Consider the following 56,896-nt stretch of genomic DNA (forward strand, 5'->3'; position numbering starts at 1 on the left):
GTGATCTGATCCTTCAACTCAGCAAAAGTTCGATTTATTCAACAAAGCCGAAAATCCATTAAAAACTCCTCTCGATTCTCACCTTTATCGCCACTATGATGTATAAAGCCGGATTCTTTGAATCGAGCCAACATTGTAGCTTCTATTGAATTAAATAATTGATTTAAATCCATATATTACCTCCCCTAATGCATGTCTTTGATGATACACCTTACTTACACTTTTGTAAGTTGCAAGCATCACAGCGTTGATTGATGGTAATGGCGATAAAGTGGCGGTGGAAATGGCTAAGAATGGGTAATCATTGGCAAATGATGGCAACCTATGTCAATGATAAATAAAGCAAACTATTGATTTTCGATTGTTCAAGTAGGAACTCATAATCGCCTGGTCGCTGGTCCAGCCCAGTCCAGCAAAAGCCAATAAATTTTAGCTACCTTCTCAGGTGGGTTTTTATTTCCAGTAAGCTGTTAATATCCTTTCCCTGATGCACCATCAGGAGCCCAGGCAGCTGACTTCTTAATACCCTTATACGCTTAATGATCTGCTATGCCTTAGAAAATTCGGCGAACCGCTATACCCGTTTGTCAGAGAGAACTATGACAAAAAAATTCTCGAATGGGCAGAGGCGCAGGTCATGGCAGTCGACGAGTCGGAGGCGCTATTAATCCTTGCCTCGTTAAACCTGGATAAAATCCTGGACGACCGAGCATTGAAAAGATATCTCGATTCTTATCTGCATGAAGCAGGCCTGAACTATCCTGATGAACGGGCCAGTGCGTTAACCTGCCTGAAAATTCAACTCTGGAATCTGGTTCATTGCGAAGATGCAAGGAAAGCAGAGACTCTTTTATATGGTTTTGCAGCAGCTTTTCTGGACTCTCCTCCCGGGTTCTTTGCCAGAGTCTGTCGTTATCTGAGTTAGTTGTACTATCATCTTTATGATGATCTAGGTGGGGAATATCAAACATTAGCCTCTGAAATGAGTGCTGACGAGACGTTGTCTTATATAAAAAAAACATATCATTACAGTTTATCGAAAACTAAAAAATGATGACTGGCTGTATGTAATCCTCTCCTGCCTCCTATATTTCTGAATCCAGCTCGCACATTTCAACTTTATCGTATCATTCAATACTGTATTTTTATTCAGTTGGATATAATTTACTCAGCGTAAACGTCATTCCTGTTAAGGAAGCGATGAAAAGCAGGATAGATTAATACGACAATAGCTCGCGATATGAAGGTGGTGGAACACCTCCTTACCGCTAACCACAAACAACTTAGAAGGAGTTGAATATGGCTGCGATGGATTTTAAGCCAGAGTTTACTGTTTTCAAAAAAGAATCAGACGCTTTTACAACTATAACTGAAAACCGCGATCTGATACGCAAAAACGATACTCGCCGACTTCACGGCAACTGAACTGATGTCGCGCCCGCTCATCCTCGGGCAGAAACACCAGAAGACTGTACAGCCTGCTGTGAGTTCTATTCTTGCGTGGATTGCTACTACCTTCCCCTAAGTGGCAAGTGGCTATCTAATGCAGGTTTTATTAATGGTATACCTGTTAAAATTCGGGTCATGAAGGATTGCATTGTCATCACGCCACAACATACACGTGAATTATGGGGTTGTCTTGAAGGCATGAGCGTGGTCAATATTAACAAACAGAAAGTAGCAACATGGTTAAAGACATTCCCGGGTGCATTGAATGACTTAGGATATGTCCCCAATTTCAAGCGAGACAAATAGCGTTTTCAATAACATCCCGGCCTAATGGCCGGGTTAACATATCTGCTTTTTACGTTGAAACATTAGCGAGCCAGGTTTTCGTTAAACATTAACAGAGAGCTCCACACATTCGCCTTGCTAATAAAAACAACATTCCTTATACCATTAATTAATTACCGTATCCTAAAAAAAGAAAAAAGTTACAAATTGAAAAAAGATAATAATGTAACGTATAAATAATTTACCAGCCATTTGGAAACTAACTCATGCCAATTCCAGCTCATTTATTTCTGAAAGACGACGGCGGCGCCCCCATCAAAGGGTCATCTGACGTACAAAATCGCGAAGGCAGTATTGAAGTGATCACCTTTTCGCATGGCCTGCATATCCCTGTAGACGGTAATACAGGAAAACAAACAGGAACACGTGTACACGGTGCTTTTACTATCGGGAAAGAGTTTGATAGCGCCTCGACCTATCTGTACAAAGCCGTATCTACCGGGCAGCTTCTGAAATCAGCGGAGATGAAATGGTACCGTATAAACGATGCAGGTCTGGAAGAGGAATATTTCAATATGTTTTTGGAAAACGTCAAAGTCGTTTCGGTTACACCGGTAATGGCGAACTGTAAAGATCCGCACACCCAGCATCTTAACCATATGGAAATCGTTGAACTACGCTACGAGAAAATCACCTGGAAATTTGTCGATGGCAATCTCATTCACTCTGATTCATGGAATGAAAGAACTACAGCCTAGCGGAGGAATTTATGGCCAGACTTACTTTTGATGGTTGTGCCCATACGCTTTCATTGCTAGGTAGTGATGGCTCTATTGTTGACACGTGGACCGCTTATAATAACGTCGATCGCAGAGCCACATTCAAACACATTAGTAACGGCACATATCAGATACAGGATAAATCAAAGCCACATTTACACCCAGGCGATAGTGAAGATGGTTCGTATGGGACTTATGGAATCATTCGATTTAGTTATCCCGGACACCCCGGTGTAGGTGTACATTCAGGTCAGGCGCATAGCCCTTATAAACCAGGGCCAGAACATCCGACAATGGGATGCATCCGAACTACTGATGAGGCGATGAAGAAAATAAAAGAGCACATGGCTAAATCCTCCCTCTCAACCATCACCGTATCAAATAACAGCGCCTGCTCGGCCATGAGTGCGACGCAGAAATTTGAAAATATCTATATCCCACCGGGAATGAACTTGATATGAAAACGATGCAGTTGTTTTTGATTATGTTAGTGATATCGCGCGTGGCTTATGCAAATGACTGTACTTCTGTTGAAGAAATGGACAGGGCAGATAACGCAGCCTCTGCCATTCAGGACTGGCAAGGCGTCCATTCTTTTTACAAAAATTACAGACAGTGTGATGAGGGATATATCGCAGAAGGGATATCAGCGACTATTGTCGGGCTGTTAGCCAACAACTGGAAGACCTCCCATCAACTCATGCAGCTATCTGTAAGCGATCGCGCTTTTGAGTCATGGATGATTAATCACATCGATACGACCACGAACGATCGTGCTCTCGAGAAAGTCGTGAGAAATGCCACGGATAGTTGCCAGGAAGGCGCTAAAGCGTTCTGCAAACAGATTGAGAATGCCGCACAAGGCGCGTTGAAGGAACTGCAAAGCCAATAGCCAGGCGTGGTTTCGCAGGTAGAGCAGGAAACGGAGCTATCCTCACCCTCCACTTTACAGGCTCCTGCTCACTTCCCCACCTCACAAACTGCAAAACTAAAGAAATCCCCCATCGCGCCGATCATCATCCGTGTGTATTATTTCCTGTAGCTTTTACAACAACTAACCTTAACTCAAATACTTAAGCGCCAAAGCGAAAGGCATCATGAGCACACCGATCAAACGGCTAGAAATCATTAAAAATGCCATTGAACTGGAAGATGACGACATCATCCAGAGCCAGCTGACACGGCTGAAAAATGAAGCGTTTGACGATGAGCTACAGGCAATCGTCGTGGCGCTTGAAAAGAAGAACTACACCGCTGCGATGGCGGCAATTACCGCCTGGCTGCAGGGCCAGCGCGCCGTGACCCAGTGGCGCGATCCGCAGGTGGCCGCCAGCAAGCTGGAGCTGAAGGCGCTGGAAGAACGTCTGCGCGATCTGATTGACCGCCGCAACGCCCGGGTGCAGCAGCTTGATGAGTTCAACGATCTCTATTTCTCTCGCCTCGGGCCGCTGATGCAGCAGATCCTCGCCCTGCGTAAAACCCTGGCCGAGCTGAACCTGCGCCGTCAGCAGGCGGAAGCGCGTCGCCGTGAGGAAGATTACCGTCGCTGCCAGCGCTATATGGCGCAGGCGGTAGAGGTGCTGGCGACGCTCACCCAGCGCTGGCGCGATCTCCCGGCCGACTCCGTGCAGGCCGCTGAGGCGCGCAAGCATCTTGAACAGCAAAGCAATCTGATTGCCAACCTGCTGGCCGAAGCGCTGGAGCTGGAGAGCGGCTTAACGCGCGAAGAGGAGCCTGCGCGTCAGGCGCGAGACGACGCTAACGAAGAGTACGAGAAATATCGCGAGCAGCATCACGATGCCGAAGTGCGGCTGCGCAAGGGTAAGGATCTTTCGGAAGAGGATCGGAACGAGCTGAAGCGTCTCTGGCGGCAGGCGAGCAAGCTCTGCCATCCGGATCTGGTGGCGGACGATCTGAAAGAGGAAGCTAACGCGATGATGGTGCAGCTCAACCAGGCGAAGCAGCGTGGCGACGTTAAAACCATTCGCTCACTGGTGGCCCGCCTGCAGCAGGGCTTTGAGCCATTGATGGCAAGCGATAGGCTGAACGATCTGGAACGTATCCGCAAAAAAATGGCGCAGGTTCGCGAGCAGATAGACATTTTAGTGAACGAGCTGGCGGAGCTTGAGAAAGAGGAGTCCTGGCTTCTGGTCTCGTCGCTGAACAATATGGAAGCTTACTTCGCTCAGCAGGAGAAAGCCCTGCACGAGGTCCGCGCCTCGCTCGAACATCAGGTGAGCGAAGCGCAGCTGGATTCCGCCGCCTGATTATTTGGCGTGCCAGTATGCGCTGGCACGCACCAGCTGCTGGTCAATCGCGTCGGTTTCAAACTGACGGCTCAGCGTCTTCACTACCTTCCCTTCCCCGGTCAGCCAGATGAAATAGTCTTCACCAGGAACGGTCAGCGCCGCCAGATGGTCCGCTACCGCCTGCTCGCTGTGGCCTACAACCCAGGTGATGTTGAATTCGCTCAGGTGCGCCAGATAGTCCTTATAAGAGTCGTCCCCGACCGTCACTACCGCATGAATTTCCGGGCGAACCGGCAGTTTAGCAATGCTCTCTAAGCGTCGGCGCAGCGCGGGCATGCCGGACTCGTCGCACACGTACAGCTGCCAGGCGTAATCCTCCGGCACCACCAGCGAACCGCGCGGACCGCCGATGGTCAGCCTGTCGCCCACTTTTGCCTCAACCGCCCAGCGGCTGGCAATGCCGCCGTCATGAACGAAGAAATCGAGCACCAGCTCATGGTTTGCCTCGTCGTACAGCGGCGTGTAGTCGCGCGTCTGAGGACGTACGCCGTCACCCCAGTCGATACCTTCATCGGTGACCACCGGCGGCACAAACACCGCGCCCGGGGCAGGGAAAAAGACTTTGGTATGGTCGTCGAAACCGCGGGAGCTAAAGCCCTCCAGCTGCTCGCCGCCTAAAACAATCCGCTGGAAACCCGCGCTGGGGCGCTCAACGCGGAGCACCGTCAGCTCGCGAAAGCGCAGGTCATTACGAACACGCTGTGGGTAACGGGTAGATGCCATTTTTAGCCCCTTCTCTGGTGAATACGATATATCTAAATCAATTTTCAAATGATAATGATTACTACTAAGAAAAAATGCAAGATCTTTTAGATTGCATCTGAATATATCTTAGATATAGTTTAGATATATCAAATTAAGAGAGCTACTATGCGACACGAACACGACAGCGGCGGGCGCCGACCGCGCTTTTTCGGCCATGGCGATCTGCGGCTGGTGATTCTGGATATTCTGACCCGCAGCGCGAGCCACGGCTACGAGCTGATCAAAGAGATCGAGAATCTGACCCAGGGGAATTACACCCCGAGCCCAGGCGTGATCTACCCGACCCTGGATTATCTTCAGGATCAAACCTTTATCACTATTACGGAAGAAGAGAACGGTCGTAAGACGATTACGATTACCGCTGAAGGACAACGCTGGCTGGACGAAAACCGGAAGCAGCTGGAACAGATCCAGGTGCGTATCAAAGCCCGTTCCGTCGGTTTTCAGCTGCGCAAAAACCCGCAGATGAAGCGGGCGCTGGATAACTTCAAAGCGGTGTTAGACCTGAAGGTGAATCAGGGAGAGCTCAGCGACGCGCAGCTCAAGCAGATTATCGGCGTTATTGACCGCGCGGCGCTCGAGATCTCCCAGCTGGATTAAGCCGGAGCGTGCTCGCTCACGCGGAAGACGCGCACCAGCTCCTTCAGGTGCATCGCCTGTTCGTTAAGCGATGCTGCCGCCGCGACGGACTCCTCCACCAGCGCGGAGTTCTGCTGGGTGGTGGCATCAATCAGGCCAATCGCGCTGTTAATCTGCGAGATACCTTCCGTCTGCTCGTGGCTGGCCTGGCGGATTTCGCGCAGGATCACGTCCATCTCTTCCACGTTGCCGACCATCCCATTAATCAACGCACTCGCTTTTTCAACCAGGTTCATCCCGTCCTGGGTCTGGCTGGTAGAGCTCTCAATCAGCTCGCGGATCTCGCTGGCAGATGACGCACTCTTCTGGGCAAGCTGGCGAACTTCACCCGCCACCACCGCAAAGCCGCGGCCGTGCTCGCCGGCGCGCGCCGCTTCCACCGCCGCGTTCAGCGCCAGAATGTTGGTCTGGAACGCAATGGCGTCGATCAGGTCGATAATGTCGGACATCCGGTTCGACGTCTCGTTAATCAGGCGCATTTTGCTGGTCACCTGCTTCATCATCTCGCCGTTGTTTTTGACCACCGTGGCGGCATCCGCCGAGAGGTTGGTTGCTTCCCCGGTATGCGAGGCGGTATTTTTCACCGTCGCGGTGATCTGCTCCATCGAGGCGGCGGTCTGTTCTACAGAACTTGCCTGCTCTTCCGTGCGCGCGGCCAGATCCTGGTTCCCGGCGACAATCTGCGCGGCTGCGCTGGAGATATTCTCCGAGCCGGTTTGCACCTGCTGCACGATGTCCAGCAGTCGCGTTTTCATCTCCATCAGCGCATGCAGCAGCAGACCCGTTTCGTCTTTGCCGTGTGGCGTGATGCTGCCCGTGAGATCGCCCTCAGAAATGGCTTTTGCAAAATGTACCGCCTCGCCGAGCGGACGAGTGATAGCGCGCACGATAAACCAGCCAATCAGGCTGCCTGCCGCAATGCTAAAGAGCGTGAGCAGGATCAGCAGCAGTCGGTTAGACCTGAAATCCCCTTCCACCTGCGCGCCGGCACTCTGCATCTCGCTGTTTTGAATGGTAATCAGCTCCTTCACCTTCGCTTTATAAGCCTGCTGCACGGCGAGGGTGGTGGTCATCATCTCCTGAATAGCGCCCGCACGATTGTTGTTCTGCACCGCCTGCAAAATGCGGTAGCGCGAGTCCAGATACTGCTGGCGCACGCTGCGGATCTCCGCCAGCACCTGCTGAGACTTTTGATCCTGCAGCGCGTTGTTCAGCTCGCCCAGGATCACCGTGATGTGCTCGCTGATCTCTTTCAGGCGCTGCTGAGATTGCCCCGTGTAAGTGCCCTGCTCGTCCAGCAGCATCAGCTGTTGAGTGCTAATAAATTCCTGGAAGTTATCGATTAACTGGTTCGCTTTTACCGTGGTCGGATAATCGCTGGTAATAATCGATTGCATCCCGTTATTAGCCCGGTTCAGGCTTATCAGAGACAGGCTCGCGCTGAGCGCCATCAGGACAATAAAGAACCCAAACGCCAGAAATAATTTCGTGCCGATCTTTACGTCATGTAAGAACATATTTTCTCCATCGATGTGATTATTTCTCAGACGATCGCTGTTATCGGTAACGATTTCGCTAACTTTATGAGTTTGATCGTTTTTTTATTTCATAACCGTCGCAATGGATAGGTAGAGGCTATTAATATTGCTCCATCGATCGTTACCAGACCACCGGAGGGGTATTTTTCAAAATAGCGTTCTGGATAACTGACTTAGGCAGGGATAAATAACTGAGGCACTTTCTTTAGTTATTTAATATTAAATTAACAATAAAATACATTAATAGTCACAACCAGAAAATAAAAAGCCGTTTATTCCTTACGAAATAAACGGCTTTTTTAGAACATTACTGACTCAATGAAGCACAGTTACCGCATCCTTAAGGCGTCCGGCGCGGTGCTTCACCATCGCAGAAATGTGGGCGCTCTCTTCGACCAGGTCGGCGTTTTTCTGCGTGATGCTGTCGAGTTCGGCCACCGCGCGGGTCAACTCTGACAGTCCGGTTGCCTGCTCGGAGGTCGCGTGGCTGATCTGGGCGATAAGCTGCGTCACGTTTTTCACCTGCTCGACAATATCATCCATCGTGCGACCTGCGGCGTGAACCTGCTCAGAGCCGGACTGCACCTTGCTGGCGCTGGCATCAATGAGTTTACGAATATCATTGGCGGCACTGGCGCTTCGGCTGGCGAGATGGCGCACTTCGCCCGCGACCACGGCAAAACCTTTTCCCTGCTCTCCTGCCCTTGCCGCTTCAACCGCCGCGTTCAGCGCCAGAATATTGGTCTGGAAAGCGATATCGTTAATCAGGGAGGTAATCGAGCCAATTCGCTGCGTGCTGTCGGCAATGTCATCCATGGTTTTGACAACGGTCTGCATCGCGTTGCCCCCTTTCGTCGCCGCGCTGCTCGCGGCCACGGAGAGTTTATCCACCTCGGCGGCGGTTTCAGAGTTACTCTGAACGGAAGCGGCCATCTGGTTCATTGTCGCGACGGTCTGCTGCACGTTCGCCACGGTCTGACGCGTCCGATCGTTCAGATCTTCATTTCCCTGTGCCAGCCTGTCGCTGCCGTCACGGACGCTCACCACCTGGCTCGACACGTCATTGATTAACCAGCGGCACATCAGGCCCAGCTGCCCGACCGCGCGCAGCGTCAGCCCCAGCTCGTCGCTGCGGTTCAGATGCTGCACGCTGTTGCGCTCTCCGGTTGCGACCTTCAGGGCCTGTCGCGCCACATTCTCTACCGGGCGGACAATCTGCAGCTCAAACAGCAGTGTCCCCAGCAGCATGACCAGAGCGGCTGCAGCGAGCGGCATCCACCCGGCGGAGGTCGCGATCAGCGTGGCGGCGAGAACGGCAAAAAGCGCCGCCATCACGCTGCGCACGCGCCAGCGCAGCGGCATAGCCGGCAGTTTGCCCAGCCAGCCTTTTCCAACCACCAGCCCTTTATGAATACGTTTCTTACAGCTTCCGTCGTTCAGCGCCCGGTAGAGCGGCTCCACGGCGGCAATCTCTTCCGCTGTGGCTTTGGCGCGAATGGACATATAGCCTGTCACCTGCCCCTGGCGCACCATCGGCACCGCATTCGCACGCACCCAGTAGTGGTCACCGTTTTTGCGCCGGTTTTTGACAATTCCGCTCCACGGCTCGCCCTGCTGCAGCGTGTACCACATATCGGCAAACGCGGCTTTTGGCATATCGGGGTGGCGCACCATATTGTGCGGCTGGCCCGTCAGCTCATCGAGCTGGTAGCCGCTCACCTGCACAAAGGTGTCGTTGGCGTGTGTGATGTAGCTGTGGACGTCTGTGGTAGACATTAAGGTGGTGTCATCGTCCAGAGGATATTCATTCTGGGTGACATAGGTTGGAGAGGACATCGTGGGCATCCCTTGCAGGTTATTTGAATGTTAATTTTGTGGGTCAATGTTTTTTCGGCGGTAAACAATTTATCTTTAGTTGTTAAACTTGATGAAGATCGCAGATTTCACTTAAACCATACTTTTTGTACGATTTTATAATTCATTGATTTCAAATACTTTCGCAAAGAAATTACCTGTAAAGCATGACCAGTTAATGCCCACTTAAGTTGCAGCGAATGCACTTCTTTAGTGCAGATGCGGTTTTCCGCCCTCATTTATCCTTTCTGTCCTGTACCGCTAAATCCCGTTTCGGTTGCTCCGGCATGATTAAATATTGTGCAACATTATTTTAACCTGGCGTTTATCCCGATTTTCGTTAAGTCATCTGAAGTGGCGTAATCCCTGCAATACTTAAACCAGTATCATGTGATACGCGATCCCCGGGAGCACATTTTGAACAGGTTACCTTCCAGCGCCTCGGCTCTTGCCTGTACCGCGCACGCACTGAATCTCATTGAGAAGCGAACGCTCGATCATGAGGAGATGAAACAACTTAACCGAGAGGTCATCGATTACTTTAAAGAGCACGTCAATCCAGGTTTTCTGGAGTATCGCAAATCTGTTACCGCCGGCGGGGATTACGGAGCCGTAGAGTGGCAAGCGGGGAGTCTTAACACGCTTGTCGACACCCAGGGACAGGAGTTTATCGATTGCTTGGGTGGTTTTGGTATCTTCAACGTGGGGCACCGTAATCCAGTTGTGGTTTCCGCCGTACAGAATCAACTTGCGAAACAACCTCTCCATAGCCAGGAACTGCTCGACCCGCTTCGCGCCATGCTCGCGAAAACGCTGGCGGCCTTAACGCCCGGCAAACTGAAGTACAGCTTCTTTAGCAACAGCGGCACGGAATCGGTCGAAGCGGCGATTAAACTCGCCAAAGCGTACCAGTCACCGCGCGGGAAATTCACCTTTATCGCCACCAGCGGCGCGTTCCACGGTAAATCTCTGGGCGCACTGTCTGCTACCGCCAAATCCACCTTCCGCAAACCGTTTATGCCGCTGCTGCCGGGCTTCCGCCACGTGCCGTTTGGCGACATCAACGCCATGCGCACCGTGCTGAGCGAATGCCGTAAAACCGGCGATGACGTGGCCGCGGTGATCCTGGAGCCGATTCAGGGTGAAGGCGGCGTAATCCTCCCTCCGCAGGGCTATCTGCCCGCCGTGCGTCAGCTGTGCGATGAGTTTGGCGCGCTGCTGATCCTCGACGAAGTCCAGACCGGGATGGGGCGCACTGGCAAAATGTTTGCCTGCGAGCACGAAAACGTTCAGCCGGACATCCTGTGCCTGGCGAAGGCGCTCGGCGGCGGCGTGATGCCGATTGGTGCGACGGTTGCGACTGAAGAGGTCTTCTCGGTGCTGTTCGACAACCCGTTCCTGCATACCACCACCTTTGGCGGTAATCCGCTGGCCTGTGCGGCCGCGCTGGCGACCATCAACGTACTGCTGGAGCAAAACCTGCCCGCCCAGGCGGAGCAGAAAGGCGACATGCTGCTGGACGGCTTCCGTCAGCTAGGCCGGGAGTATCCGGACCTGGTGCAGGACGCGCGTGGCAAAGGGATGCTGATGGCGATTGAGTTTGTCGATAACGAAACCGGCTATAGCTTCGCGAGCGAGATGTTCCGCCAGCGGGTGCTGGTCGCCGGAACGCTCAACAACTCGAAAACCATCCGCATTGAACCGCCGCTGACGCTGACGATTGAACAGTGCGAGCAGGTGCTGAAAGCGGCGCGTAAAGCGCTGGCAGCGCTGAGAATAAGTGTGGAAGAGGCGTAAAAAATCACCGGGCCTGCAGGCAGTTGCAGGCCCGGGTTTTTTAGCGGTGGAACTCCGCCACCGTCATGGTAAAGCGCAGAACGTTTTTTCCCTCATTGGCATAACCGTGCGCAGCTTCCGTTTTCGCCACCGCCGATTTGCCTGCAGCAACCTGCGTCACCGTCTCGTCCACCGTCAGCGTTAAAACGCCTTCGTTCACGTGCAGCAGCTCAAAGGTTCCCGCCGGGTGCCCCGGAGAGGTAAAGCGCTCTCCCGGCTGCATCTCCCACTGCCATAGCTCAATCATATCCGGGCCTGCCGTTCCCGCCAGCAGTCTGGCGCATCCACCCTGTGCGCCCTGCCACAGAACCGGAATCGCGGCCTCTTCGATAACATGCACCAGCGGCTCGCTGGAGACGTTGACGATATCCGCTACGGAGATGCCGAGCGCGGCGGCCAGCTTGCACAAGATGGCGATACTGGGGTTGGCTGCGCCCTTTTCGATCTCCACCAGCATGCCTTTACTGACGCTGGCCCGGCGGGACAGCTCGTCCAACGACAGCTTTTTCTCTTTACGCCAGTTGCGGATGCGGTTCGCCACGGCCAGGCTTACCTGGGCAACATCGGCACCCGAATCAGTCATTATATTGACTTTAACAGTCATTGGTCACTACCATGGTATAAAACAGTCAATACAGGATTATTTATGTCTCTCGTTACGCCGTCAATAGATTCGCGTCTTGCCGGGATTGCCCCGGGCTTTCGGGCGCTGAGCATTCTGGTTGAAGCTGCGCCGATTACCCACCCGGAGGTTGCGCCCGCCGCGCTGGCGCAGGCCTGCCAGCTGATGTTGAATGATGATGTGCCGTGGGCTGATGCACATCTTTCAGACTGGGATGAGGTGTTTAAAGCCTTCGGCGCGAAACCGAAACGCACGCCCTGCTCGGCTTCCGCCCTGCGCAAGCGGGTACTGAAAGACGGTTCGCTGCCGTCGCTGGATCCGGTGGTGGATATCTATAACGCGGTGAGCATTCGCTATGCCATTCCGGTGGGTGGGGAAAATCTCGCGGCGTACTCGGGTGCGCCGCGCCTGACGCTGGCAGACGGCAGCGAGCCGTTTGATACCTTTAAGGAGGGAGAGCCGGTGGTGGAATACCCGGATGCTGGCGAGGTTATCTGGCGAGACGACCTCGGCGTCACCTGCCGCCGCTGGAACTGGCGACAGGGGGTCCGTACCCGTCTGGACAGCCAGGCACAATCTATGTGGTTTATTCTTGAAAGCCTGCCGTCAATGCCGCTTGCGGCACTGGAAGAGGCAGGAGAAGAGCTGGTCAACAACCTGCAGCGGCTGATGCCGGGAGCCACGGCTCGGGTTCAGCTGCTGACGCTGTAGGAGGACATCACGATGTTTCACGGGTTAAGCGCGTTTCCGTTAACCCCCCTGAAAGAGGGGACGTTTGACGAGCACTCCTTCATCAATCTTCTGCGCCCCGTGGTCGACGCTGGCGTGGATTCACTCGGCATTTTGGGCTCAACGGGAAGTTACGCCTATCTGACCGTTGAAAAGCGCGGTCGGATCGCACGCTGCGCGGTGGCGCATGCTGATGACATTCCGGTCATCGTCAGCATCGGCGCATTGCGGCTGGACGATATTCTGCGTCTGGCTGACGACGCGCAATCGGCAGGAGTCTCCGGCGTACTGCTGGCACCCGTGTCGTACCAGCGATTAACGGAAGACGAAGTGTTTCATCTCTATGAGACGGTGACCCGCCAGATCTCCGTACCGCTGTGCATTTACGATAATCCCGCCACGACTGGTTTTTCGTTTAGCGATGAACTGTTATTTGCCGCCGCGGCCCTGCCGAATATAGGGTCCATAAAGCTTGGCCGCGTGCCGGAGGACCTGTCGCAGGTACGCGCTCGTCTTCCGGATACCGTCACGCTGGGCATCGCCGGTGACTGGCGAGCGGCCTCCGCCCTGCAGGCCGGGTTTGACGTCTGGTACTCAGTGGTCGGCGGGTTGTTTCCGCAAACAGCGCTGGCGATTGCCCGTTCGAAAGAGTCGGCACAATCCGAGCGGCTGGAGCCGCTTTGGGCGCTGTTCCGCCATTATGGTAGTTTGCGGGTGGTAGCGGCAGCGGCAGAAATGCTGGGGAAAGTGGAAACGCCCGCGCTACCCTTCCCCCTTCAGGCTATTCAGGGTGAGCCGCGCGAAGCGCTTGCTGCAATAATTGCGGATCTGGTGCTGGCCTGAACAACGCCGGGTGGCGCTAGCGCTTACCCGGCCTACAAAAGCAATACAACCTCAGCATACCGGCATAATGATTCTCCCTTTGGAATAGGATATCATTTGGAAAAAATCGACCATCAACCTTGAGGGACCATGCGCTACTATTTTCTGGAATGGGTAAATGATTTTGAAATTATGATGCTTAATTCTCTGGCGAAGGATTATCCCGTCATGAAAATTAATCGTATTATGCGGCGCTATAAATCAGTTAATGCCCTTATGCCCGGCACGCTGTTAAAAAAATGGCATAAACGTTTTCATTGTGCAGTTAAATTATCAGCGATAAAACCAGATGATATTGTAATATGTAACGGCTATAGCGTTTTCCCCTTCCTGGATTATATTGCCAGCATGCCGTGCAAAAAAGTGTTAATCCTGCGCGATTCGGTTGTGGCCTTAACACGCAAGCGCCGCCTCCTGGGTCAACTCAAAGAAGACGAAGACTATATCGAAACGGTTCGCCCGGTATTTGACGTAATATTTAGTTTTGACTCTGCTGACTGCCAACGCTATAGCCTGGCAATGATTGAGCAATTTTTACCGTTCAGCCTGCATGAAATTCAACGGTTACAAAAAGAAAGCAAGATCGAGAATAAGCGCTGTTTTTTTGTTGGAGGCTATGAACCGATTCGTGCAGAAATCCTAAAAATACTTACGCCTGAACTTGAGAATAGCGGTTATAAACCCGATTTTTATCTGTTGGATAAATACAATAATCATGATAGCTATCCGGACAACTGTCAAAATAAAAGGCTTAGCTACATCGAAAACATTGAGAAGGTGAAGCACGCCTCTGCTTTACTGGAAATCAATAAACCAGAGCAACGAGGATTAACGCTACGTGCTTTGGAAGCACTTATTTTCAATAAAAAATTAATTACCACAAACGCGTCGATTCGAAGCATGGATCTTTACGACCCTGCACGAATCTTTATTTATAACGTGGATGATCTTGAAGGTCTTCAGGACTTTTTGCAAAGCCCTCTCCCCCATGTGGATGAAAAGCTACTGAGTAAATACAGTGCTGATAATTTGATAATGACACTGCAGAAGGTTAATTTCTGACAACGTGTTTACCCGACAGACAGGCTCTGTCGGGTAACTCCGCTACTCCGGCAACAGCCCCACAAAACTGCGTTTCTTGCGCGGCTCCGACATCAATTCCTCAAGCTTATCCACGCACGCCAGATAGTGCGGGGTTTGCTTGTGCGCCAGCACCGCCTCTTCGTCTTTATAGGCTTCGTAGATAAAGAACCGGGTCTTCACCCTCGGGTCCTGCAATACGTCAAAGCGCAGGTTTCCCGGCTCCTGGATTGCCCCCTCGTGGTTGGCGCGAAACACCTCCAGAAACTCGTCCACCCGCTCGGGCTTAATGTTGATCTCAACCAGCGTCACGTTCATTTTGCTTCTCCCTGTTTCTCTTCCTGCCAGAACTGGAACGCATCGCGGGCGTTCCAGTTCTCGTGAACCACTTTTTTCACCGCCTTCAGCATGGCGAGCGGCGCGCTGGACTGGAAGATATTGCGCCCCATGTCCACGCCGGACGCGCCCTGGTCGATCGCCCGCCAGCACATATCCAGCGCCTCGTGCTCCGGCAGCTTTTTGCCCCCGGCGATCACAATCGGCACCGGGCAGCTGGCGGTCACTTTTTCAAAGCCCTCGTCCACGTAGTAGGTTTTGACGAACTGCGCCCCCATTTCGGCGGCGATGCGGCTGGCCAGCGAGAAATAGCGCGCGTCCCGCGCCATCTCTTTACCGACGCCCGTCACTGCCAGCGTCGGCATGCCGTAGCGCGCGCCCGCATCGACAAGCTTGATGATGTTGTTGATCGACTGATGCTCAAACTCGCTGCCGATATACACCTGCGCCGCCACCGCGCAGACGTTCAGGCGCAGCGCATCTTCCATCGCCACCGCCACGCACTCGTTCGACAGCTCGCCCAGAATCGAGTTACCGCCGGAGGCGCGCAGCACCACCGGTTTGTTCGTCGCGGCTGGCACCTGGCTCCTGAGGATGCCGCGGGTGCACATCAGCACGTCGGTTTCGCCAAACAGCGGCGCGATGGAGAGATCGATGCGCTCAAGGCCGGTGGTCGGCCCCTGAAAGTAGCCGTGGTCAAAGGCCAGCATCACCGTGCGGTTGCTCTGCGGGTTGAAGATGCGCGCCAGGCGGGACTGCATGCCCCAGTCCAGCGAGCCGCAGCCCTTCAGGGTGTAAGGCACATTCTTCTGCGGCGTGCCGATGCCAAAATCCTTGCCGTCTTTGATGTCGTCTAAATCAGCCATTTGCTCCCCCGTCAGAAATTGTATTTGCTGATGTTCTCTTTGGTGAACACCACCCGCTCCGGCAGCAGCACGATGCCGTTGCCCTTCGCCTCATACTGGTAGCCCTGCACGCTGTTCGGTTCGACCTTCAGCGCGCCGATATTTTTTACGTCCACGCTGTCGCCGACGTTAAGATCGCCTTTTTTCAGCAGGCGATCGGCGACATTGACCGCAATTTTGCCCTGTTGCACTACGTCCCACAGGCCAAAGGCTTTCACCGTGCCGCGCTCAACGTACGGTCGCATGACGTTCGGTGTGCTGAAGCCAACAATCGCCACCCCTTCCCGCTTCAGGTTTTCCGCCGCCTGCGCCGTCGCCGGCAGCGCGTTGGCGTCCGGGGCGATGATCGCATCCAGATCCGGATACGCTTTTAAGATCCCTTCGGCAGTCTGCAGGGATTTGGTGGCGTCGTTATAGCCAAACTGGGTCGTCACGACCTGCCACTGGGGATGATCTTTCTCGATTTTGGCCTTCGCCTCTTTCACCCACTGGTTCTGATCGGTGACGGTCGGGCTTGAGTAGAAGAACGCCACTTTAGCGTTCGGTTTGGTGACCTGCTTGCCCGCCATCTCAACCAGCAGGCCACCGAGCTGTTCCGGCGTCCCCTGGTTGATGTAGATGCTGCGGCACTCCGGTTTGGTGTCGGAGTCCCAGGTCAGGACCTTGACGCCGCGCTGCATCGCGCGCTTCAGCGCCGGACACAACCCATCCGGGGACACGGCGGAGACGATGATGGCGTTATAGCCCTGGTTGACGAAGTTATTGATGAGCTGCACCTGGCCGGAGACGCTCGGCTCGGTCGGGCCGTCGTAGGTCACGTCCACGCCAAGGTCTTTCCCCGCCTCTTTCGCGCCGTTGCCGCCGCTGGTGAAGAACCCCACGCCCACCAGCTTCGGGATAAAGGCAATGCGGTCCGCCGCCTGCGCCGAGGCGAAGCTGAGGGCCATTGCCAGGACTATCAGTTTTGTTTTCATCTTACGCTCCGGATAGTTTTCTAAAGAGAGAACGCACCCACTCGCGGTGCAGACTCAGCGAACGTCCCATCACCACCACAACCAGCAGCGCCCCTGACAGCGCGCTCGACACCTGGTTAGGGATGCCGACCATCTGTAAACCCTGCTGCAGGTAGCCCACCAGCAGCGCCGCCAGCGCCGTACCGACAACCGAACCTGACCCGCCGTAGATATTGGCCCCGCCCAGCACGGCGGCGGTGAGCGCAGGCATCAGCAAATCACGCCCCAGATCCGAACGCGCGGAGCCGAAATAGGAGACCATCACCAGCGCGGCAATCGCCGAGGCCACGCCCACCAGGCCGTACAGCGCGTAGGGCATGCCGTTCACCGACAGCGCCGCATAGCGCGCCGCGCGCGGGTTTTGCCCGATCAAAAACAGGTGACGGCCAAAGCGCCCGCGGTGGGTAATCAGCCAGAAGAAAACGGTAATCACCGCGAACAGCACCAGCGGGATCGGCAGACCCAGCACCGTGAGGTTAGCGAACGCCGTGAAGCTGTCCGGGAAGCCGCCGATGCCCTCATAGCCCGTGGCCCCCGCCATGCCGGAGAGCAGCAGCGCCCCGCCGCCGTAGAGGTAGAGCGTGCCGAGGGTAATCACCAGCGGGCTGATGCCGGTGTAGTGGATCAGCGCCGCGTTTACCAGCCCGCACAGCAGTCCCAGCAGCAGCGTCAGCGGAATGGCGACCGCCATCGGCCACCCGGCCTGCATCATCACCCCCAGCGCAATCGCGCACAGACCGATGGTCGAGCCGAGGGAGATGTCGATCCCGCCGCTGATAATCACCAGCGTCAGCGGCAGCGCCACGATGCCAATGCAGATAAAATCGCTGGTGCTGAATAACAGCATGTTGATGTCGAGCATGCGCGGGTTGATGGCGCCGAAGAGCAGGATCTCCAGCACCAGCAAAATGAGCAGCGCGCTTTCCCAGTTAAGCCTCATTTACGCCACCTCTTTTTTGCGTTTGGGAAACGGGGTGACGTGCTTTCCCCCTTTGTTACCCGGCTGGAAGCGGCCGTACTTCAGCGCCCGCTGATGGCGTGCCAGCGCCTGGCGCAGGCGCCCGTCGAGCACCAAAACGCCCAGCAGCACCAGCCCGGCGATAAAGTCGTTCCACCACGCCGGGAGCCTGAACAGCACCAGCACGGTGTCGATTTGGGTCAGGAAGAAGGCGCCGAGCAACGCGCCAACCAGCGTGCCCGTGCCGCCCAGCAGCGAAATCCCCCCGAGCACGCAGGCGGCGATGGCCTTCATCTCCAGCCCGCTGCCGGTCTGGTTGGGCACAAAGCCAATCTGCGCGGCAAAAACGATCCCGGCGCAGGCCGCCAGCATGCCGTTCAGGGTAAAGGCGATCATGCGGGTGCGGTTCACCGCCACGCCCAGCTGGCGCGCGGCGGCGAGGTTATCCCCCACCGCGTAGAAATCACGCCCGAACGCGGTGCGCGACAGCGTCCATGCGCCCACGACGGCGATAATCAACACCAGCATGCCGAGCGGCGAAATGCCGATGGCGGCAGGCTCAGAGAGGGATTTCAGCCAGGGCGGCAGCCCTTCAATCCACTTTCCGCCGGTCCAGAGCAGCATCGCGCCGCGGTACAGCCCCAGCGTGCCGAGGGTGGCGACAATCGCCGGGATGCGCAGCCCCACCACCAGGAACCCGTTGAACGCCCCGGCCAACGCGCCAATAGACATCGCGAAGAGAATGGAAACGGGCAGGCTGTAGCCGCTATTAAGCGCCACGCCGACGGCGATGGCGGACAGCCCGACGATGGAGCCGACGGACACGTCGATATTACGGGTCAGCATTACCAGCGCCGCGCCGATGGCCAGCAGGATCAGGATCTGCGAGCTGGCGAAGATCATCCCCAGTGTCTGCATGCTGAAGTATGACGGGTTCAGCGCCACCAGCACGGCGAACAGCGCCAGAATGGCGAGAAACGCGCTCAGCTCGCGGTTTTTGAGTAAGGTCTTCATGATTGCCCTCCAAACGCCAGCGCCATCATCCTGTCGAGGCTGACGGCGTGGCGCGGCAGCTCGCCGCTGAGCACGCCCTGATGCATCACCAGCACCCGGTCCGCGAGCCCCGGAAACTCGTCGAGATCGCTTGAGATCATCAGCACCGCCACGTTCTGCGCCGCCACGCTTTTAAGCAGCTGATAGATGTCGGCGCGCGCCGAGACGTCCACCCCGCGCGTCGGTTCATCGACGATCAGTAATAAGGGGTTGGCCTCCAGACAGCGCGCCAGCAGCACCTTCTGCTGGTTGCCGCCGGAGAGCGTGCGCACGGTTTGATCCGCATGGTTGAGCTTGATCCCCAGCGCCCGGTGATAGCGTTCCACCACCGCAGACTCCCGCTTGCGCCGCTGCCAAATCGACGGCTCGTTCAGCGCCACCGTGTTCCAGCGGATCGGCGCGTCGAGGAACAGGCCGGACACCTGCCTGTCTTCCGGCAGGTAAACCAGCCCTTTTTCCAGGCGTGAACTTACCGGATCGCCGGTGATCTCCTGGTTTTCCAGCCAGACGCGCCCACCGCGCACGGGCCGCAGGCCGTAGAGCGTTTCCGCAAACTCGGTGCGCCCGGATCCCACCAGCCCGGCCAGGCCGACGATCTCTCCGGCGTAGATCTCAAGGCTGAGATCGATAAACCCTTCCCCGGTGAGATCGTCAACGCGCAGCACCGGGAAATCCTGCGGCTGGGTGCGGCGGTTGCCCGGCAGCGCCAGCCACAGCTTTTGCGTATCGCTGAGGGATTTCTCCCGGCTTACCGGCGTCATGGCGGCGATCAGGGCGCTGTCGTCAAACTGCGCGGTTTCGCCGCTCAGCACCACCGCGCCGTCGCGCATCACCGAGACGTGGCTCGAAAGCATGCGAATTTCCGGCAGCTTGTGCGAGATAAAGACAATCCCGACGCCGAGCGCCTGCAGGGCGCGGATCTGGCGGAACAGCCGCTCGGTTTCGCCGGGCGTGAGGGAGGCCGTGGGTTCGTCGAGGATCAGGATCCTGGCGTTGCGCATCAGCCCGCGCAGGATCTCCACCATCTGCTGATCCGCCACTTCCAGGGTGCTGGCAGCGGCGTCGAGGTTAAGCTGGCACTGTAGCTGCTGGAGCTTCTCCGCCAGCCGCTTTTCCAGATCGCGTTCGCGCGGCAGGCGAAACAGGATATTTTCCCGCACCGTCAGGTTGGGGAACAGCAGCGGCTCCTGCGGCACCAGATAAATGCCTAACCCGTGCGCCTGAGCGGGCGTGAGCCGCGCATATGACTGCCCCTCGACACAAAGTTCACCGCTGTCCGGCGTTTCCACCCCGGCGATGATCTTCATCAGCGTCGATTTTCCCGCGCCGTTTCCGCCCATCAGGGCGTGCACCTGGCCCGCAAGCAGCGTGAAATCAATGCCTTTCAAGACCGGCACGCCTGAGAACTGCTTGCTGATATTCCGCGCGTCGAGAAGTGGTGTCATCATCGCTCCGCTATTGAACAAATGATTTTTAGATTTAATAATGTTCAAAAGCGTAGACGGTGAACTATATTTACAACCGTGCAGGGATCACAGTTTTATCGATTGAGATACAGATAAACCAGAAACGATCGAAAAGATCCGTTTTGTCGCGTGGCTCACACTTTCCCTTCGCGCCATCACGAACATATGATCTAAATTTTTATAAGAGTTCAACTATGAGCGATAAACGCACTGCGGAAGAAGGACGGTTTGCCGGGCTGGCACTGGCGGAAGAGGAACTCGTGGCGCGCGTGGCCTGGTGCTACTACCACGACGGATTAACCCAGAACGACATCGGCGAGCGGCTCGGGCTGCCGCGCCTGAAGATCTCCCGCCTGCTGGAAAAAGGCCGTCAGTCAGGGGTGATCCGCGTGCAGATTAACTCCCGCTACGAGGGCTGCCTGTCGCTGGAAACCGAGCTACAGCAGCGCTTTGGCCTGAAGCTGGTGCGCGTGATGCCCGCGTTAAATACGCCGCCGATGAACGTGCGGCTCGGCATTGGCGCGGCGCAGTCGCTGATGGGCGTGCTGGAGCCCGGCCAGCTGCTGGCGGTGGGGTTTGGTGAAACCACCATGAGCAGCCTGCAGCACCTGAGCGGCTTTATCAGCTCGCAGCAGATCCGCCTGGTGACGCTCTCCGGCGGCGTCGGGCCGTATATGACCGGTATCGGCCAGCTGGACGCGGCCTGCAGCGTCAGCATGATCCCCGCCCCGCTTCGCGTGTCATCCGCAGAGGTTGCCGGGATCTTAAAACGCGAGACCAGCGTACGGGACGTGATCCTCGCCGCGACCGCCGCCGACGTGGCAGTGGTCGGCATTGGTTCAGTGAACCAGCGCCGTGACGCCACGATACTGCGATCCGGCTATATCAGCGAAGGTGAACAGCTGATGTACGCCCGCAAAGGCGCGGTCGGCGACATTCTCGGCTATTTCCTCAATGCCGAAGGCGAGTGCGTTGAGGAGCTGGAGATCCACAAAGAACTGCTGGGCGTCACGCTCGATGAACTGGCGCAGCTGCCCACCATCGTTGGCGTGGCCGGAGGGGAAGAGAAAGCCGATGCGATTTATGCCGCACTGAAGGGTCGCCGTATCAATGGCCTGGTGACGGAGGAGACGACAGCCCGCGCGGTGCTGGCCCTGACGTAACGGGCAGGCCCTGCGCTAACAACGAGGCAAGCTCATGAGTTACCTTTTAGCGTTAGATGCAGGGACAGGCAGCGTTCGCGCCGTTATTTTCGATTTACAGGGCAACCAGATTGCCGTCGGCCAGGCCGAGTGGAAGCACCTGAGCGTGGAGAACGTGCCGGGATCGATGGAGTTCGACCTCGAGACCAACTGGCTGCTGGCCTGCCGGTGCATTCATCAGGCGCTGGAACGTGCGCGCCTGAGCGCGGCGGATATTAAGTCTGTCGCCTGCTGCTCAATGCGCGAAGGGATCGTGCTGTATGACCGCAACGGCGAGGCCATCTGGGCCTGCGCCAACGTCGACGCCCGCGCCAGCCGCGAGGTGGCCGAACTCAAAGAGATCCACGACGATCGTTTTGAATCCGAGGTGTATGAGGTTTCCGGCCAGACGCTGGCGCTGAGCGCCATGCCGCGCCTGCTGTGGCTGGCGCACCATCGCCCGGATATTTACCGCAAGGCCGCGACCATCACCATGATCAGCGACTGGCTGGCGGCGAAGCTCTCCGGCGAGCTGGCGGTCGACCCGTCTAACGCGGGCACCACCGGCATGCTGGATCTCTTCTCCCGCGACTGGCGTCCGGCGCTGCTGGACATGGCCGGGCTGCGTGCCGATATTCTCTCCCCGGTAAAAGAGACCGGCACCGTGCTGGGCGCTATCACCCGAGAGGCCGCACAGCAAAGCGGCCTGCGCGAAGGCACGCCGGTCGTCATGGGCGGCGGCGACGTGCAGCTGGGCTGTCTGGGGCTGGGCGTGGTCCGCGCCGGCCAGACGGCGGTGCTGGGCGGTACCTTCTGGCAGCAGGTGGTCAATCTGCCGCAGGTGCGCACCGACCCCGACATGAACATCCGCGTGAACCCGCACGTTATCCCCGGCATGGCGCAGGCGGAGTCGATCAGCTTCTTTACCGGGCTGACCATGCGCTGGTTCCGCGACGCCTTCTGCGCCGAGGAAAAGCTGATTGCCGAGCGAATGGGGATGGACACCTATTCCCTGCTGGAAGAGATGGCCAGCCGCGTGCCGGCGGGCTCCCACGGGGTGATGCCGATCTTCTCCGACGCGATGCATTTCAAGCAGTGGTACCACGCCGCGCCGTCGTTTATTAACCTCTCCATCGACCCGGAAAAGTGCAACAAAGCGACGCTGTTCCGCGCCCTGGAGGAGAACGCGGCGATTGTCTCGGCCTGCAACCTGGCGCAGATCTCGCGCTTCTCCGGCGTGACGTTTGAAAGCCTGGTGTTTGCGGGCGGCGGGGCTAAGGGCGCCCTGTGGAGTCAGATTTTAAGCGACGTCACCGGGCTGCCGGTGCGCGTGCCGGAAGTGAAAGAGGCAACGGCGCTCGGCTGCGCGATTGCCGCCGGCGCGGGCGCGGGGCTGTTTGCCGATATGGCCTCGACGGGCGAGCGGCTGGTGAAGTGGAGCCGCGAGTTCACGCCGAACCCGCAGCACCGCGAGCTGTACGACGGCATGATGCAGAAATGGCAGGCAGTGTACGCGGACCAGCTCGGGCTGGTGGACAGCGGGCTAACGACGTCGATGTGGCAGGCCCCGGGGCTGGTGCGGACATCCCCCTCACCCCGGCCCTCTCCCTAAGGGAGAGGGAGATTACGTCCCCTCTCCCCGTGGGAGAGGGTTAGGGTGAGGGCATCAGGCCACACCAATATTTGAATCCCATCACAATCACTGCATTCGCCTTTTCCCTTTTACTCCCCGCTGGCTAAATTAGTAACTCATCCGACCACATAACAATAATTTTACACTGGAAGAGACTATGAGCCGCTACCCGTCGTTATTCGCCCCTCTCGATCTGGGGTTCACCACACTCAAAAACCGCGTGTTGATGGGCTCGATGCACACCGGGCTGGAGGAGCATCCGGACGGGGCCGAGCGTCTGGCAGCCTTCTATGCCGAGCGCGCCCGCCACGGTGTGGCGCTGATTGTCACCGGCGGCGTGGCCCCTGCCCCTTCCGGCGTGGGCATGGAGGGCGGCGCGGTCCTGAACGATGCGTCACAGCTGCCGCACCACCGCATTGTGACCGACGCGGTACACCGCGAGGGCGGTAAAATCGCCCTGCAAATCCTGCACACCGGACGCTACAGCTATCAGCCGAACCTGGTCGCGCCGTCGGCCATTCAGGCGCCAATCAACCGCTTTAAACCTCACGCCCTCAGCCACGATGAGATCCTGGCGCTGATCGACGACTTTGCCCGCTGCGCGGCGCTGGCCCGCGAGGCGGGCTACGACGGCGTTGAGGTGATGGGCTCAGAAGGCTATCTGATTAACGAGTTCCTCGCGGCCCGCACCAACCAGCGCGACGACGAATGGGGTGGCGACTATGCCCGCCGGATGCGCTTTGCCGTGGAGGTGGTGCGCGCGGTGCGCGAACGTGCGGGCGCAGACTTTATTATCGTCTTCCGCCTGTCGATGCTCGACCTGGTGGAAGGCGGCGGCACGTTCGACGAAACCGTGCAGCTGGCGCAGGCGATTGAAGCCGCAGGTGCCACGATTATCAACACCGGCATCGGCTGGCACGAGGCGCGCATCCCGACTATCGCCACGCCGGTGCCGCGCGCGGCGTTCAGCTGGGTAACACGGAAACTGAAAGGCAAAGTCTCTGTTCCGCTGGTCACCACTAACCGCATTAACGATCCGCAGGTGGCGGACGATGTGATTTCGCGAGGCGACGCCGATATGGTGTCGATGGCGCGCCCGTTCCTGGCGGATGCCGAACTGCTCTCCAAAGCGCAAAGCGGCCGTGCGGATGAGATCAACACCTGCATCGGCTGTAACCAGGCCTGTCTGGATCAGATCTTCGTCGGCAAGGTCACCTCTTGCCTGGTTAACCCGCGCGCCTGCCATGAAACCAAAATGCCGATCGTTGCGGCGGTCAGTAAAAAACGCCTGGCCGTGGTGGGCGCAGGCCCGGCGGGGCTGGCGTTTGCGGTGAATGCCGCCTCGCGCGGGCACAGCGTGACGCTGTTTGATGCGCTGGCGGAGATTGGCGGGCAGTTTAATATCGCCAAACAGATCCCCGGCAAAGAGGAGTTCTATGAAACGCTGCGCTACTACCGCCGGATGATCGAGCTGACGGGCGTCGATCTGCGGCTTAACCAGTTTGTCAGCGCAGCGGATCTGATCGGTTTCGACGAGGTGATCCTGGCGAGCGGGATCGTGCCGCGCACGCCGGCGATCGAGGGTATCGATCATCCGAAGGTGTTGAGCTATCTGGATGTATTGCGTGACAAAACGCCGGTCGGCGAGAAGGTGGCGATTATCGGCTGCGGCGGGATCGGCTTTGATACCGCAATGTACTTAAGCCAGCCGGGCGAGGCCACCAGCCAGAACATTGCCGAGTTTTGCGTGGAATGGGGCATCGACACCAGCCTGAACCAGTCCGGCGGGCTGCGCCCGGAAGGGCCACAGCTGCCGAAAAGCCCACGCCAGATCGTGATGCTGCAGCGCAAGGCCAGCAAACCGGGCGAAGGGCTGGGCAAAACCACGGGCTGGATCCACCGTGCCACCCTGCTCTCGCGCGGGGTGAAGATGATCCCGGCGGTAAGCTATCAGAAGATCGACGATGAGGGTCTGCACGTCACGATCGGCGGCGAGCCGCAGTTGTTACGTGTGGATCATGTGATTTTATGCGCCGGGCAGGAGCCGAAGCGCGATCTGGCCGATCCGCTGCGCGAAGCCGGTAAAACGGTGCATTTGATTGGCGGGTGCGACGTGGCGATGGAGCTGGATGCGCGGCGGGCAATTGCGCAGGGCACCCAGCTTGCACTGGTTATTTAACGACGACGTCCCAGCTTCACCGCCTTCAGCACCACGAACTTGTTGTTCGTCGCAATGGTGACGCAGTTACCGAAAATCTTCTTCAGCTTGTGGAAGTAGTCCAGGTGGCGGTTCGCAACGATGTATAGCTCGCCGTTGATTTTCAGGCAGCGGCGCGCGTGGTGGAACATCTCCCACGCGACGTTATCCGTCAGGGCGTGCTTCTGGTGGAACGGCGGGTTGCAGAACACGGCGTTGAAGCGGAACGGCTCTACGCCGGACAGCGCGTTGTTGATCATAAACTCGCAGCGGTCCAGCGCTTCCGGCATGTTGGTTTCCACGTTCAGACGGCTGGAGGCCACCGCCATCGGCGATTCGTCGCTGAACACCACGCTGGCGTCCGGGTTCTTCGCCAGCAGCGTCAGCCCAATCACGCCGTTACCGCAGCCCAGATCGACAATCTCACCTTCCAGATTTTCCGGCAGATGTTCCATAAAGAAACGCGCGCCGATATCCAGCCCGGTGCGGGAGAAGACGTTCGCGTGGTTGTGGATGGTCCAGTCGGTCCCTTCCAGCTTCCAGCTCAGGGTCTCCGGCGCGTCGGCCAGCTCCGGTGCGCTGAAGGTACAGTTGATCAGGCGCGCTTTTTTCCAGGCCAGCGTGGTGGTGGTCGGGCCGAGGACCTTCTCGAACAGCTCGAGCGTCGAAGTGTGAATATCGCGCGCTTTGGCTCCCGCGATAATGCGCGTTTCCGGCGTCACGACCTTACGCAGCGCGCGCAGCTGTTGCTCCAGCAGCGCCATGGTTTTTGGCACTTTGATCAGCACCACGCCCGGCGCCTGCGGGTAGTCCGCGGTGCTGTCGAGGAACTTCACGCTGGATTCTTCGATGTCGTTATGGCGCAGGTTTTCACGCGTCGCCAGCTCGCTCAGGTAGGAATCGCCGATACTGTAAGGCGTGTGCTCCGCCAGGGCGCAGCCCAGCGCGCCAAAGGCGTCATTCAGGATCAAAACCGGGCAGCGGATTTCAGTCTCATCCAACTGCTGCAGCAGATATTCATCCGCCGCTTCCCACGCCTGAAGCGGGTTAACGTCATCCGTTTCCGGGAAACGTTTAAGGTTGAGTGAACGGAAACCGTTGTCTAAGTGGCTCATCGGCCCTCCTGAATGGTAAAATTTGGCGTATCCCTGAAAAGGGTGCGTGAGTATACCCGTTTTACTGTCGATTTGGGGCGTTGATGAACCAACTTACTTATCTCCAGGGCTATCCGGAGCATTTACTGACTCAGGTTCGCAGCCTGATTGCCGAGCAGAAGCTCGGCGCGGTGCTGGAAAAACGCTATCCCGGCACCCACGATTTCGCGACCGATAAGGCCCTCTGGCAGTATACGCAGGATCTGAAAAGCAGGTATCTGAAGAGCGCGCCGCCGATCAACAAGGTGATGTATGACAACAAGATCCACGTGCTGAAAAACGCGCTCGGCCTGCACACCGCCGTCTCCCGCGTACAGGGCGGCAAGCTGAAGGCGAAGGCCGAAATCCGCGTCGCGACGGTTTTCCGTAACGCGCCGGAAGCCTTTCTGCGGATGATCGTCGTCCACGAGCTGGCGCACCTGAAGGAGAAAGAGCACGACAAAGCGTTCTATTCCCTGTGCTGCCACATGGAGCCGCAGTACCATCAGCTGGAGTTTGATACCCGGCTGTGGCTTACGCATTTATCGTTAAATGGTAATGCGGAATAGCGCACGCGAATTGTCATGATGACGTGCTACAGTGGCTAAAGGTTCCCCGCTACGGAGTACGTAAACGTTTATGATACGTTTCGCAGTCATTGGAACGAACTGGATCACGCGCCAGTTCGTCGACGCCGCCCACGAAACCGGCAAACTGAAACTTACCGCAGTCTATTCCCGCAGCCTTGAGCAGGCGCAGATTTTTGCCAACGATTACCTCGTTGAGCATCTCTTCACCTCGCTTGATGACATGGCGCAAAGCGACGCCATTGACGCGGTGTATATCGCCAGCCCGAACTCCCTGCACTTCCCGCAAACGAAGCTGTTCCTCAGCCATAAAAAGCATGTGATTTGCGAGAAGCCGCTGGCGTCGAATATCCAGGAAGTCGAAGCGGCCATTGCGCTTGCCCGCGAAAACCAGGTGGTGCTGTTCGAAGCCTTCAAAACCGCCAGCCTGCCGAATTTCCTGTTGCTGCAGCAGTCACTGCCGAAAATTGGCAAAGTGCGTAAAGCCTTCATCAACTACTGCCAGTACTCGTCGCGCTACCAGCGCTATCTCGACGGCGAGAACCCGAACACCTTTAATCCGGCCTTCTCTAACGGCTCGATTATGGACATAGGTTTCTACTGCCTGGCCTCTGCCGTGGCCCTGTGGGGCGAGCCGCATGGCGTGACGGCCACCGCCAGCCTGCTGGAGAGCGGCGTGGATGCACACGGTGTAGCGGTGCTGGATTACGGTGATTTCAGCGTCACGCTGCAGCACTCCAAGGTGAGCGATTCCGCGCTGCCGAGCGAAATTCAGGGCGAAGCGGGCTCGCTGGTTATCGAGAAGATCTCCGAATGCCAGAAGGTGAGCTTTGTGCCGCGCGGCGGCAAAGCGCAGGAGCTGACGCAGCCTCAGCATATTAACACTATGCTCTATGAGGCAGAGGTCTTCGCCCGTCTGGTGGAAGACAACGAAGTGAATCACCCAGGCCTTGCGGTGAGCCGCACCACGGCGAAGCTGCAAACGGAGATCCGCCGTCAGACAGGCGTGGTGTTCCCGGCTGACGGCGTGAGCGCGGAAGCTATCGCGTAAAGCTGTGTAATGAAACGGCGCAGACCATTGACGAAACCAATGGTCTGACATATTTTGTTACCTGCAAAGGGGAGTAACTTCTTCGTCGGTGGATCGTCATTACGATGCGTGCAATACCGCATCCGGTCGCCGGGCAACCTTCGTGGTTGTAAGTGAGACCTTGCCGGAAGGCGAGGTCTATGCATAAAAAGCTAACGGCTATCGTCTTCTGACCATGGCCGTTTTTGTTTTTTATGTGTAAGGAAAATAGTATGCATTCTGTCGGCACTCCAATGTTGTGGGGCGGATTCGCGGTTGTCGTGCTCATCATGCTGGCGATCGACCTCTTTTTGCAGGGGCGTCGCGGCGCGCACGGCATGACCATGAAACAGGCTGCGGCCTGGTCGCTGGTGTGGGTCACCCTCTCCCTGCTTTTCTGTGCCGCCTTCTGGTGGTATCTGGCCTCGACCGAAGGCCGCGCGGTGGCCGATCCTCAGGCACTCGCCTTCCTCACCGGCTATCTGATTGAAAAAGCCCTGGCGGTGGATAACGTCTTCGTCTGGCTGATGCTGTTCAGCTATTTCGCCGTGCCTGCGGCCCTGCAGCGCCGCGTGCTGGTATACGGCGTGCTGGGGGCGATCATTCTGCGTACCATCATGATCTTCGCCGGCAGCTGGCTGATTACCCAGTTCGAATGGCTGCTGTACGTCTTCGGCGCGTTTCTGCTGTTCACCGGGGTCAAAATGGCGTTGGCGAAAGAGGACGGCTCCGCGATTGGCGATCGCCCGCTGGTGAAGTGGATCCGCGGTCATCTGCGCATGACCGACAAGATCGAGAGCGAGCACTTCTTCGTGCGCAAGAACGGCCTTCTGTTTGCCACCCCGCTGCTGCTGGTGCTGATTCTGGTTGAGCTGAGCGACGTGATTTTCGCGGTGGACAGCATTCCGGCGATCTTCGCGGTGACCACCGACCCGTTCATCGTCCTGACGTCTAACCTCTTCGCCATTCTCGGCCTGCGTGCGATGTACTTCCTGCTGGCGGGCGCGGCGGAGCGCTTCTCAATGCTGAAGTACGGTCTGTCGGTGATCCTGGTGTTTATCGGTATCAAGATGCTGATCGTCGATTTCTACCATATCCCGATCGCCATTTCGCTCGGCGTGGTGTTTGGCATTCTGATCGTGACGCTGATTATCAATACCTGGGTTAACCGCCAGCACGATAAGAAGCAGCAGGTGGAATAAAAGGGCTGATGCCCCCACCCCCGACCCCTCTCCCACTGGGAGAGGGGGAAATGCAATGTAGGCCGGGTAAGCGTAGCGCCACCCGGCACTTTCGTTAATCAATAGTTAAAAAACATGACGCAACACGTAAAATCCAGCATTTTACGCTTCCTTCCTTTCGCGCATTCCCTATACTCGACCAGGCAAACATTTACTTACATCCGGACATAAATGTGACTAAGAGCACATCCGGGATGGAACGCAATTTCACTCAGGAAATACGTATGAGCACACAATCAAGCGGACTGTTCGCGCGCCTGGCGCAGGGCAGCCTCGTTAAACAAATTCTGGTCGGGCTGGTGCTGGGTATTCTGCTGGCGATGGTGTCAAAACCTGCGGCGGAGGCCACGGGGCTGCTCGGGACCCTTTTCGTTGGCGCGCTGAAGGCCGTAGCACCGGTACTGGTTCTGATGCTGGTCATGGCGTCGATTGCCAACCACCAGCACGGACAAAAAACCAACATTCGCCCTATTTTGTTCCTGTATCTGCTGGGAACCTTCTCGGCGGCCTTAACGGCCGTGGTGTTCAGCTTCCTGTTCCCGTCCACGCTGCACCTGACCAGCGCGGCCGGTGACATCACGCCGCCATCCGGCATTGTCGAAGTGCTGCGCGGACTGCTGATGAGCATGGTTTCTAACCCCATCACCGCGCTGATGAGCGGAAACTACATTGGCATCCTGGTCTGGGCGATTGGTCTGGGCTTCGCGCTGCGTCATGGTAACGAGACCACGAAAAACCTGGTCAACGATCTGTCCAATGCCGTGACCTTTATGGTGAAGCTGGTGATTCGCTTTGCGCCAATCGGTATTTTCGGGCTGGTCTCCTCTACGCTTGCAACCACCGGTTTCGACGCGCTGTGGGGCTACGCGCAGCTGCTGGTTGTGCTGGTCGGCTGTATGCTGCTGGTGGCGCTGGTGATCAACCCGCTGCTGGTGTTCTGGCAGATCCGCCGCAACCCGTATCCGCTGGTGCTGACCTGCCTGCGCGAGAGCGGCGTGTATGCCTTTTTCACCCGCAGCTCTGCGGCGAACATTCCGGTTAACATGGCGCTGGCGGAGAAGCTGAACCTGGACCGCGATACCTATTCCGTGTCGATCCCACTGGGCGCAACCGTGAACATGGCGGGCGCGGCAATCACCATTACCGTTCTGACCCTGGCGGCGGTGCATACGCTGGGCATTCCGGTGGATCTGCCAACCGCGCTGCTGCTGAGCGTGGTGGCATCACTGTGTGCCTGTGGCGCATCCGGCGTGGCGGGCGGTTCGCTGCTGCTGATCCCGCTGGCGTGTAATATGTTCGGCATCCCGAACGAGATTGCGATGCAGGTTGTGGCCGTCGGCTTTATCATCGGCGTGCTGCAGGACTCCTGCGAAACCGCGCTGAACTCCTCTACCGACGTGCTTTTTACCGCAGCGGCCTGTCAGGCGGAAGACGCGCGTTTAGCGAAGAATGCCCTGCGCAGTTAAAAACAAAAGCCCGGTGGCGGCTACGCCTTACCGGGCCTACAGGGTAAATGCAAAACGGCAACCAACGGTTGCCGTTTTTAGTGTTTGTACACTCTCGCCGTGGGAGAGGGTCAGGGTGAGGGCATCAGGCCGCACCGATTAAAGCGTCACACCACTCTTAAAGATCGCCAGCTCGCGGAAGTCGTTCTTTTCGTTACAGGTCTGCTTGCCGTTAGCAAATTCCACGATAGTATCCACGAATTCCGTCAGCAGCTGCGGCATGGCTTTGCCGTGAATCAGCTGGCCCGCATCAAAGTCGATCCAGTGCTTTTTCTTTGCCGCCAGCTCGCTGTTGGTGGCGATTTTCACCGTCGGCACAAAACCGCCGTACGGCGTACCGCGACCGGTACTGAACAGCACCATATGGCAGCCGGCACCCGCCAACGCGCTGGTGGCGACCGCATCGTTGCCCGGCGCGCTCAGCAGATTCAGACCGTGGGTTTTCAGGCGCTCGCCGTAGCGCAGCACGTCAACCACCTGGCTCGCGCCCGCTTTCTGAGTGCAGCCGAGGGATTTCTCTTCCAGCGTGGTGATCCCACCCGCTTTGTTGCCCGGCGATGGATTTTCGTAAATCGGCTGATTGTGGGCGATGAAGTACTGTTTGAAGTCGTTCACCATGGTGACGGTCTTCTCAAAGGTCTCTTCGTCGCGGCAGTGGCTCATCAGAATACGCTCCGCGCCGAACATTTCCGGCACTTCGGTCAATACCGTCGTGCCGCCGTTGGCAATCACGTAATCCGAGAAGCGGCCCAGCATCGGATTGGCAGTAATACCGGAAAGGCCATCAGACCCGCCGCACTCCAGCCCAAACTTCAGCTCGCTCAGCTTGCCCGGCTCGCGCCTGTCGTGGCGCATCACCTCATAAAGCTGGTGAAGCTGCTCAACGCCCGCTTCAACTTCGTCGTCCTGATGCTGGCACACCATAAAATGCACGCGCTCAGGATCGAACTCGCCCAGCGTGTCGCGGAAGGCGTCCACCTGATTGTTCTCGCAGCCCAGGCCAATCACCAGCACCGCGCCCGCGTTCGGGTGACGCACCATGTTCTGCAGCATGGTGCGGGTGTTAATGTGGTCGTCACCGAGCTGGGAACAGCCGTAGGTGTGGCTGAACAGATGCACACCGTCAGTCCCTTCGGCATCGTTGGTCTCTTTCAGGAAGCGAGTCTGGATCTGACGCGCAATCCCGTTGACGCAGCCGACGGTCGGGAGGATCCACAGCTCGTTGCGGATCCCCACGTCGCCGCTGGCGCGACGGTAGATCTGCACCTCACGATCCGCCGCCTGACGTTCTTCTGCGGGTAAATCAGGTTGATAGCTGTACTCGTCCAGATCGCTCAGATTGGTGCGGGTATTGTGTGAGTGAATGTATTCACCCGGCGCAATATCCGCCAGCGCATGGCCGATGGGCAAACCGTACTTCACCACGTTCTCCCCTTTCGCAATGGGGATCAGGGCAAACTTATGTCCACGAACGATCGCCTGACGCAGGGTGACGCTCTGGTTATCCACGGTCACCACGTCGCCTTCACCGAGATCCGTCAGCGCGACGGCCACGTTATCCAGCGAATGGATTTTGATGTATTGCATATCAACCTCAAACGGCCTTAGTTCAGTTCAATGGCGAAGTAGTCACGCGCATTGTTAAAGCAGATGTTTCTCACCATTTCGCCCAGCAGCTGGATATCCGCTGGCGCTTCGCCTGCGTGCACCCAGCGGCCAATCATCTGGCACAGAATGCGGCGGAAATATTCATGACGGGTATAGGACAGGAAGCTGCGGCTGTCGGTCAGCATGCCGACAAAGCGGCTCAGCAGGCCCAGCTGCGCGAGCTGCGTCATCTGACGCTCCATGCCGTCTTTCTGATCGTTGAACCACCAGCCGGAACCGAACTGCATCTTGCCCGGCATCCCTTCGCCCTGGAAGTTGCCGACCATGGTACCCAGCACTTCGTTATCGCGCGGGTTCAGGCAGTACAGGATGGTTTTTGGCAGCAGGTTTTGTTCGTTCTGTTTGCTCAGCAGTTTTGACAGCTCTTCCGCCAGCGGACGATCGTTGATGGAGTCGAAGCCCACGTCAGCGCCGATCAGTTTGAACTGGCGCTGGTTGTTATTGCGCAGCGCGCCGATGTGGTACTGCTGTACCCAGCCGCGACGCGCGTATTCCGCACCGAGGAATACCAGCACCGCCGTTTTAAACTGCGCCACTTCGTGCTCGCTTAAGCCTTCGCCGGAGAGACGACGCGCCAGAATGCTGTCCAGCTCGGCTTCGTTTGATTCCGCAAACAGCACCACGTCCAGCGCGTGGTCAGACACTTTGCAGCCGTGCGCGGCGAAGTGATCCAGACGTTTGGTCAGCGCGATTTGCAGGTCAGCGAAACGACGGATGTCGGTATCCGACACTTCCGCCAGCTTCGCCATGTAGTCGGTGAAGGTGGCCTGCTCAATGTTGAAGGCTTTGTCCGGACGCCAGCTTGGCAGCACTTTGATATCGAAAGAGGTGTCTTTGGCGACAACGGCATGATGCTCCAGAGAGTCGATCGGATCGTCGGTGGTGCCCACCATCTTCACGTTCATCTGCTTCATGATGCCGCGCGCGGAGAAGTTATCCTGCGCCAGCAGCGCGTTGCAGCGATCCCAAATTTCATCCGCGGTCGTTGGGGAAAGCAACTTGCCGGTGATGCCAAACGGACGGCGGAGCTCAAGATGGGTCCAGTGGTAAAGCGGGTTGCCGATGGTGTGCGGAACGGTCGCCGCCCAGGCGTCAAACTTCTCGCGGTCGGTCGCATCGCCGGTACACAGGCGCTCAGCCACGCCGTTGGTGCGCATGGCACGCCATTTGTAGTGGTCACCCTTCAGCCAGATGTCATACAGGTTTTTGAAGCGATAATTTTCGGCAACCTGCTGCGGCGGTAAATGGCAGTGGTAGTCGAAAATCGGCTGGTCTTTTGCGTAGTCGTGGTACAGGCGGCGGGCAAATTCGGTATCTAACAGAAAGTCTTCGGTCATAAACGGCGTCATTATCGTCTTCCTCATTACGGGAGCGCAAAAAGCGTATGTTCATATGCTGCAAAGTTATCACACCAATTTCCACCAACCGAAGCTTTTTTCGTGAGTGAGATCAATAAACGCCAACAAATAAATTACCCTCAATGAAGTAAACCCTTCTGCAACCCCCGCCAGTACTGGCTTTGCGCGCGACGATTAATGTCCCCACAAAGAATCATACATTTGTGATGTCACTCACCTTTTAAAGCTGTATGACAAGTTATCTTTTCGCCGTCGCAAACTATAAGCCGACGGAATGCATTACCGGTGTGAGAGACATCGGGTTTAACGGTACGGATACCGACTTATGCACGCTTACTTATGGCAAGGTTCGGGCCGTTCCGGGACATGCTCCTGGTTACGCCCCTCCCGTTACACAACTGCTCCCGGAAACGGTTGAGAGGTTGCCGTGCTCTGGCGCGGAAATAACATAACGATGAGGTTTTAGATGCGTAAAATTAAAGGGTTACGTTGGTATATGATCGCACTGGTGACGTTAGGCACCGTGCTGGGCTACCTGACGCGTAACACGGTGGCAGCAGCAGCGCCAACGTTGATGGAAGAGCTGCATATCTCCACGCAGCAATACTCCTACATCATTGCTGCCTATTCCGCGGCTTATACCATCATGCAGCCTGTTGCGGGCTATGTGCTGGACATTCTCGGTACCAAAATCGGTTATGCCTTCTTCGCCATCGCCTGGGCGGTGTTCTGCGGCGCAACCGCGCTGGCAGGCAGCTGGGGTGGACTGGCGCTGGCGCGCGGTGCGGTCGGTGCGGCGGAAGCCGCGATGATCCCGGCGGGTCTGAAGGCCAGCTCCGAGTGGTTCCCGGCGAAAGAGCGTTCCATTGCCGTCGGCTACTTCAACGTGGGCTCGTCCATCGGGGCGATGATAGCGCCGCCGCTGGTGGTGTGGGCCATCGTGATGCACAGCTGGCAGATGGCGTTCATCATCTCAGGCGTGCTGAGCTTTGCCTGGGCGATGGCGTGGCTGGTTTTCTATAAACACCCGCGCGATCAGAAAAAACTGTCTGAAGAAGAACGTGAATACATCATTGGCGGTCAGGAAGCGCAGCATCAGACCAACAACGGCAAAAAAATGACCGTCTGGCAGATCCTGGGCACCCGTCAGTTCTGGGGTATCGCCCTGCCGCGCTTCCTGGCTGAACCGGCCTGGGGTACCTTTAACGCGTGGATCCCCCTGTTCATGTTTAAAGTCTACGGCTTTAACCTGAAAGAGATCGCGATGTTCGCCTGGATGCCAATGCTGTTCGCTGACCTGGGCTGTATCGTGGGCGGCTACCTGCCACCGCTGTTCCAGCGCTGGTTTGGCGTGAACCTGATCGTTTCCCGTAAGATGGTGGTGACCATGGGCGCGCTGCTGATGATTGGCCCGGGGATGATCGGCCTGTTCACCAGCCCGTACGTCGCCATTGCCCTGCTGTGCATCGGTGGCTTTGCTCACCAGTCCCTGTCCGGCGCGCTGATTACGCTCTCGTCTGACGTCTTTGGTCGTAACGAAGTGGCAACCGCCAACGGCCTGACCGGCATGGCCGCCTGGACCGCGAGCACCATGTTTGCACTGGTGGTCGGCGCGCTGGCGGATACCATCGGCTTCAGCCCGCTGTTCGCGGTGCTGGCGATCTTTGACCTGATGGGTGCAGTGGTTATCTGGACGGTGCTGAAAAGCAAATCGGCAGAGGAGCTGGCGAAAGAGTCCCTTGGCAAACCGGCTACGCAGAGTTAGCGAAAATACGTTTCAACTAAGCCGCCTCCGGGCGGCTTTTTTAATGGCAAAATCTGGAGAGTGGCACGCAAAAGTGGTATAACAAATCATCTGCCGTACCCTGCCTGGAGCGCATATGGAAATCACCGAACCACGTCGTTTATATCAACAACTTGCTGCGGAGCTGAAAGATCGCATCGAGCAAGGGGTCTATCTTGTCGGTGATAAACTTCCCGCCGAGCGCTTTATCGCGGATGAAAAAAGCGTCAGCCGCACCGTGGTGCGTGAAGCGATTATCATGCTGGAAGTGGAAGGCTACGTTGAGGTACGCAAAGGTTCCGGCATTCACGTGATTTCTAATCTGCCGAAACACTCTCCCGTCGCGGACGAAAGTCTGGAATTCGCCAGCTATGGCCCCTTCGAGCTGCTCCAGGCTCGCCAGCTGATCGAAAGTAATATTGCTGAGTTTGCGGCGACGCAGGTGACCAAGCAGGACATCATGAAGCTGATGGAGATCCAGGAGAATGCCCGTAAGGAAAAATGTTTCCGCGATTCAGAGTGGGATCTGCAGTTCCACGTTCAGGTCGCCCTGGCAACCCAAAATACGGCGCTGGCAGCTATCGTAGAAAAAATGTGGACTCAGCGCGTTCACAACCCGTACTGGAAAAAACTGCACGACCATATCGATTCCCGTACCGTTGACAACTGGTGCGACGATCACGACCAAATCCTTAAGGCGCTGATTCGTAAAGATCCGCATGCCGCTAAGCTGGCGATGTGGCAGCACCTGGAAAACACCAAGCAGATGCTGTTCAACGAAACCAGCGATGACTTCGAATTTAACGCTGACCGCTATCTTTTTGCCGATAATCCGGTTGTTCATCTCGATACGGCTTCCAGTGCCGCAAAATAGATGACCTTTCTGCTGGCAGGCGCTACGTTGCGCCTTCCGGCTTCAGTGGGTAAGCAAAACATATATAGTGTCAGCCTTTGTAAATCCCCTCGCTCACTTCCTGGGCTTACGCCAAAATCAACTCACCCCTGCAAATTCTGTGACGCAGAACGTTGGGCTTTGTTACAATTGGATTCAATTCCTTATTTTGTAAGTTAGTGCTTGCTAACCAGCCAATTAACAGGGAACAGTGTTGGCCACACCGCAATGTGTCCGCGAGCGACCATAATGAAATCACAACAACGTCGCCGTGCTGTTTGTCCCGGATAACAGGCGTGACGTTAACCGATTTCCAGGAACACTGAATGGAACTTTTGACCCAACTGCTGCATGCCCTCTGGGCGCAGGATTTTGAAACGCTGGCCAACCCTTCCATGATTGGCATGCTCTATTTCGTCTTGTTTATGATCCTGTTCCTTGAGAACGGTTTGCTGCCTGCTGCCTTCCTGCCCGGTGACAGTTTGCTGGTGCTTGTCGGCGTGCTGTGCGCCAAAGGGGCGATGGCGTTTCCACACACCATTTTATTACTGACCGTGGCGGCCAGCCTCGGCTGCTGGGTGAGCTATATCCAGGGAAGATGGCTGGGCAATACCCGGATCGTCCAGAACTGGCTCTCGCATCTGCCTGCTCATTATCACCAGCGGGCGCACCATCTTTTCCATAAGCACGGGCTTTCCGCGCTGCTGATTGGCCGCTTTATCGCCTTTGTTCGCACCCTGCTGCCGACCATTGCCGGTCTGTCGGGGTTGAGCAGCGCGCGCTTCCAGTTCTTTAACTGGATGAGCGGCCTGCTATGGGTGCTTATTCTGACGACGCTGGGCTATGCGCTGGGTAAAACGCCGGTCTTTATGAAATATGAAGACCAGCTGATGTCCTGCCTGATGCTGCTTCCTGTGGTTCTGCTGGTCTTCGGCCTGATTGGCTCACTGGTTGTCCTGTGGAAGAAGAAATACGGAGCCAGAGGCTAACGATGGTTATCTCACCGCTCGCCCTGCGCCGTTTTGCCGTTGCCGTGATTACGCTGATCGTCCTCAGCGCCATGCTGCTGGCATGGAGCGCGCTTTCGCATCAGGAATCGACGCTGGCCATCCGCCCGGTAAACCAGGGCGCCAGCGTGCCTGACGGTTTTTCTGTCTGGCATCATCTGGATGCGAACGGGATCCGCTTTAAGAGCATAACCCCGCAGGACGATGTTTTACTGATTAAGTTTGATTCCCGTGCGCAAAGTGCCGCCGCGAAAGTGGTTCTCGATCGTACGCTGCCGCACGGGTATATCATTGCCCAGCAGGAAGATGACAGCCAGCCTGCAGCCTGGCTGTCATTGATTCGCGATACGTCGCATCGGTTTGGATAACTTCCAGGATTCCGAATCTTTTCACTCACTTTGGTGAATCCCCCGTTTACTTACTATGCTTAAGTACGCGGAGCACCCCTCAATGTACTCCGCATAACTTTGGATAGCGGCAAACGCCGCAACACAATGGAAGGTTTCGATAATGAAATTCCGCATGACTCTGGCTCTGGCCCTTTTTTCTTTAAGCACAGCATCCTTCGCAAACTCTCTCTGTCAGGAGAAAGAACAGGATATTCAGCGTGAGATCGGTTATGCCGAAAAGCATAACAATCAGCACCGTGTTGATGGTCTTAAAAAAGCGCTGAGCGAAGTGAAAGCGAACTGTTCAGACAGCAAGCTTCGTGCCGACCACAAGAAGAAAATCGCTGAACAGAAGGACGAGATAGCCGAGCGCCGTCGCGACCTGCAGGAAGCGAAAGAGAAAGGAGATGCGGAAAAAATTGCCAAGCGCGAGAAGAAGTTGAAAGAAGCGCAGGATGACCTGAAAGCGCTGGAAGCTCGCGATTATTGAGTTAACGGAAATCTCAACAGGAGAGAGAATCATGTCAAAAGATACGACGTCTGAACATCTGCGCGCTGAACTGAAATCCCTGGCCGATACCCTTGAAGAGGTGCTGAACTCCTCTGCTGACAAGTCAAAAGAAGAGGTCAGCAAGCTGCGCAGCAAGGCGGAGCAAGCGCTGAAAGAGAGCCGCTATCGCCTGGGTGAAACCGGTGATGCGCTGGCGAAACAGACCCGCGAAGCGGCTGCCCGCGCGGACGAATATGTGCGTGATAATCCATGGACGGGTGTAGGGATTGGTGCCGCAGTGGGTGTGGTACTGGGTGTCCTTCTGACGCGTCGTTGATATGGAAGATCCTCGTCACGCACAAGGGCCTGCTAACAACGTCCTCGGCATCGGCCAGCGTATTTTAACGACGCTGGTCGGGATTGCCGAAACGCGCGTCCGGCTGGCAGTGGTCGAACTGGAAGAGGAGAAAGCGAACCTCTTCCAGATGCTGCTGATGCTCGGGCTGACCATGCTCTTCGCCGCCTTTGGTCTGATGAGCCTGATGGTATTAATCATCTGGGCCATCGATCCGCAGTATCGTCTTAACGCGATGATTGCCACCACCGTCGTTCTGCTGGTCGCCGCGTTGATAGGCGGTATCTGGACGCTGCGTAAAGCGCGCAAGTCCACTTTCCTGCGCCATACGCGTCAGGAGCTGGCGAACGATCGCGCTCTGCTGGAGGATGACAAGCCGTGAGCGATAAAGCGGAACGTCAGAAGCGAAAAGCGTACCTGTTAAGCCAGATCCAGCAGCAACGGCTGGATCTGTCTGCCAGCCGCCGCGACTGGATTGACGCGACGCGACGGTTTGACCGCGGCTGGAACACCTTCCTGAGCCTGCGCTCATGGGCGCTGGTCGGCAGCAGCGTGATGGCTATCTGGACGGTTCGTCATCCAAATATGCTCATCCGCTGGGCACGTCGTGGATTCGGCGCCTGGAGCGCCTGGCGTCTGGTGAAAGCCACTTTGCGGCAGCAGCAGCTGCGGTGATACAAAACGGTAACTCAGGTTACCGTTTTTTGTTTTTGCGCCCTCTCCCCGTGGGAGAGGGTTGGGGTGAGGCACCAGCGCGCACGCCCCCTTACTCAATATCTTTGAAGAAGATTGACAGTTTTCCTTGCTAACAATTACCACCCGCCCCGTTTATTATCCTCTCCATCGACAGCAACGCCGCGGTATCTACCCGGAATTGCAGACAAATAATGTTCAGCCGCTCATGTGGTTTCCTGGAGAGTAAAATGAAAAAATTAGAAGATGTTGGTGTACTGGTCGCGCGTATTCTGATGCCAATTCTGTTCATCGTGGCAGGTTGGGGAAAAATCACCGGTTATGCGGGTACCCAGCAGTATATGGAAGCCATGGGCGTTCCGGGGTTCCTGTTGCCGCTGACCATTCTTCTTGAGTTCGGCGGCGGCCTGGCGGTACTGTTCGGCTTCCTGACCCGTACCACCGCGCTGTTTACCGCAGGCTTCACCGTGCTGACTGCGTTCATCTTCCACAGCAACTTTGCGGAAGGCGTGAACTCTCTGATGTTCATGAAAAACCTGACCATCGCGGGTGGCTTCCTGCTGCTGGCCGTCACCGGCCCGGGTGCATACAGCATCGACCGCGTTCTGAATAAGAAGTGGTAAGCACGCTATACTGAATGAACACAAAGCGAGGAGACATCTCCTCGCTTTTGCTATCTGACGGAGGAGAAAAAATGGGACAACTCGTAGACGGCGTATGGCAGGATGTCTGGTATGACACCAAATCCACCGGAGGTCGCTTCAAGCGCTCAGTTTCGGCCTTCCGTAACTGGCTGACCGCCGACGGCGCGCCCGGCCCGAGCGGCGAAGGCGGCTTCGCGGCTGAGAAAGACCGTTATCATCTTTATGTTTCGCTTGCCTGCCCGTGGGCACACCGCACGCTGATTGTGCGCAAGCTTAAAGGTCTCGAATCCTTAATCCCGGTTTCGGTCGTGAACCCGCTGATGCTGGAAAACGGCTGGACGTTTGACAGTGATTTCCCCGCGGCGACCGGCGACGATCTTTACCACCACGATTTCCTTTACCAGCTCTATCTGCGCGCCGATCCTCACTACACCGGGCGCGTTACCGTGCCGGTGCTGTGGGACAAGAAAAACCAGACGATTGTCAGCAATGAGTCTGCGGAAATCATCCGCATGTTCAATACCGCCTTTGACGCGCACGGCGCCCGTGCCGGAGATTACTATCCGGCTGAGCTGCGTGAGAAAATTGACGAGCTGAACAGCTGGATTTACGACAACGTTAACAACGGTGTCTACAAGGCCGGTTTCGCCACCAGCCAGGAAGCGTATGACGAAGCGGTCGGAAAGGTGTTTGAATCACTTGAGCGTCTGGAGCAGATCCTGGGCCAGCATCGCTACCTGACGGGCGATCGCCTGACGGAAGCGGACATTCGCCTGTGGACCACGCTGGTTCGCTTCGATCCGGTCTATGTCACCCACTTTAAGTGCGACAAGCACCGCATCAGCGACTACCTGAACCTGCATGGTTTTCTGCGCGACATCTACCAGATGCCGGGTATTGCCGACACGGTCGACTTCGACCATATTCGCACCCACTATTTCCGCAGCCACAAGACCATCAACCCGACGGGTATTATCTCCATCGGCCCGTGGCAGAACCTGGAAGAACCACACGGGCGCGACGTGCGTTTTGGATAAATGTTAAGGGCATCAATGGATGCCCTTTTTTAATTCACAATCTCCATCTATCCTTACCTCGATCGCTTAGAAAACAAGTGATTGACTGACTAATGAGGCAAGGAAAAATGGACTGGTATTTAAAAGTACTGCGTAACTACATTGGATTTGGTGGCCGCGCCCGCCGCAAAGAGTACTGGATGTTCGTTCTGGTGAACTTCGTCCTGATTATGGTGCTGGGCATCGTGGATAAAATTCTTGGCTGGGAGCGGGCTGGCGGTGAAGGCGTACTGACCACCATTTATGGCCTGTTAGTCCTGCTACCATCGTGGGCGGTACTGTTCCGTCGGCTGCACGACACCGATCGTTCAGCGTGGTGGTTACTGCTGCTGCTGATCCCGCTTGTTGGCTGGATCGTGATTTTGATTTTCAACTGCCAGAGCGGCACGCCGGGCGAGAACCGCTTTGGTCCGGATCCGAAGCTCGACGCATAAATAATGGCCCGGTGACGCACAGCGATCCGGGCCTATATCCTTATTTATTGTGGTGGGCAAAAAGCTTCGGAATTTCGCGTAGACACCAGGATTTGGCTTCGCCCATGCTGTCGCGGCGCCACGCCATAATGATATCCACTTCGCTGGTGTATTCCGGGCTGACAACGCGCAGTCGCCCTTCCGCAATATCTTTCTCCACAAACGGGTACGGCATCGTCGCCACGCCCAGACCGGCCAGCAGCGCCTGCCGTTTGTCTTCCAGCGAGGTCACCGTCAGGCGAGGCTGCTTATCCAGCAGCTGCACCGTCAGCACCGGACGCTCGCGCGCGGTATCCGCTACCGCCACGCCGCGATACTTCACGCGCGTCACTTCAGAGAGCGGCTCCGGCTCCTGGTGAATCGGGTGATTGGGTGCGGCAACATAGACGTTCATCACGCTGTAGAGCTTGCGCGAGTTGATTTCCGATGAGGAACGGAAGTGCATGTCCGGCGCAATCACAATATCCGCCCTGCCCGTTTCCAGACGTTCCCACGCGCCCGCCAGCACCTCGGTGATGATTGACAGCTGCGTATTGGCCTTCGCCGCCAGGCGGTCCACCAGCGGGAACAGCGCTTCAGTCGGCACCAGCGCTTCGGTAACTAACGTCAGATGGGTTTCCCAGCCGCGCGCCAGCGCTTCGGCGTCCGTCGTGAGCTTGTCCGCCGCTTCCAGCAGCACGCGGCCGCGCTCCAGCAGCATTCGCCCCACGTTGGTGAATTTTGTTCGATGACCGGAGCGGTCAAACAGCACCACGTCCAGCTCTTCCTCCAGCTTCTGCATGGTGTAGCTTAGCGCAGACGGAACGCGCCCCAGCTCATCTGCCGCCGCCGCAAAACTGCCGCGCCGGTCAATCGCGTCCATGACGCGAAGCGCCTCAAGCGTCAATGCTCTCTCTTTAGCCATCTCGTTCTCATTCAGGAAATTTGAACATACCGGGCAGAATATCTGGCTAACAATGCAGCGTCCATACCTTTACCATTGTTTTAGTGTAAAGAGAGGTCAAGTTTATGATTACGACAAGAACAGCTAAACAGTGCGGACAAGCCGATTTCGGTTGGCTGCAGGCCCGCTACACCTTTTCCTTTGGACACTACTTTGACCCTAAACTCCTCGGTTACGCTTCACTGCGCGTGTTGAATCAGGAAGTGCTCGCCCCGGGCGCCTCCTTCCAGCCGCGTACGTACCCGAAAGTCGATATCCTGAACCTGATCCTGGAAGGCGAGGCAGAATACCGCGATAGCGAGGGCAATCATGTCCAGGCAAAGGCTGGCGAAGCGTTGTTAATTTCCACGCAGCCGGGCATCAGCTACAGCGAGCATAACCTCAGCAAAGATAAAACGCTGACCCGTATGCAGCTGTGGCTGGACGCCTGCCCCGAGCGGGAAAATCCGCTGGTGCAGAAGTTAGATTTAACGGGCGATAAGCAGCAGCTGATTGCATCGCCGGACGGCAGTAAAGGTAGCCTGCAGCTGCGCCAGCAGGTGTGGCTGCACCATATCGAACTGAAGAAAGGTGAACAGGCGAGCTTCCAGCTTCATGGTCCGCGCGCCTATTTACAGTCTATTCACGGTACGGTACATGCGGTGACGCACACGGAAGAGAAAGAAGCGCTCACCTGCGGCGACGGGGCGTTTATTCGTGATGAAGCGAATATAACCCTGGTGGCGGATACGCCGCTTCGCGCGCTGCTGATTGATTTGCCTGTTTAGAAAATACTCACACTCTTACCCTCTCCCAATGGGAGAGGGAACCGATCGAGCCACGGCATAATCATCCGGCGCCGTATGCAACGTACGAAATCACTCTGCCAGCGCGTTAGCCATATCGGTTCTAATCTGCTTACGCTGTTCCGGCGTCAACACCTGGCTGACGTCGAAGTAATATTTCACGCGGTAATAGCGGGTCTGCTCTTCAATTTTGCTAAAGGCAGCAAGCTGGCTTTTCACCGTGCTTTCGTCCCATTTACCCGCCTGGAACATGTCGATCAGCGCGCCGTCCTTCACTCCCGTCATCGGGATCTTGCTGACATTTTGTTCCAGCTGCTTATGCAGATCTTCAATCTTCTTAACCTGCTCATTGCTGAGCTTCAGGTGCTGTACCAGCGGATCCTGCGAGGGAGACGGGGCAGCCTCAACGTTCGCGGCCTGTACCGTAAAACTGCACACTGCCAGCGAGGCGGCGACCAGCGCAATACGGGTCATTTTCATCATCTTACTGTCCTTACATGCTGTGATAGGGAAAAGCAGGCGTATTGTTTTTCAAGAGCGGATGAATATGTGTGAGTAATTATATAAACAATTTTGTATGTTCAGCGGGCAAAAAAATGCCCCCAGGGTTGAGGGGGCATGAGACCTGAATGTCGTCAGATTGATTGCGTAAACGTCCTCGAAATCACATCCTGCTGCTGCTCGCGCGTCAGCGCATTAAAACGCACCGCATAGCCTGAAACGCGGATCGTCAGGTTCGGGTAATTCTCGGGATGCGCAATGGCATCGAGGAGCATTTCCCGGTTCATGACGTTGACGTTCAGATGCTGCCCGCCCTCAATGGACGCTTCGTGATGGAAGTACCCGTCCAGCAGCCCCACCAGGTTGGTTTTGCGCACCAGCTCGTCCTTGCCCAGCGCCTGCGGCACGATGGAGAAGGTGTAGGAGATCCCATCTTTCGCATAGGTGAACGGCAGCTTGGCCACCGACGTTAGCGAGGCTACCGCCCCTTTTCTGTCGCGTCCGTGCATCGGATTCGCGCCTGGCGCAAACGGCGTGCCGCCGCGGCGTCCGTCCGGCGTGTTCCCGGTCTTCTGGCCGTATACCACGTTGGAGGTGATGGTCAGGATCGACTGGGTTGGCACCGCGTTGCGGTAGGTTGGCAGCGCCTGAATTTTCTTCATAAAGCGCTCCACCAGGTCGCAGGCGATGCTGTCCACGCGGTCGTCGTTGTTGCCGTACTGCGGATAGTCCCCTTCAATCACAAAATCGACCGCCAGTCCGGTATGGTCGCGCACCGGCTTCACCGTGGCGTATTTAATGGCCGACAGGGAATCCGCCGCCACCGACAGCCCGGCAATTCCGCAGGCCATGGTGCGATAGACGTCGCGGTCATGCAGCGCCATCAGCGAGGCTTCGTAGCTGTACTTATCATGCATGTAGTGAATGAGGTTCAGGGCGCTGATGTACTGCACCGCCAGCCAGTCCATAAAGTGATCGAGGCTCGCCATCACGGTGTCGTAATCCAGCACGTCGTCCAGCAGCGGCTCGGTTTTCGGGCCGACCTGGATCTTCAGCTTCTCGTCCACCCCGCCGTTGATCGCGTACAGCAGCGTTTTGGCGAGGTTGGCGCGCGCGCCAAAGAACTGCATCTGCTTGCCGATCACCATCGGGCTGACGCAGCAGGCAATGGCGTAGTCGTCGCTGTTGAAGTCCGCACGCATCAGATCGTCGTTCTCATACTGCAGCGAAGAGGTGACGATCGACACCTGAGCGGCGTATTTCTTGAACGCGATCGGCAGTTGTTCAGACCAGAGGATCGTCAGGTTCGGCTCCGGCGCAGGCCCCATGGTGTGCAGGGTATGAAGATAGCGGAAGCTATTTTTGGTCACCAGCGTGCGCCCGTCCAGCCCCATGCCGCCGATCACTTCCGTCGCCCAGATTGGATCGCCGGAGAAGAGCGTGTCGAACTCCGGCGTGCGCAGGAAGCGCACCATGCGGATCTTCATGATGAAGTGGTCGATCAGCTCCTGCGCCTGGACTTCATTCAGGCGCCCCGCCTGCATGTCGCGTTCAATGTAGATATCGAGGAACGAGGCCGTGCGCCCCAGCGACATCGCCCCGCCGTTCTGGGATTTCACCGCTGCCAGGTAGGCAAAATAGACCCACTGCACCGCTTCCTGGGCGTTCATCGCCGGACGTGAAATATCAAAGCCATAGTTCGCCGCCATCTGCTGGATCTGCAGCAGCGCGCGCCTGTGCTCCGCCAGCTCTTCACGCAGGCGGATCGTCGCCTCCAGATCTTCGCCGCGCTCCAGCCTGCCCTGCAGATCGGCAAACTGAAGTTCGCGCTCGCGCACCAGATAAGCGATCCCGTACAGCGCCACGCGGCGATAGTCACCGATGATGCGGCCGCGCCCGTAGCCGTCCGGCAGACCGGTCAGCACGCCGGATTTACGGCAGCGCATCATCTCCGGGGAGTAGACGTCAAACACGCCCTGGTTGTGGGTTTTGCGCAGGTCGGTAAACAGGTATTCGAACTGCGGATCCATCTCCCGGCCATAGGCTTCGAACGAGCTGCGGATCATGTTGATCCCGCCATACGGATGCAGCGCGCGCTTGAGCGGCTTATCGGTTTGCAGGCCGACGATCGTCTCCAGATCCTGGTCGATATAGCCCGGCCCGTGGGCCGTAATGGTGGTGGCAATGTTGGTGTCAAAATCCACCGGGGCGTGGGTGGCATTCTCCTGGCGAATGCCGACCATTACCTTCTGCCACAGCGCCGTCGTTGCTGGCGTCGCCTGCGCGAGGAAAGCTTCATCGCCTTCATAAGGGGTGTAGTTATGCTGAATAAAATCGCGGACGTTGACGGCGTTTTTCCATTCTTCACCACGAAACCCGGCCCATGCGTCGCTGTAGGGCGCGACGCCCGTATCGATTGTTACTTTCATGTGTTTCTCGCTTTATCAGGCGTAAGCCGCGGCCGGGGTAACCTTTCCAAGACGGAGGGCGTCCAGCGCGATCATTTTTTCTTCGTTGGTAGGGATAACCGCGCAGGCCACGCGGGACGATTCGGTGGAGATCACGCGCTCACCCGCGCTGCCCGGCAGGGCATTTTTGTCGTCGTCGAGGATGATGCCGAAGACTTTCAGATGTTCCGCCACCAGCGCGCGGACAAGCTTCGAGTTTTCGCCAATACCGCCGGTAAAGACCACCCCATCCAGGCGGTGCAGCGACGCCGCGTGCCCGGCGATATGCCGCGCAATGCGGTGCACGAAGGTATGGATAGCCAGCTGCGCCCGCTCGTTGCCTTCGTGCCAGGCTTTCTCCAGCGCGCGTAAATCGGAGGAGATGCCGGAGATCCCCAGCAGCCCGGACTCTTTATTGACCACGCGCTCCAGATCCTCGAACGACTGGCCAGTCTGCTGGGCAATCCACGCCATCGCGCCGAAGTCCACATCGCCGCAGCGCGTCCCCATTACCAGCCCTTCCAGCGGCGTCATCCCCATCGAGGTGTCGACGCTTTCGCCGTTGCGCACCGCGCAGATGGAGGCTCCGTTGCCGAGATGGGCAATCACCAGGCCGCTGTCATCGGGGGACAGCCCGAGAAGCGTATGCGCCTGCGCGGCCACGTAGCGGTGAGAGGTGCCGTGGAAGCCGTAGCGGCGCACGCCCAGCTCTTCAAAATAGCGGTACGGCAATCCGTACAGATACGCCTGCGGCGGCAGCGTCTGGTGGAAGCTGGTATCAAATACCGCCACCTGCTGCACGCCCGGGAACAGACGCTCTGCGGCTTCCACGCCGCTCAGGTTGGCGTAGTTATGCAGTGGCGCCAGCGGGGAAACCTGTCGGATCTGCGCGATCGCCTCTTCCGTGATCAGGGTCGACTCGCTGAAGAGATTTCCCCCGTGCGCAATGCGGTGGCCAATTAAGGCCACGCTGCTCATCAGGTTACGCTTCTCCAGCTCCAGGGCGATGGCAGCCAGCGCCCCTTCGTAGTCCTGGTGAGCCAGTCTGGCTGGCTCACCCCCGTTCACGGAAATAAAGGCCTTCTCGGTGTTGATCCCATCTGCAATGCCCGTCATCAGGGCATCGCAGCTGCTGGCGTCGAGCACCGAAAACTTAACAGAGGACGATCCGCAGTTAATAACCAGTACAACCGGAAACTCAATCATCATGTGACTCCGCTCTTCCTGAGCAATGGGTTAGAACAGTTTGTAAACGATATTCAGAATGGTCAGCAGCCCGACCGCGGTAACGAAAATGTTCTCGGTACGCCCTTTGTACTTCGCCAGCGCCGGTGCTTTGCGGATGGCATACATCGGCAGCAGGCACAGCAGAGAGGCGATGATTGGTGCGCCCATGGCTTCAATAAGGTCCAGAATGTTCGGGTTGGCGTAGGCCACAACCCAGGTGGAGCCCATGATGAACACCATGCTGATGGTGTTCAGCTTGCCAACGGAGACTTTCTTCTTATCGCCCTTGTAGCCGAACTTGAGGATCAGGCCGTTCAGCCCTTCCAGCGTGCCCAGGTAATGACCGAAGAAGGATTTGAAGATAGCGACCAGCGCGATGATGGAGGCACCGTATTCCAGTACCGTCGCGAACGTCGATTTGGTTCCTGACATTGACGCAAAGTGGTTCGCCAGGTAAGAGAGCACCGGAATGTTCTGCGCCTTAGCGTCCGCCATGTTCTGCGGAGAGAGCGTAAACAGGCAGCTAAAGGCGAAGAACATCACCACGGCGACCATCAGCATGCTGGCGCGACCGATGATTTTGGAACATTTCTGCTCGGTGAATTCTTTACCGAACTCCGGCTCGTACTCTTCGCGCTTGGAAACCACAAACGAGGAGACGATAGGCGAGAAGTTGAAGGAGAAGACCATGATGGAGATACCCAGCCACACCGTGACCAGAATGCCGTCATGACCGGTGAAGGCGATATCGCTCAGGTTGACCTGGTCAATCACCGCCGAGTTCCAGTAAGGGATCAGCGACAGGGAAATCAGCACCAGGCTGGCGATAAACGGGAATACCAGGAAGCTCATGACCTTCACCATCAGGTCTTTACCAAACCAGATAACAAAGGCCATCAGCAGCAGCAGGAACAGCGCCACCACGCCGCGGTTCAGCGCAGGTAGCTGGAGCTGGTTTTCCCAGAAGGTCATAAAGGTGTTGGTAATGGTGACGCCGTAAATCCACAGCAGCGGGCAAATAGCGAAGAAGTAGAGGAAGGTGATCACCACCCCGCCGGTTTTTCCAAAGTGCTCTTCCACCGTTTCGGTGATGTTGCCCGAGACGTTGCTGCCGGAGAGGCACAAACGCGCCAGCGCGCGGTGGCAGTAAAACGCAATCGGGAACGCGAGAACCAGCATCAGCAGGATAGGGATCAATCCACCAAAACCTGCGCGAATGGGGAAGAACAGCACGCCTGCGCCAATGGCGGTACCAAACAGGCCAAGCGTCCAGGTGGTATCAGACTTACGCCAGGAGGACGTTTTTGTCTGGCCAACGATAATGCTTTCTGTGTTGCTCATAGGTCACCTTTATGCGTCAACGAAGCCGGTAATTTGGGAAACACGGGAGAGATCGATATTGCCGCCGGAAATAATGCAGACGGTTTTACGACCCTGAATATAGCGATCGAGCTTGCCGCTTAATAACGCGGCACAGGCCAGCGCGCCGGCACCTTCCGTCACCACTTTATTACGCTGAATAAGCGCGATCATGCTGTCGCGAATGTTGTCTTCGCTGACCAGCACAATGTCATCAACCAGCTCGCGAACAATTTCGAACGGTAAATTACCGGGGCGAGAAACATCACAGCCGTCGGCCAGCGTGCCGGTAACGCGATGGCTCATTATTTCTCCGGCCTGATACGATGCCGCCATGCCGTGAACATTTTCTGACTGCACGCCGATGATATTAATGGTGGGGTTGATGGATTTAATTGCCGTCGCAATCCCGGCAATTAAACCGCCGCCGCCGATAGGCACAATAACGTTATCCACGTCGTATAAATCTTCGAGAATTTCCAGACCGATGGTGCCCTGCCCGGCGATCACTTTGGCATCATCGTATGGCGGAATAAAAATACGCCCTTCCATCTCGACGATTTCGCTGACTTTGGCAATGGTGTCGTTGAAGTTCTCGCCGTGCAGCACAACTTCCGCCGAGTAGTCGCGCGTCGCGGCCACTTTAGACTTCGGCGCGCCCATCGGCATCACCACTTTGCCGTCGATGCCGAGCATCGCGCAGGAGAGGGACACACCCTGCGCGTGGTTCCCTGCGGAGCAGGCGACAACGCCTTTGCGTTTTTCAGCGTCGGTCAGCGAGCTTAATTTGTTAAACGCGCCGCGGATCTTAAACGAGCCGGTACGCTGCATGTTCTCAAACTTCAGGTATATTTCGCCCTTGCAGCGTTCGCTAAGATAATTCGAGCGCGGCATACCGGTTTTATATATTTTTCCTGCCAGTCGTTTTCTGGCGTCCTGAATATCTTCAATCGTTACCGGGAGATCGTAGGTAATATGCATAATATCCTCGTTATAATAATTCATTCTTTTCAGGCAAAGTCAGGGTATCAGAGCGTTACAGAGATAAGCTCTGGGTGTTTTTAAAATAATTACTTATTATTTATCGTCGTCTTTCGATATTCATCGACGAATACTGTTTTGCCAGCTCAACTAATACTGACGCCGATTTTTTAATCCTGTAATTTTTTGACCACACGGCGGCATAACGCGCCACGGGTAATTCATCTTCCACGGGCAGCACAATAAACTGGTCGGAACCGAACGGGGCAATCATGTCGCGGGGAATGACCGTCAGATAATCGGCATTCAGCACGAGGTTATAAATGGTGACGACGGAATCGGTCTGGACGATGTTTTCGATGCTGATGTGGTTGTCTTGCAGAGTAGTAAGAAGTTCTTTGTAGTAGCCCATATCGGTTTGCGGCATCACCCACTGCTCGTGCGTGAGCGATGCCAGTGTCGTCGGGCCGGTGCACGTTCGCGTTTTGCTGGCGACCAGCACAAACTCGGACTCAAACAGCGGTTCGACGTGCAGATCCTGCAGCAGCATTTCATCGCTTAGCGTGCCGATAGCGAAATCCAGACGACCGTCGCGAATGGCCGGAAGGAAAGATGAGAGCTGGGCTTCATACATCGAGACGCGTGCTTTCGGGAACACTTCCTTGAATTTTTTGATCATCTCGGACAGGAAGGTAAAGCCGATCAGCGACGGGTAGCCAAAGGAGACGTCCATGACGGTGCTGAAACTCAGGCTGTTAATCTCACTCACCATGTTTTTCATTTCGCGGGTGATCGACTCTGAGTACGAGAGCAGGACCTGGCCCGCGGCAGTGAGTTTTACGCCGGTGTTTTTACGCACCATCACTTCCACGCCGAAGTAGGACTCAATATCGCTGATGATTTTGCTGACGGCGGGTTGCGTCAGGCCAAGCTGTCTTGCTGCAGAACCTATGGAGCCACTCTTAATGACTTCCTGAAATACCACGAGGTGCTGTGTTTTCGGTAGAATAATAGTGTTCATAATATTCTGCGCTTATTTCCCTATGACGGAGCGGATTCTACCTAATAGTGTTTAAGGGGGTATGTGCTGTCACTCACAATTTGCTTTTCCGCACGCTTAACATGATCAACGAAAACCAAAAAATACATTTATTATCAATAACATGAATAAATACAACCACACCATTACGCTGATATCGATCAATAAAAGCAGTAGTAATAAATTTATTTTATGGCGATAACCTTGATAAATTTCTCAGCGTTAAAAAAATCAATAAAGACGATCTTTCAGGCAATTAAAGACCAATAAATAACCGCTATTTGTTTGAAACATTCTTTCAATTTATTAAATTTTTCCGATGCAAATTTTCAGGTTTGCGGAAAAGAGTGGAATTCGTCACATATTCACGGGAGAAATGTATTTGATTTCAATATATGCATATCAAACGAGAAAAGATTCGCGATCATAAAAGTAACAAACATAACAAATTATCAATACTAAAAATCGTGTGTTTTTTAGCGCGAAATTTTGTGATGGCGATCGTATACAGGTACAGGATCGATACGAAAGGTATAAAAGCAGTGAAATGTGCTTAATGTCGCAAATATGAGAATTGATGTCGTTTGTCCGGCGCTGCGCTTACCCATCCAGCATCACCTGGAAAGCAAAAACCCCGCCGAAGCGGGGTTTTCTAAGAAGTTGAAGCTGACCGATAAGCCGGGTTCTGTCGTGGACAGTCATTCATCTAGGCCAGCAATCGCTCACTGGCTCAAGCAGCCTACCCGGGTTCAGTACGGGCCGTACCATGTGAACCCCTATTTGGCCTTGCTCCGGGTGGAGTTTACCGTGCCACGGACTGTTACCAGCCGCGCGGTGCGCTCTTACCGCACCCTTTCACCCTTACCTGATCCCGCTTGCGCGGGCCATCGGCGGTTTGCTCTCTGTTGCACTGGTCGTGGGTTTCCCCCCCAGGCGTTACCTGGCACCCTGCCCTATGGAGCCCGGACTTTCCTCCCCTCCGCCCGTCTCCCCCGAAAGGGACGACGACGAAGCGGCGACTGTCTGGTCAGCTTCGGCGCGCAGTATAGAGGGTTTGCGCGCCGCTGTCACCCTAAGGTGTAGGCAAGGCGTGATTAACGCGCCACTTCCACCTTCGCCAGTTTTTCGTAGTAGCACGCAATCGCGCTGTGATCGGCCGTGCCCAGGCCATCGGCACGCAGCGCCTGCATCATCTCCATGACCGCCGCGGTCAGCGGCAGCTGTGCGCCCACGCCGTGTGACGTATCCAGCGCGTTCGCCAGATCTTTGATATGCAGGTCGATGCGGAAACCGGGTTTGAAATTACGATCCATGACCATCGGCGCTTTGGCATCCAGCACGGTACTGCCCGCCAGACCCCCTCGAATGGCCTGATAGACCAGATCCGGATTGACGCCCGCTTTGGTTGCCAGCGTCAGCGCTTCGGACATGGCGGCAATGTTCAGCGCTACAATCACCTGGTTTGCCAGCTTGGTCACATTACCCGCCCCGATGTCCCCGGTATGCACCACGGAGCCCGCCATGGCTTTCATCAGGTCGTAGTATCTATCGAAAATGGCTTTATCGCCGCCGACCATCACCGACAGCGTGCCGTCGATCGCTTTCGGCTCACCGCCGCTGACCGGCGCATCCAGCATATCGACGCCCTTCGCTTTTAACGCCTCGCTGATTTCACGGCTTGCGAGCGGTGCAATAGAGCTCATATCAATCAACACCAGGCCCGGCTTCGCACCGTCGATAATGCCGTTCTCACCCAGCGCAACTTCTTTAACATGCGGTGAGTTTGGCAGCATGGTGATGATGACATCGCACTGCTCGGCAATGGCCTTCGCGGTGGTGGCCGTTTCAGCGCCAGCCGCTATCACCTCTGCCACGGCCTGCGGATTGTGATCGGATACCACCAGTGAGTAACCTGCTTTGATGAGGTTCTTACTCATTGGTTTACCCATAATGCCCAGGCCAATAAAACCCACTTTCAGCGTCATAATCTGTTTCCTCAATGATGGTTATTTTTTAAAAGCGTCGGCTAATTTCTGCGTGGCCGAGCGGAATACGCCGAGGTCGCTGCCGACGGCTACAAACGTGGCTCCCCACTCCAGATAGCGACGGGCATCAGCCTCAACCGGCGCCAGAATGCCGCACGGTTTGCCGTGAGCTTTAGCGCGGGCAAAGATGTGCTGGATCGCGCGCTGCACGTCAGGGTGGCCGGCGTTACCCAGATGACCAAAGGCGGCAGCCAGATCGCTTGGGCCGACGAAGATCCCGTCCACGCCGTTTGTGGCGGCAATCGCGTCGACGTTATCAACGCCCTGCTGGCTCTCGATCTGAACCAGAATGGTGATGTTGCTATTAGACTGCGCGAAATAGTCCGGCACGGTGCCAAACATATTGGCGCGATGCGAAACGGAAACGCCGCGGATCCCTTCTGGCGGATAGCGCGTTGAGGCTACGGCCAGGGCCGCTTGTTCTTCCGTCTCCACAAACGGGATCAGGAAGTTGTAGAAACCGATATCCAGCAGGCGCTTGATAATCACCGGCTCGTTGGTGGGCACGCGCACTACCGGGGCGCTGGGGCTGCCTTTCAGCGCCATCAGCTGCGGAATAAAGGTGCTGATATCGTTCGGCGCATGTTCGCCGTCCAGCACCAGCCAGTCAAAACCGGCCAGGCCCAGCACTTCGGTGCTGATAGGGTTTGCCAGCGCGGACCAGCAGCCAATCTGAATCTGGTGTGCCGCGAGGGCCGCTTTAAATTTATTCGGGAAGATATCGTTATTCATCGTATTTACCTTTTTAATTCGCAGCCTATATCAGCATCATTTTATTTATTCAGACACCGCACCAGCATTATATTTCTTATTCTGACGTATTTTGGCGTTATAAAATCGTCATTCAGTATAAAACGCAATCCACAACCGCACATTGTTTTAATGCTCAAGTATTGCGTTACACTTCGATAAATTTTTTTGCATATGCACAAGGCGCTGGGCGCTAATGCACAGAATCAGGCATTACTGGTTCTGGAGCGATCGCGATCACATTTTAATATCTCCTATGCTGACATGCTTTATTTCTGAAAGCCGCGTATTTATTTCTACCATTTGAAAATTGGCTGAATTTATTATCAGACACTTTGCTGGAGAATATTGAACAATGGCCGACATTGAAATTCGACAGGCATCGCCGACGGCGTTTTATATAAAAGTCCACGACACCGATAATGTGGCGATTATTGTCAACGACAATGGCTTAAAAGCGGGCACCCGCTTCCCGGACGGGCTGGAACTGATTGAGCATATTCCGCAGGGACATAAAGTCGCCCTGGTGGATATCCCTGCTAACAGCGAAATCGTACGTTACGGTGAAGTCATCGGCTATGCCGTTCGCTCTATACCACAGGGGAGCTGGGTTGAGGAGTCGCTGGTGGCGCTGCCGGAAGCGCCGCCGCTAAACACGCTTCCGCTGGCGACTCGCGTACCGGAACCGCTTCCTCCGCTGGAGGGCTATACCTTCGAAGGCTACCGCAACGCGGACGGCAGCGTCGGCACCAAGAATCTGCTCGGCATTACCACCAGCGTGCACTGCGTGGCGGGCGTAGTGGATTACGTGGTGAAAATCATCGAACGCGATCTGCTGCCGAAATACCCGAACGTCGACGGCGTGGTTGGCCTGAACCACCTCTACGGCTGCGGCGTGGCGATTAACGCCCCCGCTGCCGTAGTGCCTATCCGTACCATCCACAATATCGCCCTGAACCCAAACTTTGGCGGTGAGGTGATGGTCATCGGTCTGGGGTGTGAAAAATTGCAGCCAGAGCGCCTGCTGCAGGGCACCGAAGATGCGAAAGCCATTCCGGCAGACGAGGCCAGCATCGTGCGCCTGCAGGATGAACGCCACGTGGGTTTCCGCTCAATGGTCGACGATATCCTGCAGGTGGCTGAACGCCATCTGGACAAGCTCAACAAGCGCCAGCGCGAAACCTGCCCGGCGTCTGATTTGGTAGTGGGAACACAGTGCGGCGGCAGCGATGCCTTCTCCGGCGTGACGGCCAACCCGGCGGTGGGCTATGCGTCCGATCTGCTTGTGCGCTGCGGCGCCACGGTGATGTTCTCCGAGGTGACCGAAGTGCGTGACGCCATCCATCTGCTCACGCCACGCGCCGTTAATGAAGAGGTCGGCAAGCGCCTGCTCGAGGAAATGGCCTGGTATGATAGCTATCTCGATATGGGCAAAACCGACCGCAGCGCAAATCCCTCACCGGGGAACAAAAAAGGCGGCCTGGCCAACGTAGTGGAAAAAGCCCTCGGGTCGATTGCCAAATCCGGCCAGAGCGCGATTGTGGAAGTGCTCTCTCCGGGCCAGCGCCCGACGAAACGCGGCCTGATCTACGCGGCAACGCCGGCCAGCGATTTCGTCTGCGGCACGCAGCAAGTGGCATCCGGCATTACGGTGCAGGTCTTTACCACCGGGCGCGGCACGCCGTACGGCCTGATGGCGGTACCGGTGATCAAGATGGCGACCCGCACCGAGCTGGCAAACCGCTGGTATGACTTAATGGATATCAACGCGGGCACTATCGCCACCGGGGAAGAGAGCATTGAGGACGTGGGCTGGAAACTGTTCCACTTCATTCTGGATGTCGCCAGCGGGCGGAAGAAAACCTTCTCGGATCAATGGGGATTACATAATCAGCTGGCGGTGTTCAACCCGGCACCGGTGACGTGATTCATATTCCCAACCGCACCGAACGGTCCCCTCTCCCCTATGGGGAGAGGGTTAGGGTGAGGGGAAAGCCCCCTTAAACCAGCACCACCTCAATCCCGCTTTTCCGCAGCCCGTCCAGGCTCTCCGCCGGAATGCCTTCATCGACAATAATCATATCAATCCTTTGCGTATCAATGATTTTATGCAGGCTTGAGCGGTTAAATTTGCTGGAGTCCGTGACAACGATAATACGCTCCGCAACCTCGCACATTTTGCGGTTCAGTCGTGCTTCGTCTTCGTTATGCGTACTTACGCCACGGTCGAGATCGATGGCGTCAACGCCGAGGAACAGCAGGTCAAAATGGTAATTCTGTAGCGACTGTTCTGCCTGGTCACCGTAGAAGGATTGCGACTGACGGCGCAGGTGCCCGCCGGTCATCAGCAATTCCACCCCTTCCGCTTCCAGCAACGCATTCGCCACGTTCATCCCGTTGGTCATCGCAATCACGTCCGTGTGCTGGCGCAGCATGCGGGCGATTTCATACGTCGTGGTGCCGGAGTCCAGAATAATACGGTGCCCGGGTTTGACCAGCGCGGCAGCGGCCTGCGCGATACTGCGCTTCACCGCCGTATTCAGCGAGCTTTTATCCTCTACGGAAGGCTCAGCGCCCGGCATGTTGCCTTCGCAAATCAATGCCCCGCCGTAGGCGCGAACGGCGATGCCCTGCTTCTCCAGGAAGGCCAGATCGTTGCGGATCGTCACCGTCGATACGCCGTACAGATGAGACAGATCGTTAACCTGCACGCTTCCCTGCGCCCGCAAACGCTGAATGATCTGCTCTCGCCTTTCACTGGTGCCGGTGATGCGCTTTTCCGCGGATGAATCGGTGCTGCTCATACGAGCTCCTTAATAAATAGTCTTTCGTTTCATTTCGTTTTGCCTATTAAGGCCTTTCTTTTTCGGGAATGCAAGTCCCGCCTTACGTACAGACGCAAGCCAACACTGCGCTGAAACCTTTCATTATGTTTCTTTTGTGAAAC

The 56,896-nt window shown here is 56.3% G+C and carries 54 protein-coding genes, 1 other RNA gene and 1 pseudogene; 31 read left to right on the top strand and 25 right to left on the bottom strand.

Annotated elements, in window-relative coordinates; translation table 11 throughout:
* Positions 1-38: 38 nt before the first annotated feature.
* Complete coding sequence (locus ADJ24_RS25695; RefSeq protein WP_265093045.1) at positions 39-173, bottom strand: hypothetical protein; 135 nt, start codon at positions 171-173, stop codon at positions 39-41.
* Positions 174-637: 464 nt separating this feature from the next.
* Here ADJ24_RS25695 and ADJ24_RS14180 point away from each other — a divergent pair, with 464 nt between their 5' ends.
* The 6 genes and pseudogenes from ADJ24_RS14180 to ADJ24_RS14195 all read left to right on the top strand — a co-directional run bounded on the left by ADJ24_RS14180 (position 638) and on the right by ADJ24_RS14195 (position 4,780).
* Entirely contained in the window at positions 638-925 is a 288-nt protein-coding gene (locus ADJ24_RS14180; protein WP_023309257.1) for a hypothetical protein, read from the top strand.
* Positions 926-1,299: 374 nt separating this feature from the next.
* A pseudogene (locus tag ADJ24_RS24335) lies at positions 1,300-1,755 on the top strand (SymE family type I addiction module toxin).
* A gap of 245 nt (positions 1,756-2,000) precedes the next feature.
* Positions 2,001-2,492, top strand: coding sequence for an Hcp family type VI secretion system effector (locus ADJ24_RS14185; RefSeq protein ID WP_023309259.1), 492 nt, complete (start codon positions 2,001-2,003; stop codon positions 2,490-2,492).
* 11 nt (positions 2,493-2,503) lie between these two features.
* Entirely contained in the window at positions 2,504-2,974 is a 471-nt protein-coding gene (locus tag ADJ24_RS25110; protein ID WP_023309260.1) for a L,D-transpeptidase family protein, read from the top strand.
* Positions 2,971-3,405, top strand: a complete 435-nt coding sequence (locus ADJ24_RS14190) for a hypothetical protein (RefSeq protein ID WP_023309261.1) — start codon at positions 2,971-2,973, stop codon at positions 3,403-3,405. Before ADJ24_RS25110 ends, ADJ24_RS14190 begins: the two co-directional genes overlap by 4 nt.
* Before the next feature lie 205 nt (positions 3,406-3,610).
* Positions 3,611-4,780, top strand: a complete 1,170-nt coding sequence (locus tag ADJ24_RS14195; protein ID WP_023309262.1) for a molecular chaperone DnaJ — start codon at positions 3,611-3,613, stop codon at positions 4,778-4,780.
* On the opposite strand, the gene ADJ24_RS14200 is transcribed toward ADJ24_RS14195, so the two are convergent.
* Positions 4,781-5,545 (bottom strand): siderophore-interacting protein, encoded by a 765-nt coding sequence (locus ADJ24_RS14200; protein ID WP_023309263.1) that lies wholly within the window; start codon positions 5,543-5,545, stop codon positions 4,781-4,783.
* A 147-nt stretch (positions 5,546-5,692) separates the two neighbouring features.
* Between ADJ24_RS14200 and ADJ24_RS14205 the strand changes: the two genes are divergently transcribed.
* On the top strand, positions 5,693-6,187 hold the full coding sequence (locus tag ADJ24_RS14205) for a PadR family transcriptional regulator (RefSeq protein WP_023309264.1): 495 nt from the start codon (positions 5,693-5,695) through the stop codon (positions 6,185-6,187).
* Here ADJ24_RS14205 and ADJ24_RS14210 read toward each other — a convergent pair.
* Both ADJ24_RS14210 and ADJ24_RS14215 read right to left on the bottom strand, forming a co-directional pair.
* Entirely contained in the window at positions 6,184-7,743 is a 1,560-nt protein-coding gene (locus ADJ24_RS14210; protein ID WP_023309265.1) for a methyl-accepting chemotaxis protein, read from the bottom strand. The two genes, ADJ24_RS14205 and ADJ24_RS14210, sit on opposite strands and share 4 nt — an antisense overlap.
* A 336-nt stretch (positions 7,744-8,079) precedes the next feature.
* Positions 8,080-9,600 carry a methyl-accepting chemotaxis protein gene (locus ADJ24_RS14215; protein WP_023309266.1) on the bottom strand — a complete coding sequence of 507 codons (1,521 nt, stop codon included), beginning with the start codon at positions 9,598-9,600 and terminating at the stop codon, positions 8,080-8,082.
* Positions 9,601-10,035: 435 nt separating this feature from the next.
* Between ADJ24_RS14215 and ygjG the strand changes: the two genes are divergently transcribed.
* On the top strand, positions 10,036-11,415 hold the full coding sequence (gene ygjG, locus ADJ24_RS14220; protein WP_023309267.1) for a putrescine aminotransferase: 1,380 nt from the start codon (positions 10,036-10,038) through the stop codon (positions 11,413-11,415).
* Between the two features lie 40 nt (positions 11,416-11,455).
* Here ygjG and ADJ24_RS14225 read toward each other — a convergent pair whose 3' ends face one another.
* Positions 11,456-12,058, bottom strand: coding sequence for a helix-turn-helix domain-containing protein (locus tag ADJ24_RS14225; protein WP_023309268.1), 603 nt, complete (start codon positions 12,056-12,058; stop codon positions 11,456-11,458).
* Between the two features lie 42 nt (positions 12,059-12,100).
* On the opposite strand from ADJ24_RS14225, the gene ADJ24_RS14230 reads away from it, so the two are divergent.
* From ADJ24_RS14230 to ADJ24_RS14240, 3 genes are all read left to right on the top strand, one after another.
* Positions 12,101-12,787, top strand: a complete 687-nt coding sequence (locus ADJ24_RS14230; protein WP_023309269.1) for a B3/4 domain-containing protein — start codon at positions 12,101-12,103, stop codon at positions 12,785-12,787.
* A gap of 12 nt (positions 12,788-12,799) precedes the next feature.
* Entirely contained in the window at positions 12,800-13,648 is an 849-nt protein-coding gene (locus ADJ24_RS14235; RefSeq protein WP_023309270.1) for a dihydrodipicolinate synthase family protein, read from the top strand.
* A gap of 129 nt (positions 13,649-13,777) precedes the next feature.
* Positions 13,778-14,749 (top strand): hypothetical protein, encoded by a 972-nt coding sequence (locus ADJ24_RS14240; RefSeq protein WP_023309271.1) that lies wholly within the window; start codon positions 13,778-13,780, stop codon positions 14,747-14,749.
* Between the two features lie 42 nt (positions 14,750-14,791).
* Here the strand turns inward: ADJ24_RS14240 and lsrG are convergent, their stop codons facing one another.
* From lsrG to lsrA, 6 genes are read right to left on the bottom strand one after another with little or no spacing between them, the layout of a single operon-like run.
* Positions 14,792-15,085, bottom strand: coding sequence for a (4S)-4-hydroxy-5-phosphonooxypentane-2,3-dione isomerase (gene lsrG, locus ADJ24_RS14245; protein ID WP_008503162.1), 294 nt, complete (start codon positions 15,083-15,085; stop codon positions 14,792-14,794).
* Positions 15,082-15,969, bottom strand: coding sequence for a 3-hydroxy-5-phosphonooxypentane-2,4-dione thiolase (gene lsrF, locus ADJ24_RS14250; protein WP_023309272.1), 888 nt, complete (start codon positions 15,967-15,969; stop codon positions 15,082-15,084). The genes lsrG and lsrF overlap by 4 nt, the downstream gene beginning before the upstream one ends.
* 11 nt (positions 15,970-15,980) lie before the next feature.
* On the bottom strand, positions 15,981-16,982 hold the full coding sequence (lsrB, locus tag ADJ24_RS14255; RefSeq protein WP_023309273.1) for an autoinducer 2 ABC transporter substrate-binding protein LsrB: 1,002 nt from the start codon (positions 16,980-16,982) through the stop codon (positions 15,981-15,983).
* Position 16,983: 1 nt separating this feature from the next.
* Positions 16,984-17,961 (bottom strand): autoinducer 2 ABC transporter permease LsrD, encoded by a 978-nt coding sequence (gene lsrD / locus ADJ24_RS14260; protein ID WP_023309274.1) that lies wholly within the window; start codon positions 17,959-17,961, stop codon positions 16,984-16,986.
* A complete protein-coding gene (gene lsrC, locus ADJ24_RS14265) occupies positions 17,962-18,993 on the bottom strand; it encodes an autoinducer 2 ABC transporter permease LsrC (protein ID WP_023309275.1) in 1,032 nt (343 codons plus the stop codon).
* Positions 18,990-20,477 (bottom strand): autoinducer 2 ABC transporter ATP-binding protein LsrA, encoded by a 1,488-nt coding sequence (gene lsrA, locus ADJ24_RS14270; RefSeq protein WP_023309276.1) that lies wholly within the window; start codon positions 20,475-20,477, stop codon positions 18,990-18,992. The genes lsrC and lsrA overlap by 4 nt, the downstream gene beginning before the upstream one ends.
* Positions 20,478-20,692: 215 nt before the next feature.
* Here lsrA and lsrR point away from each other — a divergent pair, with 215 nt between their 5' ends.
* The 3 genes from lsrR (at position 20,693) to ADJ24_RS14285 (ending at position 25,491) form a co-directional block, all read left to right on the top strand.
* Positions 20,693-21,661, top strand: a complete 969-nt coding sequence (gene lsrR, locus ADJ24_RS14275; protein ID WP_023309277.1) for a transcriptional regulator LsrR — start codon at positions 20,693-20,695, stop codon at positions 21,659-21,661.
* A 34-nt stretch (positions 21,662-21,695) separates the two neighbouring features.
* On the top strand, positions 21,696-23,291 hold the full coding sequence (gene lsrK, locus ADJ24_RS14280) for an autoinducer-2 kinase (protein WP_048702694.1): 1,596 nt from the start codon (positions 21,696-21,698) through the stop codon (positions 23,289-23,291).
* A gap of 178 nt (positions 23,292-23,469) precedes the next feature.
* The gene (locus ADJ24_RS14285; protein ID WP_023309279.1) at positions 23,470-25,491 is read left to right on the top strand and encodes an NADPH-dependent 2,4-dienoyl-CoA reductase; all 2,022 of its coding nucleotides are present in this window, start codon (positions 23,470-23,472) and stop codon (positions 25,489-25,491) included.
* Here ADJ24_RS14285 and rlmG read toward each other — a convergent pair.
* Positions 25,488-26,624: a 23S rRNA (guanine(1835)-N(2))-methyltransferase RlmG gene (gene rlmG, locus ADJ24_RS14290; RefSeq protein WP_023309280.1), complete on the bottom strand. Its 1,137-nt coding sequence runs from the start codon at positions 26,622-26,624 to the stop codon at positions 25,488-25,490. The two genes, ADJ24_RS14285 and rlmG, sit on opposite strands and share 4 nt — an antisense overlap.
* A gap of 83 nt (positions 26,625-26,707) precedes the next feature.
* Here rlmG and ADJ24_RS14295 point away from each other — a divergent pair, with 83 nt between their 5' ends.
* The 4 genes from ADJ24_RS14295 to sstT all read left to right on the top strand — a co-directional run bounded on the left by ADJ24_RS14295 (position 26,708) and on the right by sstT (position 31,005).
* On the top strand, positions 26,708-27,211 hold the full coding sequence (locus tag ADJ24_RS14295; protein ID WP_023309281.1) for a YgjP-like metallopeptidase domain-containing protein: 504 nt from the start codon (positions 26,708-26,710) through the stop codon (positions 27,209-27,211).
* 70 nt (positions 27,212-27,281) lie between these two features.
* Positions 27,282-28,280 carry a Gfo/Idh/MocA family protein gene (locus tag ADJ24_RS14300; RefSeq protein WP_023309282.1) on the top strand — a complete coding sequence of 333 codons (999 nt, stop codon included), beginning with the start codon at positions 27,282-27,284 and terminating at the stop codon, positions 28,278-28,280.
* Between the two features lie 251 nt (positions 28,281-28,531).
* The gene (locus ADJ24_RS14305) at positions 28,532-29,500 is read left to right on the top strand and encodes a TerC family protein (RefSeq protein ID WP_023309283.1); all 969 of its coding nucleotides are present in this window, start codon (positions 28,532-28,534) and stop codon (positions 29,498-29,500) included.
* Positions 29,501-29,763: 263 nt separating this feature from the next.
* Complete coding sequence (gene sstT / locus ADJ24_RS14310) at positions 29,764-31,005, top strand: serine/threonine transporter SstT (RefSeq protein ID WP_023309284.1); 1,242 nt, start codon at positions 29,764-29,766, stop codon at positions 31,003-31,005.
* A gap of 138 nt (positions 31,006-31,143) precedes the next feature.
* On the opposite strand, the gene ADJ24_RS14315 is transcribed toward sstT, so the two are convergent.
* Together ADJ24_RS14315 and uxaC are read right to left on the bottom strand one after the other, a co-directional pair.
* Positions 31,144-32,631 carry a UxaA family hydrolase gene (locus ADJ24_RS14315; RefSeq protein WP_023309285.1) on the bottom strand — a complete coding sequence of 496 codons (1,488 nt, stop codon included), beginning with the start codon at positions 32,629-32,631 and terminating at the stop codon, positions 31,144-31,146.
* Between the two features lie 17 nt (positions 32,632-32,648).
* On the bottom strand, positions 32,649-34,061 hold the full coding sequence (gene uxaC, locus ADJ24_RS14320) for a glucuronate isomerase (RefSeq protein WP_023309286.1): 1,413 nt from the start codon (positions 34,059-34,061) through the stop codon (positions 32,649-32,651).
* A 475-nt stretch (positions 34,062-34,536) separates the two neighbouring features.
* On the opposite strand from uxaC, the gene ADJ24_RS14325 reads away from it, so the two are divergent.
* The 11 genes from ADJ24_RS14325 (at position 34,537) to ADJ24_RS14375 (ending at position 41,833) form a co-directional block, all read left to right on the top strand.
* On the top strand, positions 34,537-35,835 hold the full coding sequence (locus ADJ24_RS14325; RefSeq protein ID WP_023309287.1) for an MFS transporter: 1,299 nt from the start codon (positions 34,537-34,539) through the stop codon (positions 35,833-35,835).
* Positions 35,836-35,950: 115 nt separating this feature from the next.
* The gene (gene exuR / locus ADJ24_RS14330; RefSeq protein ID WP_023309288.1) at positions 35,951-36,727 is read left to right on the top strand and encodes a transcriptional regulator ExuR; all 777 of its coding nucleotides are present in this window, start codon (positions 35,951-35,953) and stop codon (positions 36,725-36,727) included.
* 344 nt (positions 36,728-37,071) lie between these two features.
* A complete protein-coding gene (yqjA, locus tag ADJ24_RS14335) occupies positions 37,072-37,734 on the top strand; it encodes a DedA family general envelope maintenance protein YqjA (protein WP_023309289.1) in 663 nt (220 codons plus the stop codon).
* 2 nt (positions 37,735-37,736) lie between these two features.
* Positions 37,737-38,120, top strand: coding sequence for an EnvZ/OmpR regulon moderator MzrA (gene mzrA, locus ADJ24_RS14340; RefSeq protein WP_023309290.1), 384 nt, complete (start codon positions 37,737-37,739; stop codon positions 38,118-38,120).
* A gap of 142 nt (positions 38,121-38,262) precedes the next feature.
* Entirely contained in the window at positions 38,263-38,631 is a 369-nt protein-coding gene (locus ADJ24_RS14345; protein ID WP_023309291.1) for a DUF1090 domain-containing protein, read from the top strand.
* 31 nt (positions 38,632-38,662) lie between these two features.
* On the top strand, positions 38,663-38,968 hold the full coding sequence (locus ADJ24_RS14350) for a DUF883 family protein (protein ID WP_008503141.1): 306 nt from the start codon (positions 38,663-38,665) through the stop codon (positions 38,966-38,968).
* Between the two features lies 1 nt (position 38,969).
* Positions 38,970-39,368 (top strand): phage holin family protein, encoded by a 399-nt coding sequence (locus ADJ24_RS14355; RefSeq protein WP_014885329.1) that lies wholly within the window; start codon positions 38,970-38,972, stop codon positions 39,366-39,368.
* On the top strand, positions 39,365-39,661 hold the full coding sequence (locus ADJ24_RS14360) for a YqjK-like family protein (protein WP_014885330.1): 297 nt from the start codon (positions 39,365-39,367) through the stop codon (positions 39,659-39,661). Before ADJ24_RS14355 ends, ADJ24_RS14360 begins: the two co-directional genes overlap by 4 nt.
* A gap of 248 nt (positions 39,662-39,909) precedes the next feature.
* Positions 39,910-40,302: a DoxX family protein gene (locus tag ADJ24_RS14365; protein ID WP_023309292.1), complete on the top strand. Its 393-nt coding sequence runs from the start codon at positions 39,910-39,912 to the stop codon at positions 40,300-40,302.
* Between the two features lie 71 nt (positions 40,303-40,373).
* Positions 40,374-41,360, top strand: coding sequence for a glutathione S-transferase family protein (locus ADJ24_RS14370; protein ID WP_023309293.1), 987 nt, complete (start codon positions 40,374-40,376; stop codon positions 41,358-41,360).
* Positions 41,361-41,467: 107 nt separating this feature from the next.
* Entirely contained in the window at positions 41,468-41,833 is a 366-nt protein-coding gene (locus tag ADJ24_RS14375; protein WP_023309294.1) for a DUF805 domain-containing protein, read from the top strand.
* 40 nt (positions 41,834-41,873) lie between these two features.
* On the opposite strand, the gene yhaJ is transcribed toward ADJ24_RS14375, so the two are convergent.
* Positions 41,874-42,776, bottom strand: a complete 903-nt coding sequence (yhaJ, locus tag ADJ24_RS14380) for a DNA-binding transcriptional regulator YhaJ (protein WP_008503135.1) — start codon at positions 42,774-42,776, stop codon at positions 41,874-41,876.
* A gap of 104 nt (positions 42,777-42,880) precedes the next feature.
* On the opposite strand from yhaJ, the gene ADJ24_RS14385 reads away from it, so the two are divergent.
* Positions 42,881-43,582 (top strand): pirin family protein, encoded by a 702-nt coding sequence (locus tag ADJ24_RS14385; RefSeq protein WP_023309295.1) that lies wholly within the window; start codon positions 42,881-42,883, stop codon positions 43,580-43,582.
* 90 nt (positions 43,583-43,672) lie between these two features.
* Here ADJ24_RS14385 and ADJ24_RS14390 read toward each other — a convergent pair whose 3' ends face one another.
* The 9 genes from ADJ24_RS14390 to garL form a co-directional block, all read right to left on the bottom strand.
* Positions 43,673-44,083, bottom strand: a complete 411-nt coding sequence (locus ADJ24_RS14390) for a Spy/CpxP family protein refolding chaperone (protein WP_023309296.1) — start codon at positions 44,081-44,083, stop codon at positions 43,673-43,675.
* Between the two features lie 152 nt (positions 44,084-44,235).
* Positions 44,236-46,530, bottom strand: a complete 2,295-nt coding sequence (pflB, locus tag ADJ24_RS14395) for a formate C-acetyltransferase (protein WP_023309297.1) — start codon at positions 46,528-46,530, stop codon at positions 44,236-44,238.
* Positions 46,531-46,545: 15 nt separating this feature from the next.
* Positions 46,546-47,754, bottom strand: a complete 1,209-nt coding sequence (gene tdcD / locus ADJ24_RS14400) for a propionate kinase (RefSeq protein ID WP_023309298.1) — start codon at positions 47,752-47,754, stop codon at positions 46,546-46,548.
* Between the two features lie 30 nt (positions 47,755-47,784).
* Positions 47,785-49,116 (bottom strand): threonine/serine transporter TdcC, encoded by a 1,332-nt coding sequence (gene tdcC / locus ADJ24_RS14405; protein WP_023309299.1) that lies wholly within the window; start codon positions 49,114-49,116, stop codon positions 47,785-47,787.
* A 9-nt stretch (positions 49,117-49,125) separates the two neighbouring features.
* Entirely contained in the window at positions 49,126-50,115 is a 990-nt protein-coding gene (tdcB, locus tag ADJ24_RS14410; RefSeq protein ID WP_023309300.1) for a bifunctional threonine ammonia-lyase/L-serine ammonia-lyase TdcB, read from the bottom strand.
* Between the two features lie 100 nt (positions 50,116-50,215).
* Complete coding sequence (tdcA, locus tag ADJ24_RS14415) at positions 50,216-51,136, bottom strand: transcriptional regulator TdcA (protein ID WP_008501504.1); 921 nt, start codon at positions 51,134-51,136, stop codon at positions 50,216-50,218.
* Between the two features lie 676 nt (positions 51,137-51,812).
* An RNA gene (gene rnpB, locus ADJ24_RS23595) (RNase P RNA component class A) lies at positions 51,813-52,189 on the bottom strand.
* A 59-nt stretch (positions 52,190-52,248) separates the two neighbouring features.
* Complete coding sequence (garR, locus tag ADJ24_RS14420) at positions 52,249-53,139, bottom strand: 2-hydroxy-3-oxopropionate reductase (RefSeq protein WP_023309302.1); 891 nt, start codon at positions 53,137-53,139, stop codon at positions 52,249-52,251.
* 21 nt (positions 53,140-53,160) lie between these two features.
* Positions 53,161-53,931: a 2-dehydro-3-deoxyglucarate aldolase gene (gene garL / locus ADJ24_RS14425; RefSeq protein WP_023309303.1), complete on the bottom strand. Its 771-nt coding sequence runs from the start codon at positions 53,929-53,931 to the stop codon at positions 53,161-53,163.
* A gap of 373 nt (positions 53,932-54,304) precedes the next feature.
* Between garL and garD the strand changes: the two genes are divergently transcribed.
* A complete protein-coding gene (gene garD / locus ADJ24_RS14430) occupies positions 54,305-55,876 on the top strand; it encodes a galactarate dehydratase (protein WP_023309304.1) in 1,572 nt (523 codons plus the stop codon).
* A gap of 73 nt (positions 55,877-55,949) precedes the next feature.
* Here the strand turns inward: garD and ADJ24_RS14435 are convergent, their stop codons facing one another.
* Complete coding sequence (locus ADJ24_RS14435; protein WP_023309305.1) at positions 55,950-56,753, bottom strand: DeoR family transcriptional regulator; 804 nt, start codon at positions 56,751-56,753, stop codon at positions 55,950-55,952.
* Positions 56,754-56,896 lie beyond the last annotated feature (143 nt).

Origin of the sequence: Enterobacter sp. 940_PEND (assembly GCF_001059415.1) — a bacterium.
GTDB classification, from domain to species: Bacteria; Pseudomonadota; Gammaproteobacteria; order Enterobacterales; family Enterobacteriaceae; genus Enterobacter; species Enterobacter cloacae_M.

Coding starts and splice junctions, on each gene's coding strand:
- ADJ24_RS25695 (WP_265093045.1), bottom strand. CDS start 173: ATGGATTTAAATCAATTATTTAATTCAATAGAAGCTACAATGTTGGCT.
- ADJ24_RS14180 (WP_023309257.1), top strand. CDS start 638: ATGGCAGTCGACGAGTCGGAGGCGCTATTAATCCTTGCCTCGTTAAAC.
- ADJ24_RS14185 (WP_023309259.1), top strand. CDS start 2,001: ATGCCAATTCCAGCTCATTTATTTCTGAAAGACGACGGCGGCGCCCCC.
- ADJ24_RS25110 (WP_023309260.1), top strand. CDS start 2,504: ATGGCCAGACTTACTTTTGATGGTTGTGCCCATACGCTTTCATTGCTA.
- ADJ24_RS14190 (WP_023309261.1), top strand. CDS start 2,971: ATGAAAACGATGCAGTTGTTTTTGATTATGTTAGTGATATCGCGCGTG.
- ADJ24_RS14195 (WP_023309262.1), top strand. CDS start 3,611: ATGAGCACACCGATCAAACGGCTAGAAATCATTAAAAATGCCATTGAA.
- ADJ24_RS14200 (WP_023309263.1), bottom strand. CDS start 5,545: ATGGCATCTACCCGTTACCCACAGCGTGTTCGTAATGACCTGCGCTTT.
- ADJ24_RS14205 (WP_023309264.1), top strand. CDS start 5,693: ATGCGACACGAACACGACAGCGGCGGGCGCCGACCGCGCTTTTTCGGC.
- ADJ24_RS14210 (WP_023309265.1), bottom strand. CDS start 7,743: ATGTTCTTACATGACGTAAAGATCGGCACGAAATTATTTCTGGCGTTT.
- ADJ24_RS14215 (WP_023309266.1), bottom strand. CDS start 9,600: ATGTCCTCTCCAACCTATGTCACCCAGAATGAATATCCTCTGGACGAT.
- ADJ24_RS14225 (WP_023309268.1), bottom strand. CDS start 12,058: ATGACTGTTAAAGTCAATATAATGACTGATTCGGGTGCCGATGTTGCC.
- ADJ24_RS14230 (WP_023309269.1), top strand. CDS start 12,101: ATGTCTCTCGTTACGCCGTCAATAGATTCGCGTCTTGCCGGGATTGCC.
- ADJ24_RS14235 (WP_023309270.1), top strand. CDS start 12,800: ATGTTTCACGGGTTAAGCGCGTTTCCGTTAACCCCCCTGAAAGAGGGG.
- ADJ24_RS14240 (WP_023309271.1), top strand. CDS start 13,778: ATGCGCTACTATTTTCTGGAATGGGTAAATGATTTTGAAATTATGATG.
- lsrG (WP_008503162.1), bottom strand. CDS start 15,085: ATGAACGTGACGCTGGTTGAGATCAACATTAAGCCCGAGCGGGTGGAC.
- lsrF (WP_023309272.1), bottom strand. CDS start 15,969: ATGGCTGATTTAGACGACATCAAAGACGGCAAGGATTTTGGCATCGGC.
- lsrB (WP_023309273.1), bottom strand. CDS start 16,982: ATGAAAACAAAACTGATAGTCCTGGCAATGGCCCTCAGCTTCGCCTCG.
- lsrD (WP_023309274.1), bottom strand. CDS start 17,961: ATGAGGCTTAACTGGGAAAGCGCGCTGCTCATTTTGCTGGTGCTGGAG.
- lsrC (WP_023309275.1), bottom strand. CDS start 18,993: ATGAAGACCTTACTCAAAAACCGCGAGCTGAGCGCGTTTCTCGCCATT.
- lsrA (WP_023309276.1), bottom strand. CDS start 20,477: ATGACACCACTTCTCGACGCGCGGAATATCAGCAAGCAGTTCTCAGGC.
- lsrR (WP_023309277.1), top strand. CDS start 20,693: ATGAGCGATAAACGCACTGCGGAAGAAGGACGGTTTGCCGGGCTGGCA.
- lsrK (WP_048702694.1), top strand. CDS start 21,696: ATGAGTTACCTTTTAGCGTTAGATGCAGGGACAGGCAGCGTTCGCGCC.
- ADJ24_RS14285 (WP_023309279.1), top strand. CDS start 23,470: ATGAGCCGCTACCCGTCGTTATTCGCCCCTCTCGATCTGGGGTTCACC.
- rlmG (WP_023309280.1), bottom strand. CDS start 26,624: ATGAGCCACTTAGACAACGGTTTCCGTTCACTCAACCTTAAACGTTTC.
- ADJ24_RS14295 (WP_023309281.1), top strand. CDS start 26,708: ATGAACCAACTTACTTATCTCCAGGGCTATCCGGAGCATTTACTGACT.
- ADJ24_RS14300 (WP_023309282.1), top strand. CDS start 27,282: ATGATACGTTTCGCAGTCATTGGAACGAACTGGATCACGCGCCAGTTC.
- ADJ24_RS14305 (WP_023309283.1), top strand. CDS start 28,532: ATGCATTCTGTCGGCACTCCAATGTTGTGGGGCGGATTCGCGGTTGTC.
- sstT (WP_023309284.1), top strand. CDS start 29,764: ATGAGCACACAATCAAGCGGACTGTTCGCGCGCCTGGCGCAGGGCAGC.
- ADJ24_RS14315 (WP_023309285.1), bottom strand. CDS start 32,631: ATGCAATACATCAAAATCCATTCGCTGGATAACGTGGCCGTCGCGCTG.
- uxaC (WP_023309286.1), bottom strand. CDS start 34,061: ATGACGCCGTTTATGACCGAAGACTTTCTGTTAGATACCGAATTTGCC.
- ADJ24_RS14325 (WP_023309287.1), top strand. CDS start 34,537: ATGCGTAAAATTAAAGGGTTACGTTGGTATATGATCGCACTGGTGACG.
- exuR (WP_023309288.1), top strand. CDS start 35,951: ATGGAAATCACCGAACCACGTCGTTTATATCAACAACTTGCTGCGGAG.
- yqjA (WP_023309289.1), top strand. CDS start 37,072: ATGGAACTTTTGACCCAACTGCTGCATGCCCTCTGGGCGCAGGATTTT.
- mzrA (WP_023309290.1), top strand. CDS start 37,737: ATGGTTATCTCACCGCTCGCCCTGCGCCGTTTTGCCGTTGCCGTGATT.
- ADJ24_RS14345 (WP_023309291.1), top strand. CDS start 38,263: ATGAAATTCCGCATGACTCTGGCTCTGGCCCTTTTTTCTTTAAGCACA.
- ADJ24_RS14350 (WP_008503141.1), top strand. CDS start 38,663: ATGTCAAAAGATACGACGTCTGAACATCTGCGCGCTGAACTGAAATCC.
- ADJ24_RS14355 (WP_014885329.1), top strand. CDS start 38,970: ATGGAAGATCCTCGTCACGCACAAGGGCCTGCTAACAACGTCCTCGGC.
- ADJ24_RS14365 (WP_023309292.1), top strand. CDS start 39,910: ATGAAAAAATTAGAAGATGTTGGTGTACTGGTCGCGCGTATTCTGATG.
- ADJ24_RS14370 (WP_023309293.1), top strand. CDS start 40,374: ATGGGACAACTCGTAGACGGCGTATGGCAGGATGTCTGGTATGACACC.
- ADJ24_RS14375 (WP_023309294.1), top strand. CDS start 41,468: ATGGACTGGTATTTAAAAGTACTGCGTAACTACATTGGATTTGGTGGC.
- yhaJ (WP_008503135.1), bottom strand. CDS start 42,776: ATGGCTAAAGAGAGAGCATTGACGCTTGAGGCGCTTCGCGTCATGGAC.
- ADJ24_RS14385 (WP_023309295.1), top strand. CDS start 42,881: ATGATTACGACAAGAACAGCTAAACAGTGCGGACAAGCCGATTTCGGT.
- ADJ24_RS14390 (WP_023309296.1), bottom strand. CDS start 44,083: ATGATGAAAATGACCCGTATTGCGCTGGTCGCCGCCTCGCTGGCAGTG.
- pflB (WP_023309297.1), bottom strand. CDS start 46,530: ATGAAAGTAACAATCGATACGGGCGTCGCGCCCTACAGCGACGCATGG.
- tdcD (WP_023309298.1), bottom strand. CDS start 47,754: ATGATTGAGTTTCCGGTTGTACTGGTTATTAACTGCGGATCGTCCTCT.
- tdcC (WP_023309299.1), bottom strand. CDS start 49,116: ATGAGCAACACAGAAAGCATTATCGTTGGCCAGACAAAAACGTCCTCC.
- tdcB (WP_023309300.1), bottom strand. CDS start 50,115: ATGCATATTACCTACGATCTCCCGGTAACGATTGAAGATATTCAGGAC.
- tdcA (WP_008501504.1), bottom strand. CDS start 51,136: ATGAACACTATTATTCTACCGAAAACACAGCACCTCGTGGTATTTCAG.
- garR (WP_023309302.1), bottom strand. CDS start 53,139: ATGACGCTGAAAGTGGGTTTTATTGGCCTGGGCATTATGGGTAAACCA.
- garL (WP_023309303.1), bottom strand. CDS start 53,931: ATGAATAACGATATCTTCCCGAATAAATTTAAAGCGGCCCTCGCGGCA.
- garD (WP_023309304.1), top strand. CDS start 54,305: ATGGCCGACATTGAAATTCGACAGGCATCGCCGACGGCGTTTTATATA.
- ADJ24_RS14435 (WP_023309305.1), bottom strand. CDS start 56,753: ATGAGCAGCACCGATTCATCCGCGGAAAAGCGCATCACCGGCACCAGT.